Annotated in this window: 52 protein-coding genes (1 of these 52 cut by a window edge); 44 read left to right on the forward strand and 8 right to left on the reverse strand. The window is 29.7% G+C overall.

Going from position 1 to position 57,671, the window contains the following annotated elements; genetic code table 11:
• The 3 genes from CHB63_RS05025 to rpmH form a co-directional block, all read right to left on the reverse strand.
• Nucleotides 1-357 (reverse strand): fasciclin domain-containing protein (locus CHB63_RS05025; protein ID WP_176420256.1); only part of this gene is annotated, 357 nt, incomplete at its 3' end.
• 333 nt (nt 358-690) lie between these two features.
• On the reverse strand, nt 691-3,543 hold the full coding sequence (gene carB, locus CHB63_RS05030) for a carbamoyl-phosphate synthase large subunit (protein ID WP_089377305.1): 2,853 nt from the start codon (nt 3,541-3,543) through the stop codon (nt 691-693).
• 141 nt (nt 3,544-3,684) lie between these two features.
• Nucleotides 3,685-3,846: a 50S ribosomal protein L34 gene (rpmH, locus tag CHB63_RS05035; protein ID WP_089377306.1), complete on the reverse strand. Its 162-nt coding sequence runs from the start codon at nt 3,844-3,846 to the stop codon at nt 3,685-3,687.
• 190 nt (nt 3,847-4,036) lie between these two features.
• Here rpmH and CHB63_RS05040 point away from each other — a divergent pair, with 190 nt between their 5' ends.
• The 5 genes from CHB63_RS05040 to CHB63_RS05060 all read left to right on the forward strand — a co-directional run bounded on the left by CHB63_RS05040 (nt 4,037) and on the right by CHB63_RS05060 (nt 10,757).
• Nucleotides 4,037-4,915 carry an SDR family oxidoreductase gene (locus CHB63_RS05040; RefSeq protein ID WP_089377307.1) on the forward strand — a complete coding sequence of 293 codons (879 nt, stop codon included), beginning with the start codon at nt 4,037-4,039 and terminating at the stop codon, nt 4,913-4,915.
• A gap of 223 nt (nt 4,916-5,138) precedes the next feature.
• A complete protein-coding gene (locus CHB63_RS05045) occupies nt 5,139-6,752 on the forward strand; it encodes a CTP synthase (protein ID WP_089377308.1) in 1,614 nt (537 codons plus the stop codon).
• A gap of 108 nt (nt 6,753-6,860) precedes the next feature.
• Complete coding sequence (gene yidC / locus CHB63_RS05050; RefSeq protein WP_089377309.1) at nt 6,861-8,756, forward strand: membrane protein insertase YidC; 1,896 nt, start codon at nt 6,861-6,863, stop codon at nt 8,754-8,756.
• 79 nt (nt 8,757-8,835) lie between these two features.
• Nucleotides 8,836-9,264, forward strand: a complete 429-nt coding sequence (locus CHB63_RS05055; protein WP_141107266.1) for a hypothetical protein — start codon at nt 8,836-8,838, stop codon at nt 9,262-9,264.
• 65 nt (nt 9,265-9,329) lie between these two features.
• Nucleotides 9,330-10,757 carry a bifunctional metallophosphatase/5'-nucleotidase gene (locus tag CHB63_RS05060; protein ID WP_089377311.1) on the forward strand — a complete coding sequence of 476 codons (1,428 nt, stop codon included), beginning with the start codon at nt 9,330-9,332 and terminating at the stop codon, nt 10,755-10,757.
• Between the two features lie 65 nt (nt 10,758-10,822).
• Here the strand turns inward: CHB63_RS05060 and CHB63_RS05065 are convergent, their stop codons facing one another.
• Both CHB63_RS05065 and CHB63_RS05070 read right to left on the reverse strand, forming a co-directional pair.
• Nucleotides 10,823-11,773 (reverse strand): phosphoribosylaminoimidazolesuccinocarboxamide synthase, encoded by a 951-nt coding sequence (locus tag CHB63_RS05065; protein ID WP_089377312.1) that lies wholly within the window; start codon nt 11,771-11,773, stop codon nt 10,823-10,825.
• Nucleotides 11,766-12,719, reverse strand: a complete 954-nt coding sequence (locus CHB63_RS05070) for a PhoH family protein (protein WP_089377313.1) — start codon at nt 12,717-12,719, stop codon at nt 11,766-11,768. Before CHB63_RS05070 ends, CHB63_RS05065 begins: the two co-directional genes overlap by 8 nt.
• A gap of 182 nt (nt 12,720-12,901) precedes the next feature.
• Between CHB63_RS05070 and CHB63_RS05075 the strand changes: the two genes are divergently transcribed.
• From CHB63_RS05075 to CHB63_RS05100, 6 genes are all read left to right on the forward strand, one after another.
• Entirely contained in the window at nt 12,902-13,732 is an 831-nt protein-coding gene (locus CHB63_RS05075) for an SAM hydrolase/SAM-dependent halogenase family protein (protein WP_089377314.1), read from the forward strand.
• Nucleotides 13,733-13,741: 9 nt separating this feature from the next.
• Entirely contained in the window at nt 13,742-14,038 is a 297-nt protein-coding gene (locus CHB63_RS05080; protein WP_089377315.1) for a putative quinol monooxygenase, read from the forward strand.
• 9 nt (nt 14,039-14,047) lie between these two features.
• On the forward strand, nt 14,048-14,776 hold the full coding sequence (gene gldF / locus CHB63_RS05085; RefSeq protein ID WP_089377316.1) for a gliding motility-associated ABC transporter permease subunit GldF: 729 nt from the start codon (nt 14,048-14,050) through the stop codon (nt 14,774-14,776).
• Complete coding sequence (gene gldG / locus CHB63_RS05090) at nt 14,766-16,406, forward strand: gliding motility-associated ABC transporter substrate-binding protein GldG (RefSeq protein ID WP_089377317.1); 1,641 nt, start codon at nt 14,766-14,768, stop codon at nt 16,404-16,406. Before gldF ends, gldG begins: the two co-directional genes overlap by 11 nt.
• Nucleotides 16,407-16,505: 99 nt before the next feature.
• Nucleotides 16,506-17,351 carry a DUF2911 domain-containing protein gene (locus CHB63_RS05095; protein WP_089377318.1) on the forward strand — a complete coding sequence of 282 codons (846 nt, stop codon included), beginning with the start codon at nt 16,506-16,508 and terminating at the stop codon, nt 17,349-17,351.
• Nucleotides 17,339-17,845 (forward strand): DUF2911 domain-containing protein, encoded by a 507-nt coding sequence (locus CHB63_RS05100; RefSeq protein WP_089377319.1) that lies wholly within the window; start codon nt 17,339-17,341, stop codon nt 17,843-17,845. Before CHB63_RS05095 ends, CHB63_RS05100 begins: the two co-directional genes overlap by 13 nt.
• A 176-nt stretch (nt 17,846-18,021) precedes the next feature.
• Here the strand turns inward: CHB63_RS05100 and CHB63_RS05105 are convergent, their stop codons facing one another.
• The 3 genes from CHB63_RS05105 to CHB63_RS05115 form a co-directional block, all read right to left on the reverse strand.
• The gene (locus CHB63_RS05105; RefSeq protein ID WP_089377320.1) at nt 18,022-18,567 is read right to left on the reverse strand and encodes a pyridoxamine 5'-phosphate oxidase family protein; all 546 of its coding nucleotides are present in this window, start codon (nt 18,565-18,567) and stop codon (nt 18,022-18,024) included.
• Nucleotides 18,568-18,578: 11 nt separating this feature from the next.
• Nucleotides 18,579-20,252: a sodium:solute symporter gene (locus CHB63_RS05110; protein WP_089377321.1), complete on the reverse strand. Its 1,674-nt coding sequence runs from the start codon at nt 20,250-20,252 to the stop codon at nt 18,579-18,581.
• Between the two features lie 109 nt (nt 20,253-20,361).
• Entirely contained in the window at nt 20,362-22,878 is a 2,517-nt protein-coding gene (locus tag CHB63_RS05115) for a PIG-L family deacetylase (RefSeq protein WP_089377322.1), read from the reverse strand.
• 317 nt (nt 22,879-23,195) lie between these two features.
• Between CHB63_RS05115 and dnaN the strand changes: the two genes are divergently transcribed.
• The 33 genes from dnaN to CHB63_RS05290 form a co-directional block, all read left to right on the forward strand.
• Nucleotides 23,196-24,314 carry a DNA polymerase III subunit beta gene (gene dnaN / locus CHB63_RS05120; protein ID WP_089377323.1) on the forward strand — a complete coding sequence of 373 codons (1,119 nt, stop codon included), beginning with the start codon at nt 23,196-23,198 and terminating at the stop codon, nt 24,312-24,314.
• A gap of 125 nt (nt 24,315-24,439) precedes the next feature.
• Nucleotides 24,440-25,606: a site-specific tyrosine recombinase/integron integrase gene (gene xerA / locus CHB63_RS05125; protein WP_089377324.1), complete on the forward strand. Its 1,167-nt coding sequence runs from the start codon at nt 24,440-24,442 to the stop codon at nt 25,604-25,606.
• Nucleotides 25,607-25,830: 224 nt separating this feature from the next.
• Nucleotides 25,831-26,424, forward strand: a complete 594-nt coding sequence (locus CHB63_RS05130) for a hypothetical protein (RefSeq protein ID WP_089377325.1) — start codon at nt 25,831-25,833, stop codon at nt 26,422-26,424.
• Between the two features lie 476 nt (nt 26,425-26,900).
• On the forward strand, nt 26,901-27,554 hold the full coding sequence (locus CHB63_RS05140; RefSeq protein WP_089377327.1) for an ATP-binding cassette domain-containing protein: 654 nt from the start codon (nt 26,901-26,903) through the stop codon (nt 27,552-27,554).
• Between the two features lie 171 nt (nt 27,555-27,725).
• Nucleotides 27,726-29,582 (forward strand): AIPR family protein, encoded by a 1,857-nt coding sequence (locus tag CHB63_RS05145; RefSeq protein WP_089377328.1) that lies wholly within the window; start codon nt 27,726-27,728, stop codon nt 29,580-29,582.
• Between the two features lie 147 nt (nt 29,583-29,729).
• Complete coding sequence (locus tag CHB63_RS05150) at nt 29,730-30,425, forward strand: hypothetical protein (RefSeq protein WP_141107267.1); 696 nt, start codon at nt 29,730-29,732, stop codon at nt 30,423-30,425.
• Nucleotides 30,426-30,599: 174 nt separating this feature from the next.
• On the forward strand, nt 30,600-31,136 hold the full coding sequence (locus CHB63_RS05155; protein ID WP_089377330.1) for a hypothetical protein: 537 nt from the start codon (nt 30,600-30,602) through the stop codon (nt 31,134-31,136).
• A gap of 151 nt (nt 31,137-31,287) precedes the next feature.
• Entirely contained in the window at nt 31,288-31,944 is a 657-nt protein-coding gene (locus tag CHB63_RS05160) for a hypothetical protein (RefSeq protein ID WP_089377331.1), read from the forward strand.
• Nucleotides 31,945-32,094: 150 nt separating this feature from the next.
• Complete coding sequence (locus CHB63_RS05165) at nt 32,095-32,508, forward strand: hypothetical protein (protein ID WP_089377332.1); 414 nt, start codon at nt 32,095-32,097, stop codon at nt 32,506-32,508.
• A 218-nt stretch (nt 32,509-32,726) separates the two neighbouring features.
• A complete protein-coding gene (locus tag CHB63_RS05170) occupies nt 32,727-33,308 on the forward strand; it encodes a hypothetical protein (protein ID WP_089377333.1) in 582 nt (193 codons plus the stop codon).
• Nucleotides 33,309-33,470: 162 nt separating this feature from the next.
• Nucleotides 33,471-33,818 (forward strand): hypothetical protein, encoded by a 348-nt coding sequence (locus tag CHB63_RS05175; RefSeq protein ID WP_089377334.1) that lies wholly within the window; start codon nt 33,471-33,473, stop codon nt 33,816-33,818.
• A 201-nt stretch (nt 33,819-34,019) separates the two neighbouring features.
• Complete coding sequence (locus CHB63_RS05180) at nt 34,020-35,927, forward strand: YARHG domain-containing protein (protein WP_089377335.1); 1,908 nt, start codon at nt 34,020-34,022, stop codon at nt 35,925-35,927.
• A 150-nt stretch (nt 35,928-36,077) separates the two neighbouring features.
• A complete protein-coding gene (locus CHB63_RS05185; RefSeq protein ID WP_089377336.1) occupies nt 36,078-36,974 on the forward strand; it encodes a hypothetical protein in 897 nt (298 codons plus the stop codon).
• 150 nt (nt 36,975-37,124) lie between these two features.
• Nucleotides 37,125-37,646 (forward strand): sigma-70 RNA polymerase sigma factor region 4 domain-containing protein, encoded by a 522-nt coding sequence (locus tag CHB63_RS05190; RefSeq protein WP_089377337.1) that lies wholly within the window; start codon nt 37,125-37,127, stop codon nt 37,644-37,646.
• Between the two features lie 11 nt (nt 37,647-37,657).
• Entirely contained in the window at nt 37,658-38,029 is a 372-nt protein-coding gene (locus CHB63_RS05195; RefSeq protein WP_089377338.1) for a PH domain-containing protein, read from the forward strand.
• Nucleotides 38,030-38,738: 709 nt separating this feature from the next.
• The gene (locus CHB63_RS05205) at nt 38,739-39,458 is read left to right on the forward strand and encodes a hypothetical protein (RefSeq protein WP_089377340.1); all 720 of its coding nucleotides are present in this window, start codon (nt 38,739-38,741) and stop codon (nt 39,456-39,458) included.
• Between the two features lie 275 nt (nt 39,459-39,733).
• Nucleotides 39,734-40,384 carry a DUF6090 family protein gene (locus CHB63_RS05210; RefSeq protein WP_176420258.1) on the forward strand — a complete coding sequence of 217 codons (651 nt, stop codon included), beginning with the start codon at nt 39,734-39,736 and terminating at the stop codon, nt 40,382-40,384.
• 226 nt (nt 40,385-40,610) lie between these two features.
• A complete protein-coding gene (locus CHB63_RS05215; RefSeq protein ID WP_089377342.1) occupies nt 40,611-41,927 on the forward strand; it encodes a serine hydrolase domain-containing protein in 1,317 nt (438 codons plus the stop codon).
• Nucleotides 41,924-43,510, forward strand: coding sequence for a M28 family peptidase (locus tag CHB63_RS05220; protein WP_089377343.1), 1,587 nt, complete (start codon nt 41,924-41,926; stop codon nt 43,508-43,510). Before CHB63_RS05215 ends, CHB63_RS05220 begins: the two co-directional genes overlap by 4 nt.
• Before the next feature lie 385 nt (nt 43,511-43,895).
• Nucleotides 43,896-44,354, forward strand: coding sequence for a MarR family winged helix-turn-helix transcriptional regulator (locus CHB63_RS05225; RefSeq protein ID WP_089377344.1), 459 nt, complete (start codon nt 43,896-43,898; stop codon nt 44,352-44,354).
• A 5-nt stretch (nt 44,355-44,359) separates the two neighbouring features.
• Nucleotides 44,360-44,875, forward strand: coding sequence for a PepSY domain-containing protein (locus CHB63_RS05230; RefSeq protein WP_089377345.1), 516 nt, complete (start codon nt 44,360-44,362; stop codon nt 44,873-44,875).
• A gap of 41 nt (nt 44,876-44,916) precedes the next feature.
• Nucleotides 44,917-46,860: a glycoside hydrolase family 3 protein gene (locus CHB63_RS05235; protein ID WP_089377346.1), complete on the forward strand. Its 1,944-nt coding sequence runs from the start codon at nt 44,917-44,919 to the stop codon at nt 46,858-46,860.
• A 186-nt stretch (nt 46,861-47,046) separates the two neighbouring features.
• Nucleotides 47,047-47,412 carry a transposase gene (locus tag CHB63_RS05240; RefSeq protein WP_089377347.1) on the forward strand — a complete coding sequence of 122 codons (366 nt, stop codon included), beginning with the start codon at nt 47,047-47,049 and terminating at the stop codon, nt 47,410-47,412.
• 300 nt (nt 47,413-47,712) lie between these two features.
• Nucleotides 47,713-48,267, forward strand: a complete 555-nt coding sequence (locus tag CHB63_RS05245) for an IS3 family transposase (protein ID WP_262494204.1) — start codon at nt 47,713-47,715, stop codon at nt 48,265-48,267.
• Nucleotides 48,268-48,355: 88 nt separating this feature from the next.
• The gene (locus tag CHB63_RS05250) at nt 48,356-48,565 is read left to right on the forward strand and encodes a PLD nuclease N-terminal domain-containing protein (protein ID WP_089377349.1); all 210 of its coding nucleotides are present in this window, start codon (nt 48,356-48,358) and stop codon (nt 48,563-48,565) included.
• A 389-nt stretch (nt 48,566-48,954) separates the two neighbouring features.
• Entirely contained in the window at nt 48,955-49,905 is a 951-nt protein-coding gene (locus CHB63_RS05255; RefSeq protein ID WP_089377350.1) for a polysaccharide deacetylase family protein, read from the forward strand.
• Between the two features lie 356 nt (nt 49,906-50,261).
• Nucleotides 50,262-51,773: a vWA domain-containing protein gene (locus CHB63_RS05260; protein ID WP_089377351.1), complete on the forward strand. Its 1,512-nt coding sequence runs from the start codon at nt 50,262-50,264 to the stop codon at nt 51,771-51,773.
• Nucleotides 51,774-51,925: 152 nt separating this feature from the next.
• Nucleotides 51,926-52,519 (forward strand): acyl carrier protein phosphodiesterase, encoded by a 594-nt coding sequence (locus tag CHB63_RS05265; RefSeq protein ID WP_089377352.1) that lies wholly within the window; start codon nt 51,926-51,928, stop codon nt 52,517-52,519.
• Complete coding sequence (gene ggt / locus CHB63_RS05270; protein ID WP_089377353.1) at nt 52,516-54,210, forward strand: gamma-glutamyltransferase; 1,695 nt, start codon at nt 52,516-52,518, stop codon at nt 54,208-54,210. The genes CHB63_RS05265 and ggt overlap by 4 nt, the downstream gene beginning before the upstream one ends.
• Before the next feature lie 35 nt (nt 54,211-54,245).
• On the forward strand, nt 54,246-55,328 hold the full coding sequence (locus CHB63_RS05275; RefSeq protein ID WP_089377354.1) for an AI-2E family transporter: 1,083 nt from the start codon (nt 54,246-54,248) through the stop codon (nt 55,326-55,328).
• Between the two features lie 3 nt (nt 55,329-55,331).
• Nucleotides 55,332-55,880 (forward strand): DUF1697 domain-containing protein, encoded by a 549-nt coding sequence (locus CHB63_RS05280; protein WP_089377355.1) that lies wholly within the window; start codon nt 55,332-55,334, stop codon nt 55,878-55,880.
• A gap of 1 nt (nt 55,881) precedes the next feature.
• Complete coding sequence (locus tag CHB63_RS05285) at nt 55,882-57,057, forward strand: class I SAM-dependent methyltransferase (RefSeq protein ID WP_089377356.1); 1,176 nt, start codon at nt 55,882-55,884, stop codon at nt 57,055-57,057.
• Nucleotides 57,058-57,108: 51 nt separating this feature from the next.
• Nucleotides 57,109-57,671, forward strand: partial view of an NADH-ubiquinone oxidoreductase-F iron-sulfur binding region domain-containing protein gene (locus CHB63_RS05290; protein ID WP_089377357.1) — the 5' end (the start) only. The gene runs 1,063 nt beyond the window's last position; 563 of the gene's 1,626 nt are visible here — the first part of the coding sequence; it begins with the start codon at nt 57,109-57,111; its stop codon lies beyond the right edge, outside the window.

Here is a 57,671-nt window from a genome sequence, read left to right on the forward strand (position 1 = left end):
TCCTCCTGATTGAACAGATCCACTAACAACATGGTTTAATAATATTTCTTTTAAAGCAGCAACCGGTACATCATCTAAACTATTAAAATTATTTGCAGTTAAAAATGCTGCAAAAGCGGCATTATCAGGAGCAAATACCGTAAATGGACCTTCTCCTTGTAACGTTTCTACTAAATCAGCTTTTTGAAGTGCTGCAAGCAGACTACTATAATTATCTTGATTCGCAACAACGAAATCAGCAATTGAATTTGTCATTGGTTCAGGTGTAATTTGCTCATCGTCGTCATCACATGAGACAAATGCTATTGCTAAGAAAGCAATAAATACTAGTTTGTGTAAATTTTTAAATGTTTTCATGATCTTTTTATTTTCGTTTTATTTCTATTTTGTTTTACAAATATACAAAAAGATTAAACAAAAACAAATAATGTTTAATCTTTTTTTATTTTAATTAAACATTTTATGTTTCGATTAAACAGTATATCGGATATAAAAAAATTTACGAAGTGATTAAAAATCAGTTACATCAAGTAATATAAGCCGTAATAATATGAAGATTTACTATTATAAACTTATTTAAAAATAAAGTAAAATATAAAAGGAAAAATAATTTTTGTTTTATAATAAATTGCATATAATAAACAAAAAGAGCCCCAAAAAGGAGCTCTTAACTTATATATGTAAAAATTACTATTTATTCAAGTACATTTTTCTACGAGAGTATAACTCATAAAATTGATCGTCTTTTAAGCTATCAATAAATAAAATACTCTCACCAGTTGATTTCATTTCTGGTCCAAGTTTTTTATCAACATTAGGAAATTTATTAAATGAAAATACTGGTTGTTTAATTGCAAATCCTTCTAGTTTAGGATTAAATTTAAAGTCTTTCACTTTATTTACACCTAACATTACCTTTGTTGCATAATTTACATAAGGTTCCTGGTATGCTTTAGCAATAAACGGCACCGTTCTAGAAGCTCTTGGATTTGCTTCAATTATATAAACAACATCATCTTTAATAGCAAATTGAATATTAATAAGACCAACTGTTTTTAAAGCTAAGGCAATCTTTTTAGTATGATCTTTTATTTGTTGCATCACAAATTCACCTAAATTAAATGGTGGCAATGTAGCATTTGAATCCCCTGAATGTACTCCACAAGGCTCAATATGTTCCATAATACCAATTATATACACATCTTCTCCATCACAAATTGCATCTGCTTCAGCTTCAATAGCTCCATCTAAATAATGGTCTAATAACAACATATTATTAGGTATCGTTCTTAATAAAGAAACAACATGTGTTTCTAACTCTTCTTTATTAATTACAATTTTCATTCCTTGGCCACCTAAAACATAAGATGGACGTACTAATATTGGAAAGTCTAATGTATCTGCAATAGCAGAAGCTTCATCTGCAGTTGTTGCAGTACCATATTGTGGAAATGGAATGTCTAACTCAACTAATAATTCAGAAAAACGCTTTCTATCTTCAGCTAAATCTAAGGCTTCATAACTGGTTCCTATAATTTTAACTCCCCATTTATCAAGCTTTTCTGCTAATTTTAAGGCTGTTTGCCCACCTAACTGAACAATAACACCTTCTGGTTTTTCGTGCTGAATGATATCATAAATATGTTCCCAAAAAACAGGCTCAAAGTATAATTTATCTGCTGTATCAAAATCTGTTGAAACAGTTTCAGGATTACAGTTAATCATAATAGTTTCATAACCAGCTTCTCTTGCTGCTAAAACCCCATGAACACAACAATAATCAAATTCTATCCCTTGTCCAATTCTATTTGGACCTGAACCTAACACAACTATTTTCTTTCTATCCGTTACTACACTTTCATTATCTGCATAACTACCACCATCAGCAGTAATCATTTTATTTTCAAAAGTAGAGTAGTAATATGGTGTTTGCGCTCCAAATTCAGCAGCACATGTATCAACTAACTTGTAAACTCTGTTTATATCTAAGTCTTGTCTTTTTGCATACACTTCGCTTTCCCAACAACCCAACATATGAGCTATTTGTCTGTCTGCAAACCCTTTTTGTTTTGCTTCCAACAACAATTCGTAAGATAATGTTGATAATTTATTTGTTGATATTTCAACCTCTAAAGCCAATAATTCTTCATATTGCTTTAAATACCACATATCAATTTTTGTGATTTCGTGGATTCTACTCAAAGGTATTCCCATTTGAATAGCATCATAAATTACGAATACACGATCCCAACTTGGATATGTTAATTTTTGAATTATTGTATCATAATCTTTTTCTCCTTTTCCATCTGCACCTAATCCGTTACGTTTAATCTCCAGCGATTGCGTTGCTTTGTGCAATGCTTCCTGAAATGAACGTCCAATTCCCATAACTTCACCAACTGATTTCATTTGTAAACCAACTGTTCTATCTGCTCCTTCAAATTTATCGAAATTCCAACGAGGTATTTTAACAATTACATAATCTAACGTTGGCTCAAATAAAGCTGAAGTTGTTTTTGTAATTTGATTGTTTAATTCATCTAAATGATAACCAATTGCCAATTTAGCAGCAATTTTTGCAATAGGGTAACCAGTTGCTTTTGATGCTAGTGCTGATGATCTGGAAACTCTTGGATTTATTTCAATAGCAATAATATCTTCTTTTTCATCTGGACTTACAGCAAACTGCACATTACATCCTCCTGCAAAATCACCAATTGAACGCATCATATGAATTGCCATATCACGCATTCTTTGAAAAGTTGTATCACTTAACGTCATTGCCGGAGCAACGGTTATAGAATCTCCAGTATGAATTCCCATTGGATCCATATTTTCGATTGTACAAATAATTACTACGTTATCATTTTTATCTCGTAATAATTCTAATTCATATTCTTTCCAGCCTAATAAAGCTTTGTCAATAATAACCTCATGAATAGGAGAAGCCTCTAAACCTCTACTTAATAAATCATCAAAATCTTTTTTATCATATACTATTGATGCTCCAAAACCACCTAAAGTAAATGATGGACGAATTACTAATGGAAAACCATATTCCTGCGCAATTTCTTTACCTTTTAAAAATGAAGTTGCAACTGTTGATGGCGCTTGTCCAATACCAATTTCAATCATTAGTTTTCTAAACTGCTCGCGGTCTTCAGTAATATTAATTGCATCAATATCAACACCTATCAATTCAACATTAAAATCTTCCCAAATACCTTTATCATCGGCTTCAATACATAAATTTAATGCAGTTTGACCACCCATTGTTGGTAAAACAGCATCTATATTTGGATGTATTTTTAAAATTTCGATTATAGATTTAGTCGTTAAAGGTTTTAAATATACGTTATCAGCCAATGACGGATCCGTCATAATTGTTGCTGGATTTGAGTTGATTAAAGTAACTTCAATCCCTTCTTCTTTTAACGATCTAATTGCTTGTGAACCAGAGTAATCAAATTCACATGCTTGGCCGATAATAATTGGACCTGAACCAATTATTAATATTGATTTAATGTTTGTATTCTTAGGCATTTCTTAAAGTAAAATATAATTCGTGTAAATATCCTTAATTTTTATTTTTTTATGAAAATTAGTTTTCAAAACTTATTAAAAAAACATAAAAAAAGGTGTTACTAAAAAAAGTAACACCTTATATATAAAACTATTGTTTCATTATCTCTTTGGTTTTGGGGCTGAAGAAACGCTTAAATTTTTTCTTCCTTTAGCTCTTCTTCTAGCTAAAACCTTTCTTCCAGTAGCGCTAGCCATACGTTCTCTAAATCCGTGTTTATTTCTTCTCTTTCTTTTTGATGGCTGGTAAGTTCTTTTTGGCATTACTTATATATTTTAAAATCGTGTTTCTTTAGTTATTGCATTCTATTCGAATTCATCTCCTTAAAAGCGTTGGCAAATATACAATTACTTTTGTGTTTGACAAACAGAATTTAAAAAAAAATAAAAAATTTATTTTAAAGTCTAAAACAGGAAAAAATCCTATTTTTATAAAAACCAAATTTAGTGAATTATGTATCAAAAACCAATGCTTAAAGAAGGAAGTTTAAAAGACCTAGTTATTGTAGTTACTGGTGGTGGTAGTGGCTTGGGAAAAGCTATGAGCACTTATTTTTTAGAACTGGGAGCGCACGTGGTAATTACATCAAGAAATATTGAAAAATTAAACAAGGCTAAAATTGAATTAGAAGAAAAAACTGGTGGAAAAGTTTTAGCTGTACAATGTGATGTTAGAAATTATAATGAAGTTGAAGTTGTTTTAGCGGAAACGCTTAAAGAATTTGGAAAAGTTGACGGACTTTTAAACAACGCTGCGGGTAATTTTATAAGTCCAACGGAGCGTTTATCTGCAAATGCATTTGATACTATAATTGATATTGTTTTAAAAGGAAGCAAAAATTTCACTTTGGCTTTTGGTAAACATTGGATTAACACAAAGCAAAAAAAAGCAACTATTTTAAATATTGTAACAACTTATGCCTGGACTGGCTCTGCATATGTAGTTCCTTCTGCAACTGCAAAAGCTGGCGTGTTGGCAATGACGCGTTCTTTGGCTGTAGAATGGGCTAAATATGGAATTCGTTCTAACGCAATTGCACCCGGCCCCTTCCCTACCAAAGGCGCTTGGGACCGGTTATTACCCGGAGATTTAAAAGAGAAGTTTGATATGAAAAAGAAAGTTCCCGTTGGTAGAGTTGGTGTACATCAGGAATTAGCAAACTTAGCAGCTTATTTAATGAGTGATTTTTCAGCTTATATTAATGGTGAAGTAATTACTATAGATGGTGGTGAATGGCTGAAAGGCGCAGGTGAATTTAATATGTTAGAAGAAGTTCCTGAAGAAATGTGGGATATGTTGGAAGCTATGATACGTAGTAAGAAAAAGAAGTAATAAAAAAAAATTAACGTTGTTTAACTCTGTATATAAATCATTAAAACGATTTATTTACTGTAATTATAAAAATTAACTATCTATCCTATTAACAAAGAAACTATTTTTAATAAGATTCTTTAATTTTTCAAACATATTTAACCCTTCAAATTATTAAAATTTTGAAGGATTCTTTTTTTGTAAACTAAAATAGAGTTAGTACTTTTGCCCAAACCTACAGATAATGAAAAATACGAAATATGTTTTTGTAACCGGAGGCGTTACTTCTTCACTTGGAAAAGGGATTATAGCTGCTTCACTTGCAAAATTATTACAGGAACGTGGATACTCTGTAACCATTCAAAAACTAGATCCATACATAAATATAGACCCAGGAACATTAAATCCTTATGAGCACGGCGAATGCTATGTAACTGATGATGGTGCTGAAACCGATTTAGATTTAGGGCATTACGAACGTTTTTTAAACATTCCTACTTCACAAGCAAACAATGTTACAACTGGTAGAATTTACCAATCGGTTATAGATAAAGAACGTAAAGGTGAATTTTTAGGAAAAACGGTACAAGTTATTCCTCATATTACAGATGAAATTAAAGAAAGAATTCAAATTTTAGGTAATACTGGTGAATTTGATATAGTTATTACTGAAATTGGTGGAACTGTTGGCGATATAGAATCGTTACCTTATGTTGAATCTGTTCGACAGTTATTATGGGAATTAGGTCATGAAAATGCAATTGTTATTCATTTAACATTGGTTCCTTATTTAGCTGCTGCAGGTGAATTAAAAACAAAACCTACACAGCACTCCGTTAAAATGTTAATGCAAAGTGGTGTAAGTCCTGATATTTTAGTTTGTAGAACCGAGCACGAAATTTCCGATTCAATTAAAGAAAAATTAGCATTATTCTGTAATGTTAAAAAAGAAGATGTAATTGAATCTATTGATGCAGAAACAATTTACGACGTTCCTAATTTAATGTTAGACGAAGGCTTAGATGTAGTTGTATTAAAAAAATTACAACTACCTATAGACAAGCAACCAAAATTATTAGTTTGGAATCAGTTTTTAACTAAATTTAAAAACCCAAAACACACTGTAGAAATTGGATTGATTGGTAAATATGTTGAATTAAAAGATGCTTATAAATCAATTACTGAGGCATTTATACATGCGGGTGCTCAAAATCAAATTAAAGTAAACATCAATTGGATTCATTCTGAAGATTTAACCGTGACAAATGTTCCAAGAAAATTGAAAAATTTAAATGGGATTTTGGTAGCGCCTGGTTTTGGAGGTAGAGGAATTGAGGGTAAAATTGAAGCTGTTAGATATGCAAGAGAAAACAAGATTCCATTTTTTGGTATTTGTTTAGGAATGCAAATGGCAGTTATTGAATTTTCTAGAAATGTTTTAGGATTAAAAGATGCCAATTCTATAGAAATGGATGAAGAAACTTCAAACCCAGTTATTAATTTAATGGAGGAACAAAAAAGTGTTGTTAATTATGGCGGAACAATGCGATTAGGTGCCTGGGATTGTAAATTAGCTAAAGACAGTAAAGTATATAGTATTTATAATAAAGAATTAATAAGCGAACGTCACAGACATAGATATGAATTTAACAACGATTATTTAGAGCAAGTAGAAAATGCTGGTATGATTTCAACGGGTAAAAACCCTAAAACTGATTTGGTTGAAGTAATTGAAATTCCTTCGCATCCTTGGTTTGTAGGAGTTCAATACCATCCGGAATATAAAAGTACTGTGTTAAATCCACATCCTTTATTTGTTGATTTTGTAAAAGCTTCTTTGGAACACTCTTTGAGCTAATATAGAATCATTAATAAAAACTAATAATTAACCTTACATTTAGTACATTTGTCGGGCTTTTTAAGACTTTTTAGAAAGCTAATGACAAATTGACATTTAAATATACACATGGAAGAAAAGAAATTTGATTTTAATTCACTGATAGGTTTTGTTTTACTTGGAGCAATAATGTTATGGTGGATGTACACTAATCAGCCAACACCTGAAGAATTAGAAGCAGAAAAAAATAAACAAACAGAACAAGTTCAAGAAGAAACAATTTCTTCTTCTTTTGAAAAATCTGAAAACAACACTCAAACGGTATTACAAGGCACAGATTCAATTTCGTTGGCAAATGCAAAAAGTCAATTAGGTGATTTCGCCTACTCTGCTACAGTTGCAGATTCTGAAACTATTTTAGAAAACGACGTTCTTAAATTAGTTATTTCAAACAAAGGTGGTCAAATAAAAGAAGCTTTAATTAAGAATTTTGTTACCTATGATTCTTTACCACTTTATATGATTGAAAAGCAAAATGCTTCTTTTAATATAAATTTTGGAACTTCAGGAAATAGAATTTTAAATACAAAAGATTTACTATTTGAACCTAAATTAACTACTAATGGTGAAAACCAAGTGCTTTCTATGAGACTTAAAGTTTCAAATGACAAGTATTTGGAGTATAGATATGAAATGACACCAAGTGAATACATGGTTAATTTTAATGTTCGTTCACAAGGTTTGAGCTCAACTCTTAATTCAGCACAACAAATTACATTAGATTGGAACCTAAAAGGATTCAGACACGAAAAAAGCATTCGTTATGAAAACCAACAAACTGAAATGTATTATGAAAAAGAATCAGAAGATATCGACTATCTTTCTGTTGGTGGTGAAGATGATGCAGACGAAACAGATGTAAACTGGGTAGCATTTAAACAACACTTTTTCTCTTCAATTTTAATTTCTGAAAAAGCATTTGAAACTGCCAGATTAGATTCTAAAACATTAACCCAAGACGAAGAAATTGATACTGTATTTACCAAAGAGTTTCATTTAAAAGCTCCGTTAGCTTTAGAAGGTGGAGAATTAAATTATGATATGAAATGGTATATTGGACCAAATGATTATCAGATTCTAAAAAAATACGATCGAAATTTAAAGGAAGTTGTAAACTTAGGTTGGGGAATTTTCGGTTATATAAACCGATTGGTTTTTGTTCCGGTTTTTAACCTTTTACAAGGTTTTATTGGTAATTACGGTTTAATTATTATTCTACTAACTATTATAGTTAGAATTATCATGTCTCCTTTAGTGTATAAATCTTATTTATCCAGTGCAAAAATGAAGGTGTTAAAACCTGAAATGGAAGAGATAAACACGCGTTTACCAGGTAAAGAAAATGCAATGAAACGTCAACAAGAAACAATGGCAGTTCAAAGCAAAGCTGGTGTTAGCCCTCTTGCTGGTTGTATTCCAGCACTTTTACAAATGCCTGTTTTCTTTGCTCTATTTAGATTTTTCCCATCAAATATAGATTTAAGACAAAAAGGATTTTTATGGGCAGATGATTTATCGGCATATGATTCTGTATTTGAACTTCCATTTACAATTCCAATGTATGGATCACATATTAGTTTATTTCCAATATTAGCATCTATAGCAATTTTCTTTTATATGAGAATGAGCCAAAGTCAACAAATGGGTATGCAGCAGCCTACACAAGAAGGAATGCCAGATATGCAGAAAATGATGAAAATGATGATGTATTTTTCACCAGTAATGATGTTGGTATTCTTTAATATGTATGCGAGTAGTTTAAGTTTGTACTACTTTGTTTCTAACTTATTAACAATTACAATTATGTTAGTTATTAAGAATTACATAATTGACGAAGACAAAATTCACGCTAAAATTCAGGAAAACAAAAAGAAGCCTAAAAAGGAAAGCAAGTTTAAAAAGCGTTTAAATGATGCAATGAAACAAGCTCAAGATCAACAGGCAAAACAGAAAAAGAATAAGTAAAACGTACCATTTATAAAGAAAGAGTCCTTTTATTTTTATTAAAAGGACTTTTTTTTTAGATTTATAAAAAATGTTACAAATGTCAAAACTGAAAAGTTTTTATATAATATTATCAGAAAGCAATCTTGTTATCGAACATCATCAAGGCACCTTAAATGTAGATTCTTATATAAAATTTAAAAAACAGCTTTTAGAAGATCCTTTATTTAAAACGAATATGAATTATTATATTCACCTTAAAGATGTATTTTTTTCAACCACTAAACCCGATATTAAAAAATACATTAAATATATGGCTAGTATTTATGATATTATAGGAAATCGAAAGCTTGCACTTGTTACAAGTACTCCAAATCAAGTAGTTCCAATAACAATTTATAAAAGTTTAGAAGGCGATTTAAATCAAGAATCAAAAATATTTTCAACCACTGAAATGGCTTTACATTGGTTAAATATAGATGATGAGTCTATTGAAAGTATCATTAATACCATTAGTGAATATAAATAAACTTTCTATGAAGAGTAAATAATTAAGATTATTCCAAAATGTAAACTTTTCTTTTAAAATAAATTATGATGTTTTTTAAACAGTTATTTAAATATTATTTTATTTTTATTTTATTTCTTTCTTGTTCCAAGAATGAAAATAATGCTACCCCACTAATTGAATCTTCTTCAAAAGAATTAACCATTTTTCATATAAATGATCAACACGGACGATTGGCTAATTTTTCAAAAATTAAATATATTATTGATCAGGAAAAAGAAAAAACAAATGTAATAGTAGTATGTGGAGGTGATATTTTTTCTGGAAACCCTGTTGTGGATAACCATGATGAAAAAGGTTTTCCAATGATAGATTTAATGAATAAAGTTGGATTTGATGTGTCTGTTATTGGCAATCACGAATTTGATTATGGCGAAGCTATTTTAAAAGATCGTTTTCAACAATCACAATTTGATTGGGTTTGCGCCAACGTAAATATGAATGCTACAGGAATTCCTGAACCAAACGAATACAAAACAATAATAAAAAATAATGTAAAAATCACATTTTTAGGTCTTGTTGAAACTAACGGAAAAGAAAATGCAACAATCCCTTCAACCCACCCATGGAGAGTACAAAATTTAACTTTTGAAGATTATAGAGATGTTGCAGCCAATTATAGTGAAGTTAAAGAAAATGAACAATCAGATTTATTTATAGCGCTTACACATTTAGGAAATTCATCTGATGAGAGATTAGCTACAAACTTCCCATATTTTGATATCATTATTGGAGGACATTCCCATTCTAAAGATAATGAAACTATAAACAACATTCCTATTTTTCAAGCTGGTTCTAATTTAAATTATCTTGGAAAACTGCAATTGGTTATAAATAACAAAAAAGTTGAAAGTTTAGATTATGAATTAATTGATTTGGGAAAATTTTCCGACTATGATTCAACCTTAAAAGAACTTGTAGATAGTTATAATGAAGAAGCTGATTTAGATGGAGTTATAGGTTTTTCAGAAGCCTATCATTCTAAAAGTGCAGTAGGTAGTTTTTATACAGATGCTTTGAGAATGGAAATGAATGTCGATATTTCTTTTCAAAATACTGGAGGAGTAAGAAATAGCCTGAATGAAGGTGATATTTTAAAACGAGAAATTTATAGTATAGATCCATTTAATAATGGAAGTGTTACTTATACCATGACGGTTAAAGAAATTAAAGATTTTTTAAAAGGTAGCAAAGCTGCAATTTATTATTCTGGTATAGAATTAGAACAAGAAAATGGTTTTATTACCATGTATAAAAACCAGCAAGAACTAAACGATAATATTAGCTTAACTATTGGGATAAACGACTATATTCCTGCAGTATATGACCAATATTTTACACAAACCCCAAGTTATACATCTAATACTACTGCTGAAACTATTATTAATTATTTAGAAAATACAACTACCCCAATTAATTACACTCAAATAAATAATTATTTTCAATTTCAGTAGTTTAAAAAAAGGAACAAAAAAAAGGTCATACATTTCTGTATGACCTTTTTTTAAAAATAAATTTTTCACTTATTTAAAAATGAAAGTACATTTTTTTCAATTCTTTGGGTAATATTACTAACATCCGATTTTACAAATGTTTCACCTGTAATATTCTCGTATAATTCTATATATCTATCAGAAATTTCATTGATTTTTTCATCTGTCATTTCTGGAATACTCTGCCCTTCCAATCCTTGAAAACCATTTTCAATTAACCATTGACGCACAAATTCTTTAGATAATTGTTTTTGTGTTTCTCCTTTATTTTGTCTTTCCTGATAACCATCCGCATAAAAATAACGAGAAGAATCTGGTGTGTGAATTTCATCAATCAACACAATTTTTCCGTCCTTGGTTTTTCCAAATTCATATTTTGTATCTACCAAAATTAAACCACGTTCGGCAGCAATTTCTGTACCTCTTTGAAATAAAGCTTTCGTATATTTTTCTAATACTTCATAATCTTCTTTAGAAACAATTCCTTTGGCTAAAATGTTTTCTTTGGAGATATCTTCATCATGTGCTCCGTTAGCCGCTTTTGTTGAAGGTGTTATAATAGGTTCAGGAAATTTATCATTCTCTTTCATTCCTTCTGGCATAGCAACACCACATAACAATCTTTTTCCTGCCTTATATTCTCTGGCCGCATGACCTGATAAATAGCCTCTAATTACCATTTCAACTTTAAAAGGAGTGCATAAATGTCCAATCGCCACATTTGGATCTGGTATTGCGATAATCCAATTCGGTACAATATCTTTAGTTGCATCCATCATTTTAGATGCAATTTGATTTAATATCTGGCCTTTAAATGGAATTTGCTTAGGCATTACAACATCAAAAGCAGATAGCCTATCTGAAGCAATCATTACCAATAATTCATCATTAATATTATAAACTTCTCTTACCTTTCCTTTATAAACTGATTTTTGTTTTGGAAAGTTAAATGCTGTGTTATTAATTGTATTACTCATTACCTACTTCTATGCTTTTATATGCTGAAATTATTTCTTTAACTAATCTATGTCTTATTACATCTTTTTCATCTAAATGTACAAATGCTATTCCTTTTACATTTTTTAAAGTAAGCATTGCTTCCTTTAATCCAGATACTTGTCTGCGAGGTAAATCAATTTGACCTGGATCTCCATTAATCACAAATTTAGCATTTTTACCCATTCGTGTCAAAAACATTTTCATTTGGTTATGGGTAGTATTTTGAGCTTCATCTAAAATAACAAATGCATTATCTAACGTTCTACCACGCATAAATGCCAACGGTGCAATTTGAATTACTCCCTTTTCAATGTAAGAATCGAGTTTTTCAAAAGGGATCATATCTCTTAATGCATCATATAATGGTTGCATATATGGATCTAATTTTTCTTTTAAATCACCTGGTAAAAAACCTAAATTTTCCCCTGATTCAACAGCTGGTCTTGTTAACACAATTTTTCGAACTTCCTTTTCTTTTAACGCCTTAACAGCCAAAGCAACCGCCGTATATGTTTTTCCAGTTCCTGCTGGTCCAATTGCAAAAAGCATATCATTTTTCTCCATCAAGTCAACCATTTTTCTTTGGTTAACCGTTTGAGGTTTAATCAATTTACCTCCAACACCGTGAACTAATACACCATCTGCAAATTTTGAAGCTTTATGTTCCTTTCCATTGGATGTTAAAATACGTTCAATACTATTTTCGTCTAACTTATTATAGCGATTAAAATATTTAATTAACATCTCTAATCGCTTTTCAAATTCATCTAAAATATTGGGTTCTCCATAAGCTTTTAAATTATTACCTCTGGCAACTATTTTTAATTTTGGGTAATACTTCCTTAAAATATCAACATTATAGTTTTGAGTACCAAACAAGTCGCTTGGGTTTATCTCTGTTAGCTCAATAATACGTTCGTTCAAATGATATATGTGTTAAGTTTAAATGATAATAATCTATGCAAAATAACCGAATAATTGATTAGATTTGCATAACAAATTTAATTATATCAAGTTACAATAATTAATTCTAAACAAATAAGTTTTGAACATTTTATTAAGTTAATTAAATTGTAAATTTTAAAAAAAAATCGCGTTTTTCTCATATGTCAATTATTACTTTAACTACTGATTTTGGTACAAAAGACCACTTTGTTGGCTCAGTAAAAGGGACTATTTATGGTGAATTACCTGACGCAAGAATTGTTGATATATCTCATCACATATCTCCTTTTAATATAACTGAAACAGCGTATGTTTTAAAAAATGCCTATAAAAGTTTTCCTGAAGGTAGTATCCATATTATAGGAGTAGATTCTGAACTTAATGAAGAAAATAAACACATCGCATTAAAGTTAGACAATCACTATTTTATTTGTGCAGATAATGGTGTAATTTCTCTATTGGCAGCAGAAATAAAACCCGAAAAAATTGTAGAAATAAACATTCACGATCGTATTGAAACTAGTTTCCCTGTTTTAGATGTTTTTGTTAAAGTTGCTTGTCATATTGCCAGAGGAGGAACGTTGGAAATAATTGGTAAAATAATTCCTGATTTTAAAAGATTAATAGAATTACAACCGTCTATTTCTGTAGATAACAAAGCAATTTTTGGGAATATTATTTATATCGATAATTACGGAAACTCCATAAGTAATATTAGTAAAAAATTATTTCAGGAAGTTGGAAAAGGTCGGGATTTTGAAATAACAGCAAATAAATATACATTTAAAAAGATTTATTCAAAATACAGTGAATTTGTTGATTTTTCCATTCCAAAAGAGCAACGACAAAAAGATGGAAGTAAATTAGCTTTATTTAATTCTGCCAATTATTTAGAAATTTCTATGTATAGAAGCAACTTAAATACAGTTGGTGGTGCATCATCACTACTTGGTTTAAATTACAGAGATGTAATTACCTTAAAATTTATTTAACGTTAAATTATGTTTGTTAGAATTGTAAAAATGAGTTTTGAGCCTTCAAAAATTGATATATTTCTTAAAAACTTCAATAACAGCAAAGAAAAAATACGAAACACCAGTGGTTGTCGTTTATTAGAATTATACAGAGATAAAAACGAACCGTCCATATTTTTTACCTATAGTTATTGGGAATCTGAACGGGATTTAGAAAATTATAGAAATTCAGATTTATTTAAATCTGTTTGGGCAAAAACAAAAGTATTGTTTAACGATAAACCAGTAGCCTGGAGTGTTGATAAAGTTGATAGTTTACCTTAAAAATAATTAATGAAATCCATTCTAAAAAAAGAACTTAATTCATTTTTTTCTTCACCAATTGGTTATTTGGTAATAACTGTTTATTTACTAATAAATGGGTTATTTTTATGGGTTTTTGAAGGTGATTTTAATATTCTACATGCAGGGTTTGCCGATTTAAATGGTTACTTTTTTCTTGCTCCCTGGATATTTTTATTTTTGATTCCGGCAATTACAATGCGCAGCTTTTCTGATGAATTTAATACCGGGACCATCGAAATTTTAAAAACCAAACCAATTACAGACTGGCAAATAATTTTAGGTAAATATTTTGGTGCGTTAATTTTGGTTGTTTTAGCAATAATTCCAACACTTATTTATATGTATAGCATTTATCAATTAGGGAATCCTGTTGGTAATATTAACTTTGGTACTACGTTTGGATCGTTTTTAGGGTTGCTATTTTTAGTAAGTGCCTACGCTGCTATCGGAATTTTTTGTTCAACAATTTCAAAAAATCAAATTGTATCTTTTATAATTTCGGTCTGTATTTCATTCTTTTTATATTATGGATTTGAAGCATTGGCCACTAATAATTTGTTTGGAAACTTAGATTATTTTATTCAAAAATTGGGAATGAATGAGCACTATACGAGTATTAGTAAAGGTGTTATTGATACGCGAGATTTAGTTTACTTTATTTCAGTTACTTTTTTGTTTTTATTTTTAACTAAAATCAGAATACAAAATGAAAAATAAGTATTCTAAAATAGTATCTATAATTTTTGGATTACTATTAATAAATTTCTTAGCTTCAAGCGTTTACAAACGATTTGATTTAACAGAAGACCAGAGATATACCTTATCCCCTGCTACTAAAAATATTGTAAAAACTGTTGATGAGATTGTATTGGTGAAAGTTTATTTACAAGGAGATTTCCCTTCTGAATTTAAGCGTTTACAAACAGAAACAAAACTACTTTTAGAAGAGCTCAAAACACTAAATAAAAATGTTCAATTCAGGTTTATAAATCCAACAGATATTGCTCAGGAATTAATTGAAAAAGGATTGGAGCCTAGTAGATTACAAGTACAGGAAAATGGTAAAGTATCAGAAATTGTAATTTTTCCTTTTGCTGAAATTAACTATAAAAGCAAAACTGAAATTATTCCGCTATTAAAAGATATTTATACAAATTCCCAAGACGAACAATTAGAAAGTTCAATTCAAAATTTAGAATATGCTTTTGCAAATGGAATTCATAAAATAACTTCAAAAAAGTCTAAAAAAATTGCAATTATTAAAGGTAATGGAGAATTGAACGATATTTACATTGCCGATTTTTTATTAAAACTTGGCGAATATTACCTTCTTGCTCCTATAACACTTGATTCTGTTGTAAGTCAACCTGAAAAAACATTAACTGAACTATCCAATTTTGATTTAGCAATTATAGCAAAACCTACTGAAAAATTTTCTGAACAAGAAAAATATACGCTTGATCAATTTATTATGAATGGTGGAAAATCGATTTGGTTAATTGATAATGTAGTAGCTGAATTAGATAGTCTAATCCAAACTGGAGAAACTTTAGTGTATCCAAGAGATTTAGGATTAACGGATTTATTTTTTAATTATGGCATAAGAATTAACTCAGATTTAGTTACAGACTTGTATAGTTCTCAAATTCCGTTAGCCACTGGAAATATTGGAAATCAAACTCAATTTTCTGATTTTCAGTGGAATTATTTTCCTTTGGTAAATTCTTTAAACAATCATGCTATAACCATAAATACGGAGGCTGTTAATTTTAAATTTACTAATAGTATTGACACTTTAAAAAACAACATTTCTAAAACAATATTATTACAAAGTTCTCCGCTTTCAACAACCACTGGAACTCCATCAATTGTAACTTTAAAATCAATCACTCAAAAACCAAATCAAGCGGAGTTTAATAACGGAAACAAACCGCTCGCTGTTTTACTGGAAGGTTCGTTTAAATCGGCATACAACAGTCGGGTAAAACCATTCAATTTTAATAATTCTAAAGAAGTTGGTCTGCCTTCAAAAATGATCGTTATTTCTGATGGTGATGTTATTGCTAATGAAGTTTCAAAAGGTCAGCCCCTTGAATTAGGCTTAAATAAATGGACCAATCAACTTTATGGTAATAAGGAGTTTTTACTAAATGCAGTAAACTATTTATTAGACGACTCCGGATTAATAAATATACGATCAAAAACTATTAAAATAGCCTTTTTAGATAAACAAAAAGCATATGAACAAGCTTATAAATGGCAATTTATAAATGTGCTTTTTCCTTTAATAATTCTTGGTGTTTTTGGATTTCTTATCAGTTATTTCAGAAAGAAAAAGTATCAATAAACCAAATTACACTACTTCTTAAATTTATGTTAAAAATAAATCTACTCGAAAAACAGGCTATTTATTGTTATATTTGTATTAAACCTAAATATAATTATTATGCTAAAAAAATTATGTATCCTTTTGGTCTTTGTTGGAGCAATTTCAACAACTACCGCACAAATTAAAACACCTCAACCAAGTCCTTTTTCAAAAATAGAACAAGTTGTAGGCCTTACAGATGTTACCTTAGAATATTCAAGACCCGCTATGCGAGGTAGAACTATTTTTGGTGATTTAGTTCCCTATGGTAAAGTTTGGAGAACCGGAGCCAATGCAAACTCTAAAATTACATTTAGTGATAATGTTATTATTGATGGAAAAAAATTAGTAAAAGGAACCTACGCTATTTTTACAATTCCAAATGAAACTTCTTGGGATGTAATATTTTATACTGATACTAACAACTGGGGAACTCCACAAAAATGGGATGAAGCCAAAGTTGCTATAAAAACAACTGCTCAGGTTCAAGAAATGCCTATGGATATAGACTCTTTTACAATGACTCTTGATAATCTTAAAACAGGTTCAGCCGATTTAGGAATACTTTGGGAAAATGTGTATGTTGGAGTAACTTTTGAAGTTCCTACTGATAAAATTACATCTAAAAGTATAGAAACTGTTATGGCCGGACCTTCAGGTAACGATTATTTTCAAGCTGCTTCATATTACCACACAGAAGGGAAAGATTTAAAACAAGCTTTAGAATGGATGAAAAAAGCAACAGAAGGTGACGACGATCCTGAATTTTGGTATTTACGCAGAATGAGCTTAATTCAAGCTGATTTGGGAGACAAAGCTGGAGCAATTAAAACTGCAAAACAATCTCTTGCCGGTGCTGAAAAAGCTGGAAACGCAGATTATGTTAAGATGAATAAAGAATCAATTGCTGAATGGCAAAAATAATTATGACAAAATTTAAAATATTACTTATTTTCCTACTTGTTACAACGGTAACTTTTGCACAAAAAAGCCCGAGAAAACAAGTAAATGGAAAAATTGGAGCCGTTACAGTTGATGTAGACTATGGTGCTCCAAGTGTTAAAGATAGAACCATTTGGGGAGAATTAGTTCCGTATAGCAAAGTATGGCGAGCTGGTGCAAATGAAAATACAACGATTTCATTTGATAAAGATGTTAAAATTGATGGAAAAAATGTTCCTGCTGGTAAATATGGTTTTTTTATTATACCAAATAGTAGTGAGCAATGGACTATCATTTTAAGCAAAAAAAATGACAGCTGGGGATCAAATGGATATAAAGAGGCAGACGATCTTTTAAGATATCACATCACACCTGAAATGGTTGATGAAAATCAAGAACTTTTACAGTATTCAATTGGTGAAAAAGCAATTAATTTTGCCTGGGCAAAAGTTAGATTTGTTATTCCAATTGAATAAACTTTTCAATATTAAATCATAAAAAAAACACCTCAATTGAGGTGTTTTTTTGTTATAGTATTCAAGCTTAATTTTCGTCAACCTTAACTTGTTTCAGAATCTCATCAATCACTATGAGAACCTGAAACTAGTTAAGAATGAAGTCTTTAAATGCTTTTAAACAACCTTACTAATTTCTAATTACCTATTATTTTTGTTTCAAATCCATCAATGCTTTTAGTGTTTTTTTCTTCCCAATATTTTTCAATTTTGGAAGTCCCTTGTTTATCAGCCCAGGAATTAAGCATTGTTCTTTCCCCTTTAAAATCCATAAATGGAACTGCAAAACCACATGAAGTCTGAACTAAATCTATATCCATTTCAATAATTTGACGTGTTCCGGTATATGTAGGAAACAAGTTCACATATTCATTAAATTGTTCATCTCTTTTATGATAAATTTTCGCATTTCCATACAATCTCAATATTTGCGGACTTCCTTCAAAAGCACAAAAAAGTATTGTCATTCTATCGTTTTTAATTAAGTGAGCCGCTGTTTCATTTCCACTACCTGTTAAATTTAGCCAGACAATTTTATTATCATTTAAAACTCTAAAACTGTCAACACCTTTTGGAGAAATATTCACGTTTCCTTGTTCCGCCGCAGTTCCAACAAAAAAAATATGTTGATTTTTAATAAAATCAATTAATTCTGGTGTTAATTTATCTAATTTTTTTCCCATTTATTAAACTATTAATTCTTATTTGTTGAACTCAAAAATTGTAGTAGGATCGCGATTCCCATTACCAAAGCGCAACCAAATAAATTTAACCATAAATAAGGCATCCAATCAAACCACCAGCCAATAATTACAATTACTTGCGTAATTAATGCTGCTATAAAAACTGCATTTCCTTTTACATATTTAATGAAAAATGCCAGTAAAAATATTCCTAAAACATTTCCATAAAAAATGGACCCAATTATATTTACCAGCTGAATTAAATTATCAAATAAATTTGCTACACAAGCTACTGTTATTGCCATTAAACCCCAGGCAAGTGTAAACCATTTTGAAGCATTTACAAAATGTGAATCCGTTTTCTCAACAGTTATATTTCTTTTATATAAATCCATTACTGTAGTGCTCGCCAAGGCATTTAATTCTGAAGCTGTGCTAGACATTGCTGCCGATAATATTACTGCCAGCAACAAGCCAATTAATCCTCTTGGTAAATTATTTAAAATGAAGTGAATAAATACATAATCTTTATCATTTGTTTCAGCATCCACATCTGCTTTTTTAATTATTTCCTTGGCTTCTTCCCTATTTTGTTGCTCTAAGGAATTTAAATGCTGAATTTCTTTTACAAGTACTTCATTATCTAAATCGTTTCCATATTTTAAATTTGCAACCGACTTTAATTTTTCAATTTCTAAATGTTTATTTTCTAAAGTTTTATATTCCTCAGCATATTCAGAATTTTGAACTATTTCTGTAGCCGTAGGATTAAAATTTAATGGAGATGAATTAAATTGATAAAACACAAATACCATTACACCTACCAATAATATAAAAAACTGCATCGGCACTTTTAACAATCCGTTAAAAATTAAGCCTAATTGCATTTCCTTCATAGATTTACCCGACAAATACCGTTGCACCTGACTTTGGTCCGTTCCAAAATAAGAAAGCGCCAAAAAAGTACCACCAATAATTCCGCTCCAAAAAGTATATCTATTGTCTAAATTAAAAGAGAAATCCAACACTTCCATTTTACCACTAGCACCAGCAATTTTTAATGCTTTTGAAAATGAAATATCTGCAGGTAAATAGCTTACAATTAGATAGAATGCTACAAACATTCCACCAAAAATAACAGCCATTTGTTGTTTTTGAGTTACACTAACTGCTTTAGTACCACCCGATACCGTGTAAATAATTACTAAAACACCAATAATAATATTTAGCATTGTTAAATTCCATCCTAAAACAGCCGATAAAATAATAGCAGGTGCAAAAATGGTAATTCCAGCAGCTAAACCACGTTGAATTAAAAATAAAATTGCTGCCAAACTCCGGGTTTTTAAATCGAATCTGGATTCTAAGAATTCATAGGCCGTAAACACTTTTAATCGATGATAAATTGGTATAAAAACCAAACAAATTACCACCATTGCAATTGGCAATCCAAAATAAAATTGCACAAATCCCATTCCGCTATGAAAAGCTTGTCCGGGAGTAGATAAAAATGTGATTGCACTGGCTTGAGTTGCCATAACAGACAGACCAATGGTCCACCATTTTGCTTCGCTTCCACCTTTAATATAATCCGTTACATTTTTGCTGCCTTTTGTTTTATAAGCTCCATAAGAAACAATAAACAATAGGGTTCCTATAAGTATAATCCAATCTAATTGTTCCATAGTTTATGAAAAGGAATTCATTATTAAATAAAACAATATAATATAAACTGCATTTGCAATTAGAACAGCAGAATATTCTTTTTTCCAAACATATTTAGGCTGGTCCATATTAGTTTTTTAAAGGTTTTTCTATATTATTTTTTCCAACTGAAAGCATATTTGCAAACAACTTATAAGCTCCGGAAACTCCTGCAGGCAATTCTCTAAAAAAGCTCAAACCTGTATAAATAAAATTACCTTCACCGTATTTTGCAACCAACAAACTTCCGTTTTTTGGAGCTTCATTTTTATCGTTTATACTTATAATTGGCTCAAAATTAGCATCCCATTCATTTGGAAAATACAACCCTCGTTCTTGTACCCAATTATCAAAATCTGAAGCCAAAATTTTGTTCGGATAATTTAATAATTCATGATTTGGATTGATAATTCTCACTTCAGAATTTTCATCTGTAACTCTATCTCTGGAAAGTTTAATTGGATACGGAGCAACTTCGTCAACTTTTACTCTGTGGCTTGTATTGTACTGCACAATTAATGTACCGCCATTTGCAACGTAATTATGTAAGTGCTTTTGATAAAATTTTGTTCTTTCGTTTGTATTGTAGGCTCTAATTCCTAATACAATAGCATCAAAATTTACAAGTTTAGCAGGTGTAATATCATCCTCGTTCAATTCAACAACTGTATAACCAATTTGACGTAAACTGGTTGGTACAACATCTCCTGCGCCTTGAATATAACCAATAACCTGACCCTTTTTCTCAATATTTAAACGCACTACTTTTGCTTCTGAAGGCATAATTATAGATTGAAAAGGAATGTGATTGTAGTCGATTTCAACCAATTCGTTTGTGTAAGCTTGATCACCAATTTCAACAATTGGAGTAATTAATCCTTCTGATTGATTGTCTGGCGGAAACACTTCAAATTCGAAACTTTGCTCTTCACCTTTTTGATCTAATTTAAAATCGGTAGTTTCTGGTATAACTTTCCAATTTTCAGGTAAGCAAAATGTTAACTTTCCTGCAACATTATTCTTAATTGCTTTTACTTTTATTGCAATTTTTTGAGTATTGTCATTTGAAAAAATAAACACCTTTTCATTAAAAGAAGCAGAAACTTCAGGTAAAATTTCAAAAGGTTTATAAACCTCACCTTTTACAGGATCGTTGTATTTATAAACAACTTCTTTGTTGAATAGAATTGAAGTTCCGTTAAAATCAACATTAAAACTAGCGGATATTGCCCGAGGAGTTTCTGGCCTACTTATTAAATTTGGATCTGTAACGGAATACATTCCCAAACTCCCTTTTTCACTTAACCAATAAGGAAACGTACTATTTATTTCTGAAGGAATTTCAACTGCCAAAGAAAACTGTTGCGATTCATTTTCTTCTAATTTTAGGTCTTTATTTTCAACAATATTTAAAGGATTTATTGTTACATTTTTTAAAGAAACAGGATACTTACTTCTATTAATTGCTTCAATTTTAATGGTATTTTTTGAATTAGGTGTTGTTGATGAATTATTTGCAACTGCTTCTAAATAGATTCCTGCACAGGCTGCAATAATATTTTTTATCTCTTCGGATTTTAGCTTTTTCCAATGCGGATCTTTTAAATTTTGAATTAATTTATAAGCTTCAACCAATTCAGGAATACTTGCTGATGGGTTTTTAAAATCAAACTCCTGTTCAACTTTTGCTAATAATTTGCCAATTGCTTTTCCTCCTTCAACCCGATTCCAAGAAATATCTATTCCATCAAAAACATTTTTATTTTTTGGAAAATCACCTTTTAAAAACTCTAAAAATTCAGTTTGAGAGCCTCTACTTCCCGTACTTCCAAATCCTTGAGATTGATGCTGACTTCTACTTAAGGAAGCAATTTCGCTATTAGACAATCCTTTATGCTTGTAAAAAGTACCAATTTCTAAACTAATTAAATTGGTTTTGTCTGCTTTATCAAAATTCTCCTGACTTCCATAAAACCACCAGGAAGTATTAAAAAACATTCTTTTAGGCTGCCAAAGAGCATCAGTATCTAAATGCGTTTTATAATTTTTATCAGCAGCTAAATCAAAAGCTTCAAAACTTAACATTGCCGATGAAGTATGATGTCCGTGTGTAGAACCCGGAGTTCTATGATTAAATCTGTTAACAATTACATCTGGCTTAAATTTTCTAATAACGGCAACCACATCTTTTAAAACTTCGTCTTTATTCCAAATCTCCAACGTTTCATCCGGATGTTTTGAATATCCAAAATCATTTGCTCTTGTAAAAAATTGCTCACCACCATCAATTCTTCTTGCGGCTAATAATTCTTGTGTTCTAATTACACCTAATAATTCTCTAATTTCTGGTCCTACTAAATTTTGACCTCCATCACCTCTTGTTAAACTTAAATAGCCTGTTCTTGCTTTTACATCATTAGAAAAATAGGAAATCAATCGTGTATTTTCATCATCAGGATGCGCTGCTATATATAATACAGTCCCTAAAAAGTTAAGTTTTTGAATGGATTCATAAATATCTCCGGAAGTTGGTTTTTTAGGAGCTTGAGAAAAGGTTTTTGAAATGCAAAAAAATGATAGGAATAGAATTAGAACTATTTTCTTCATAAAAGTTTAATTAATTAGTAGATAAACAAATATAAAATTTAATTAATACTATTGGCATTTTCTTAAACTATATTAACATAATTATAACTTTTTTAAAACTATCTTTATAACTTGTTATTACTGTATGTTTTAACCCTTTTATTCAACTAATTAACTGTTGATAAATAACTTTTTTAAAACAATTTATTTAGAATATATTTGTAACTTATTCCGTAAAAATAAACATAAATGAAACATGTATGTTAATTTTTTTCTTTTAATAGAAAATTATTTAAAGTAAACAGCATGTCATCTATAAAAAAAATAAAATCAAACACATGAAATTTATAGTATCAAGTAGCCAATTATTAAAGCAACTTCAAGTTTTAGGAGGAGTTATTAACAGTAGTAACACCCTACCTATTTTAGATAATTTCTTATTTGAATTAAATCAAAACGAATTAAAAATTTCTGCTTCAGATTTAGAAACAACAATGAGTACAACCATTGACGTTGAATCAGAATCTGAAGGTTCTGTTGCTATTTCGGCTCGTTTATTATTAGATACCTTAAAAACATTTCCAAATCAGCCATTAACGTTTAAAACTGAAGAGAACAGCACTGTTGAAATTAGTTCTAGCCACGGTAAATATGATATGGCATTTTTTGATGGAAATGAATTTCCAAAAGCAGTTTCTATCCAATCACCTAGCACAACAATTATTCCTGGAAATGTTTTAGCAACCGCTATTTCAAAAACAATATTTGCTGCTGGAAATGATGATTTAAGACCTGTAATGAGTGGTGTGTTTTTTCAATTTAGTACAGATAACTTAACTTTTGTAGCTACAGATGCTCACAAATTGGTAAAATATTCCAGAACAGATGTGGTGGCAAATGACACTGCTGAATTTATTATGCCAAAAAAACCTTTAAACTTATTAAAAGGAATTTTAGGTGGAGCTGATAGTGATGTTACTATTGAATATAACGATGCGAATGCAAAATTTACATTTGATAATGTAGTTTTAATTTGTAGATTAATTGATGGAAAATATCCTAATTACGATGCGGTTATACCAAAAGAGAACCCAAACAAATTAACTGTTGACAGAGGTACTTTTTTAAACTCGGTAAAACGTGTATCTATTTTCTCAAGTAAAACTACACACCAAATTAGATTAAAAATGGCAGGGACAGAATTAAATATTTCTGCTGAAGATATAGATTACTCTAACAAAGCTGAAGAGCGTTTGGTTTGTGAATACCAAGGTGACGATATGCAAATTGGTTTTAACTCTCGTTTTTTAACTGAAATGTTAAGCAACCTAAATTCTAACGAAGTTTTAATTGAAATGAGCTTACCAAACAGAGCTGGAATTTTAACTCCTATTGATGGATTAGAAGATGGTGAATTAATTACAATGTTGGTAATGCCAGTAATGTTAAATAGCTAAGATTTATTAAAATATAACTATTAAAAAACCGCCATTGGCGGTTTTTTTTTGTTTTAAACTCTAATGGTTAAAATTGAGTAGCAACAAACTAATTAATACATTTTTTTAGTTATATTTGACTTGCTATGAAAAAAATAAATACTCCTAAAATTGTGGTTTCTTTAATAAAAGTAATTCACCATAAAAATGAATCTCTTCTTTTAACTTTCAAATACAATGATTCTGTTATAAATCGCCTAAGAGCATTGCAAATCTTTAAATGGAGTAAATCCCGGAAAGGGTGGTATTGTAACTATTCAAACGAAAATATTGAGATTATTAATAAACAACTAAAACCATTTGTAATTTTAAACGTTAATAAAAATAGTTTTAGCCCAGAACACTTAAAATATTATAAGAATCGTGATTTAAGTAATGAAAATAAAATTATAATTCGCTCTTTTGTAACCTACCTTAAAGGGAAACGCTATAGCGAGAGTACTATTAAAACTTATTTTAATTTTGTTTCAGATTTTATCGATTATATTCAACCTAAACCCATCTCAGAATTAACAAATAGAGATGTTGAAAAATTTCTTGAAGACATTTTTGCACCTAGAAAATATAGTATAAGCTCGCAAAGACAATTTATAAGTGCAATTAAATTATTTTCAATTTTTTACGAAAACTGTAAGATTGACAATTTGATTTTATCAAGACCTAAAAAAGATAAAAAATTACCTGCTATTCTCTCACAAATTGAAGTTATTAATATTCTCCAAAATACTTTAAACCTAAAACATAGAGCGGTTTTAGGATTATTATATGCTTCAGGATTGAGAATTGGTGAATTGATTAATCTTGAACTTAAAAATATTGACATTCAACGAAAACAACTACATGTTCAAAATGCAAAAGGTAGAAAAGATAGATATGTTAGTTTAGCAGATAGCTATATTCCACTTTTAATGAATTATTTAAATAGTTACAAACCAGAGAAGTATTTTGTAGAAGGAAAAATAGGAACGAAATATTCAGCAAATAGTGTTAGATCCTTTTTGAAAAAATCTTGTAGACTTGCTGGCATCAAAAAATTAGTTACACCTCATACTTTAAGACATAGTTACGCTACCCATTTATTAGAAAATGGAATAGACTTAAGGTTGATTCAAGAACTTTTAGGACACGCCAGACCAGAAACTACAATGATTTATACTCATGTATCCAAAAAGAGCCTTTTGACTGTTAAAAGTCCTTTAGATTTCGCTGTCAAAAATTATATGGATCAGAATAAAAAAAATCTATTACCCTAGCATCATGAACTTCAAATAATTGAAATTTTATATACAAATAGCTTAAAATGAAACAAATATTACTAAATTTGATACAAACGTTGCTATTGCATTTTTATGAAATAGCATATATATCAAAAAAACAACAATAGTGTTTTTTATCCCGTAAATTTTAGGGGGATAAAAACACTTTTTATTAACATATAACTAGTTGGCAGTAATACGATTAAACTAAATAAAAAACTATGATTGAGAAGTTCTTAAAAGCAAAACATTGGCAATTATTCTTATTGATTTTTGGAATACCTATGATTTTTCAAATAATACTAATGGGATCAATGTTCTCAAACATTGGGAATGAAAAAAATCCTGATCCTTCATTAATGATAGATTATTTTAAACTTTTTCCTATAATAATGATTCTTTTTACAGGAATATTCTTTGGTTGGTTTTGGTCAATTGCAATTGGATTGCAAAGTAAAGTGCCTGAAAATGTAAAAATGAAAGTAAGAAAATTTAAGATACTTTTTTTTATTCCAATTGTATACATCCTTTTCATTTCAATATCTATGAGTGTTACTTTTAGTGGAATGATGGTAAATAACGGAGAGCCTAGCAGAGGATTGATTGGAAGTCTAATTGGAATTATAATTCCACTTCATATATTTTCAATGTTTTGTATTTTCTATTCACTATATTTTGTTGCGAAAACTTTCAAAACCGTAGAACTTCAAAGAGAAGTTAGTTTTTCAGATTTTGCAGGAGAATTTTTTCTTTTGTGGTTTTATTTTATTGGAATTTGGATTATTCAACCAAAGATTAATAAAATGATTGAATAAAAAACTACTGCCAACACCTCATAAAATTTATGCTTACATTTAAACTAAATAACGAACTGACAAACATTCAACTAACGATTTGCTACAACCGAAAAATCTCCGATTTTTCAGTCGCACAAATCTTATAAAAACTCGTTGTAAGCAAGCAGTCTAAAAAAACCTATGAGAATATTTATTTCACTTTTAATATTTTACAAAAAACTGATTATTCCTTCATTTTTGATGGCTCTTTTAAGTGGATTTGCATATAAATATGTCACAATTAGTAATACAGATTCTAACGAAATCTCATTATTTTCTTTTGGTGCAGCTGCGGGAACGTATTTTATTTCTTCATTAGTGTTTCAATTCTTTTTATACGAGATAAAAAACTCTAATGAATATTATTTTTATTTCAACCTTGGCTTGAACAAATATATTTTATGGATTAGCAACTTGATTTTTAGTTTAATCATAACAATTTTAATTCTGACTTTATGAATAAAATGCATGTTGACAGCGTATTAAAAAGTTATGATAATAGACAAATCTTGTCCGATGTTTTTATGTCCTGCACAAAAGGAGAAATAATTGGATTACTCGGCAGAAACGGAATAGGAAAATCAACATTATTAAAGATTATTTTTGGTTCTGTTAGAGCCGATAATAAATTTGTGAAAATTGATAATAAATACATTAAAGGACTCTATGACAATAGAAATTTATTAAATTACCTACCTCAGAATAATTTCCTACCTAATCATGTTAAGATTAAGACAATAATAAAATTGTTTTGTGATAAAAAAAATGCTTCAATTATTATTAATAATCACTTAATAAAACCACTCCTTGATAAAAAAATCAAACAACTATCAGGAGGAGAAAAGAGAATTATTGAGATATTTTTAATCGTTTTATCAAATGCTAAATATATATTGATAGATGAACCATTTAATGGTGTTGCTCCGGTTCACAAGGAGGAAATAAAAAAATTAATAATTGAGCAGTCTGAAAATAAAGGATTTATAATAACAGACCATGATTATCGAAATATTTTAGACATTGCAACAAGAACAGTTCTGATTTATGATGGAGGAACAAAGGAAATTAAGAATAACGAGGAATTAATACAATATGGATACCTTCGTTAATAGAATTAAAAATGCCAGCTTACAACAATGGCTAAAAAAAATTGCTTCATTATGCTAAATAGAAAAATTAAACTAAATTTAAACATCAAAACTAACAGCGGAAAAGTACGATTATTCAATCGCAACTTTTCCTAGCCTAACCCGTTGTAGCCAATTACGAAAAAAAATACTATGAGCATATTTAAAGTCCTAGAAGGCAAAATAACCCAAGAAGTCGAAGATTATTCTGATTTTTTATCAAATTTAAGCGGAGATTCCCTCAAAGGAGCGGAATTTATGTTTTACTCACTAGCTAATATCTTTAAGGATAAAACAATTGATGAAATTGAATCTGGAATGGTTGACAGCTCTTATAAAGGAGAAAAATACGATTTTGGAATTGATGCAATTTACATAACAGGTTCAAAAGATTTTATCGAACAAAAGGAGCAACTTGATCTTTACAATGAAGATACCAAATTTACAATTCATCTTTTTCAATTTAAGAGAGGTACTGGAGTTTCACAAGCTGATTTATTAAAGTTTAACAAAGGTGTTAAAAAAATTTTAGTTGATGAAGATCTTTCTGACACAGACAACTTATTTTTCTATAATAGAATGCTAGCTCTGAATGAAATAAAAACCAAATTATACAATAATTATTCAACAGATAATATCAAAGTGGTTTGCCACATTGTTTTTGGAGGTGTTGAGCAAAATTTGAATTCAAATCCGTTATTAGTTGAAGAGTTAGATTCAATTAAATCTACATTAACAAATGGAGGTTTTACCAATAATGAAATTAGAATAGCTGATTGTCAAAAATTGATAAATGCGAATTCAAAAGGACAAGAGATTATCGATATTATTGAATACGAAAAAACTTTAAAATATATTACAGGAACTGCTGATGTTGATAAATTAAATGGATATATCTGTATTGTGAAAGGAAAAGAAATTGCAGAACTTGTAAGAAAACACCAAACTTCAATTTTTGAGGCTAATATTAGAGATTATTATAAAAGAAGCGACTTAAATAGTAAAATTGCTACTACAAGTTCAAGTACGGATGAAGCTAAATATTTTTGGAGTTTTAACAATGGTCTTACAATGACTTGTAACAAAGTTCAAGAATTACCGAATGATAAATACAGGTTATATAATTTACAAATAGTAAATGGTTGTCAAACATCTAACGCTATTTATTCTGCCCTTAAAAATAAAGAAAGAATTAATGAACTTTTAGAAAAGCAAGATGCAGGAGAAGAATTAAACAAAAAGGAAATTGAAGAAATTAATTCTAAAGAAAAATTGCAATTTAATGATGAAACATCATTGTTAGTCAAAATTGTAGAAACAAATAGTGAAGACTTGATATATAGAATTACAGAAACTACAAACTCTCAAACACCTATAAAAGCATTTTCACTAAAAGCTAATGATAACATTCAACTTCTTATTGAACAATACCTTGAAAGCAAAGGAGTCTGGTACGAAAGAAGACTAAACTTCTATAAAAATAAAGGGAAAAAGAATATTGTAAATATTCAAAAATTATTTCAGCTATTCACTTCTCATATTTTCTTAAAACCTTCACAAGTAAAAACAAGACCAAAATCTATGTTCATAAATTCCTATGAGGATGTTTTTCCACATCCTTCTGTACAAAATATGAACTATGCTCTTTATTTAATTCCAATTAAAACAGATATTTATCTTACAAAAAAAATAAGAGAAATTCAAAGAAACGACTCAATTACAGATGGTTATCAAAGAACCATTCTGTCATATGGAAAATTTCATCTTGGTTGTTTTATTTTAAGTTCTATCTTAAAAAACGAGTATAACCTAAAGGGAATTGTGAAAAATGAAGCTCGAATTCAGTCAGAACTTGAGAATAATATAGATCAACATTTTACAGATGCCTTATTAAATTTTGAGAAAACATTAAAAAGTTTTGTCGGAAACAGAAAGGAATCAATTGTTACTGGAGTTAGGAAAACAGAATTAGATAGTAGAATTACAAAATTCATAAAAAACAGAAAGTAACTGGCTACAACAATGCATATAAAAAATTGCTAATTTCAATAAAATAGAATGTTTCTAAAACATAAAAAACTTAAATTTAAAAATCGGAAAATTTCGTTTTCAAAAACGCAACTTTCCATATTCTAAACCGTTGTGTAACATACCGAAATGAAAAAATTGCTAATAATAAACATTCTGATTTTATCCTTGATTTCTTGTTCGGAGAAACAAAAGAAAGAACCTGAATCTTATATTGAAAATCGAACTTCATTTTTTGATTTACGAAATTCGGATTGGACAAAAAACGATTGGATAAGAAAACCTGAGAACTTAAAAATTATTCACGAAACTTTTAAAAAGTTCGGATATGAAAACTTGGAGAAATTGATTAATAAATATGACAATGAGTTTTTAATTGAAAATATTTATATAAAGAGAAATTTCGATAATTTAATAGATAGTTTAGAATTGTCTTATAAGAATTTGAAAACGGAAAATAAATATTACGTTGAGTTTTGGGAACGCAGAAAAAAGGAAAAAAACGACTCTATAGTTTATGAAATAATACGAGAAATTAAATCCCAAAAAGAGAATAATGAGAAATTAATTTGTGATAATAGATTTGTAAATGACACTTTATTTGATTTACTAAAAATTGAGTTTTATGATAAAGATTTGAATAATGAAAAAGCAGAAAAAGATTTTGAGAAATTAAAAAATTATGGATTTCATCAATCAGCTTACAACTTACTTTATGAAAGACATGAATACTCTGAATTGAAACTTGACAGGGATAAAATGAAAACTGATTTGACTAAATCAAGTGAATTTATTAATCCTTGGTTTCAAGACAATACGAAGTAAGGTACGTTACACAACAACTCATAAAATTTATGCTTACATTTAAACTAAATAACAAACCGACAAACATTCAACTAACAATTTGCTACGTCCGAAAAATCTCCGATTTCTCAGTCGCACAAATCTTATAAAAATCCGTTAGGGTACATTATCTCACAAGAAAAATTAAGAAAAAGAATGAACAAAAAGTTATTTAAATATGTTTTGATTATTTCAATCTTTAATATTTTATTTTTCACTTCGAGTTGTAACGAAAAAAAGACTGATTTAAAGAACAAAGGAGTTGAACATTCAGAACTTATGACAGATTTTGGAATGATTAAACCTGATGGAGAATATATAGAATTATTTCTTACAAAAAATAAAATCTATGAATTCAATGATTTTATGGGACTCATCCAGCCACACGAATATAAATACCTGAATGATTCATTGATACAATTTAGATATGGCAATTATGCCGAGAATAAATATTATAATGTAAATATTGAGCAATTAGATGATGGGACAATAAAATGTACTCATATTATACCAAAAGAATTTGTGAGTGACAATCCTGAGAAAACAACAAATATTGAGTTTCTCTTTCCAATTGACAAAGATGAAACTACAATAAGTGATTATTTTGACATTGATACAGGAAAAATTGATAAGAAAATTCATTCAGAATTGCATCAACATTTTAGAGTACGAGAAAGAAAAAACGTACCCTAACACCTCATAAAATTTATGCTTATATTTGAACTAGTACAAGCCGATGAACATCCAAACAAATGATTTGCTACGGCAGAAAAATCTCCGATTTTCCAGTCGCACAAATCTTATAACAAACCGTTGTGCGTCATACCCAAACTGTACTCAACAAATGAAAACAAACTTTATAATTATTTCACTTTTATTCTTAATCGGAATTTCTTGTAAAACGAATGAGAAAAAAGATAATTCTGAGAACAGAATAAAAATTGAGTGGGTTGAAAATCTAAATGGAGATTTCTCTTTTAGCGAAAAATGGAGTTATGGAGATGGTATTTATAGAAATCAAAATGGAGAATTAAGGTTAGATTCTGGAATGGTTCCTGAAGAAATTGCGGAGACTATAACAAGAAAGTATGACGAAAACAATAGAATATATAAAGACTCATTAACTGAATACTATAAAATTGTTGATACAACACATATATTTCACTCAATAAAATCAAATGGGAATTATTACCATATGGAATTTAAAAAAATGGGGAATGGTGAAATTAAAGGAGAAACAATAAATAATATTTCAGGATATAGTCATTTACACATTAAATTAAAAAATGATTATTGTTACGCTTGGATTGAATATAATAGTGTTTCTGACGAAGGAAATCATATTTTTAATTTGAAAAACGGTCGAATTTTAATTGACAAATCATTGTTTAAAAAAGGAATAATAAAAACTGAATTTGACTTTGATTTTAAAAATACTTTAGATTTGAATGAAAAATGGTCTAGAAAAGGAAAAATATACAGTTACATTAAAACGGAATAAAGTACGAACGCACAACACCGTGTATAATTAATGGCTAGTTCTAGCATACTTACGAAAATCCTCGCGGATTTTCTATTCGGTTTTTATTTGCTAAATTAGGTGCTTAAACACGCCACTAATCATACACAATACCGTTACTTAAAATTGCGGATGAAAATCCAGATTGAAAAAAAAATGCTAAAATCGATTGTAAAATATTGCTTATTAATGACAATTCTAATTTCTTATTTGAGTTGTGCTGAAAAACCTAGTATCTGCGAAAATTATAAAACTCCAAAGAAAATAAAATTAAAAACTTTAGTAAATCGAGGTGAATATAGGGTTGTGAATATCAATCAAAAAGATATTATTGATTTCTTTAGTAATGAGATTTGCCAAACTGAACCTGTTTATATAATCGGAACAAATGGAGAAATTTGGAATATATCGATATATATTGATAAGGAATTAAAAATGACTCTTGCTAAATCGGTTAGTGGAACGTATTATTTCAGAGATAAAAACGGAAAGTATAAGAATAATAAATTAGCTATAAAATTGGCTGAATTAATAGATAAAGAATAAATAACGGATTTGAGCAATGAAACCGTCTGAATTTAACCTAATTTGAGATGATTAAAGAGTAGAACGAAAAACAACTTTAAGTAACAACTCATAAAATTTATGCTTACATTTAAACTAAATAACGAACCGACAAACATTTCAACAAACCGATTTGCTACGTCCGAAAAATCTCCGATTTTCCAGTCGCACAAATCATATAAAAGCCCGTTGCCAACAATATGAAAAAACGCAGAAATAACAACAAACGAAGTCGATTTTCGATTTTATTTCCAATTTTGACAATACTCGGAATTGGAATTATTGCTGCGTTGACTTCTGGCTACGAAAAAAGTTGGACGTTTAATTGGAACGGAATTCAAAGCAACGTAAAAGATTCAATTAGTATTTATGAATATCAATCAATTTCGAGCGGAATTGGTGGAAATGGACGAGCAATGCCTGAAGAAATAGAAAGTAGAAAATGGATTATGGAAAATGCTACGGAATCTGAACTTCTAAAACTTACGGAATTTCCAAACGGAAATATTAAAGCAATTGCATACGAAGGACTATTAAGAAAAAAGAATTTTGAGAATAAAACGGAATTGATTTCAAATGCGATTAATGATACAATCTATTCTGTTTACTATCAATCTGGTTGTTTAGGAGATAAATTGGAAATTGGAGAATATTTGGTTCAAAATGTTTTAATGATTGACGACCGAATTCCACCTTTTCGACCTGAATTAATAACTGATTTTGAACTTTCGGAATTGGAAAAACAAAAAATTCTGACTGAATTTCATAATCGGAAAAAATAAAATACTGTTGGCAACAACATATATAATTTATTGCTAGTTTTAGCCTACTTACGAAAATCCTCGCGGATTTTCTAGTTGGTTTTTATTTACTAAATTCAGTGCTTAAAACACGCAACAAACCATATATAAAACCGTTAGCTCTAATTATGAAAACTGCCACAAATGAAATTTAGAATTTTGACATTAATACTTATTATTCTTACAAGTTGTATAAATGAAACTAAATTTGACTCCGAAGTTTGGAATAAAAAAGGAGTCGATTGGCAGGTTACGGATTTTAGAGAGAAAATGGTTGCAGATTTGATTAAAAGTGACACTTTAATCGGACTAAATAAGATAGAACTATTTGAATTAATTGGAAAACCTGGAAGAGAATTTGATAATAAACTTGAGTATTTAGTTAGAGAAAAATACGAGTGGAATGTTGACCCAGAATACATCAAATATTTATGGGTAGATTTAGACAAAAATGGAATTGTAACTAATTGTTATTTAGAAAAAACAAGATAACTAGAGCTAACACCTCATAAAATTTATGCTTACTTTTAAACAAAATTACGAACCGACAAACATCCAACTAACGATTTGCTACGTCCGAAAAATCTCCGATTTTCCAGTCGCACAAATCTTATAAAAACTCGTTGGCAAATATTGTACGAAAATCCTCAAATAATAAAATTTAAGAATTTGAATTATAAAAAATTATTAATTATGAAAAATGCAATTATGAAAAATTCAACATTAATATTACTATTTTTTTGTTCCTTAATTTCCTGTAATAGTGTGAAAAAAGAAGCTATTAAAATTGATTTTAACGATGAAATTAAAATCAATGACATTTTAGAATTACCAAAATATAAAAAACTATTTATTGATGAGGATTATAAAGAATACATTAATGATAAATGGGAATTTAAAATGGGCTTAATTTCAAAATATCCGGATGCCATTGAATCTCAGGCTCTAGCATCTCTTAATGCAGATAATAATGAAGATTTAGAAGGGTTAAAATCAATTGCTAGTACAGCATATTCATTCACAAAGACTGGGAAAAATTTACTTTTTGGACTTTACGAGCTTAATTCTCTTGATAAAACAAAAAATAAATTATATGAAACATTTTCTAATACTAAAATATCTTTAGCAAATAATTTTGAGGTGAATACTTTTGATTTTTTAGATAGTAATTGTGTTTTTCCACAAAATCACAAGGTCAAATTTGAAAATAGGCTCCAGAATTATAAATCATTGAGTCTAATTATAAAAAGGGATGAACAATTAACAGATGATTTAGAAGATTTAGGAGATGATGTTGATGATTTATTTATGTATAGTTTTGATTTGAAAACAAAAATATTACTTAATAACATCCTAAAGAAAGATGCAACCATACCATTAATTTCAAAGCATGGAATTGAAATTTTAAATTCTGATGAGGTCCACGAAACATTAACTAGCTCCTCTTATTTAAATAGATATTTTAAATTACTAAAAAAAGTTGTTTCTAAGCTTAATAACATGACATTTCAGATTCCTATTGAGGACTGGAATGAAGACAAGAAAAACGATTATAATTTTATTATTAATGATGTAAAAGTGAGGATTAAAAATGATTTATCAAACTTTTCATCTTTATTATCACCTAAAGGTTTAACAAATTTGGAAAATAATACCAAAAACATTGTTGATAGTAATAGTAATGATGTAGTTAAAGAGGTGAAAACTTATTTTGAAAATGGGCAATTAGAGTCCATATCTTATAAAAAAAACGGAAAACTTAATGGAGAATTTAAAACATATTTAGAGAATGGACAAATTGAATTAGCTGGTTCTTATAAAAACGGAAAAGTCAATGGAGAGGTGAAAAAGTATAATAAAAGTGGTCAACTGGAGTCAGTGTCAGAATATTCAGAAGGCGTTTTATATATTATTAAAAGTTTTCATGAAAATGGAAAATTAAAGACTTCTGGTAATATTGTTGGAAATAATAAAATTGGTGAATGGAGTGTTTTTTATGAAAATGGGCAATTAGTAACTTCTGGAAAATATGAAGAGGGGAAAAAAGTTGGTAATTGGAAAAGATATTATGAGAATGGTGAATTGGAAGAATTTGGAAAATATGAAAAAGATGAACAAGTTGGTCATTGGAAGTTTTATCATAAAAATGGAAAATTATCAGCAAATGGAGAGTTTCTAAATAATGTCAAGCACGGAGAGTGGAGATATTTTTATGACAATGGAGAAATTAAAATGGAAGCTTTTTATGAAAATGGAAAACTTAATGGAGAAACGAAAGAATATTTTGAAAATGAACAAATATCATCAAGTGGAGAAATGTCAAAAGGGAAAAAAGAAATAGAATCAAAACAAAAATACCCTCAAGCATCCAAAAGGTTATTAACATTGAATGATTTAGAAGATATGCCTAGTGAGGAACTTAAAATAATGAGAAATGAAATTTTTGCTCGATATGGACATAGTTTTAGTAAAGGAGGAGCTATGGAAAGTTATTTCAAAAACCAAAGTTGGTATACTTCAAAAAATTTGGATGCGACTAATTTACTAACTGAAATAGAGAAAAAAAACATAAAACTAATTAAAACTATGGAACAACATTAGCCAACAATTGGTATAAAAAATTGCTAATTTCAATTAAAAAGGATGTTTCTAAAATATAAAAAACTTAAATTTAAACATCGGAAAATTACGTTTTCAAAAACGCACTTTTTGATACCTTAACCCGTTGTAGCTAATTTAAAACGAAAATAATTGAGTAATACTATTAAAATAATAATTAGCCGATATAGTGCTAAAAAACAACTTAACAAACAAATTAAAAAAGGTTTTGAAATTCTCAATTCAACTTCAAAGAGTTTTATTGAGCTTAAAAAAGATAGAAATATTTGGAAAAATTACTCTTCTAAATTATTAAAGAAAATCTTCAGTAACCGAACTATTTGTAATGAATTTTTAATGGTAAATTTATATAAATCGGAACCTGAAAATATCATTGAATTTAAAACATTTCTTAAAAAGGAAATTAACAAACTTGAAAATATTGTTGAACAATTAAATCTTTATGAAAGTCAACTAAAACTAAAAACAAAAGTTGGAAACTTATTGAAAAACCAATATGTTGCTGGTTCTATATTTTTAATATTATCGTTTTTTTTAAGTAACGGATTTGGCTTATTCCCAAAGGAAGAAAAAAATGAAAATATAATTGCCTTTAATAAACCGTTTTTTGATATTGAATATTATAAAATTAAAATAAAAAATAAAGGATATCAAACATTTGACACCTTGAATGTTAATGTGAAATATCAAGGGTCTAAAATTATTCTAAATCGAGAATTTGAATTAGTTGAATATAACTTTAATGATAAATACAATTTCCATCTAGGAGATAATAATGAGTATGAACCAAAATTAGAATTGACTGAAACTATAATTTCAAATCTTATTCTTGATTCAATTAATAAGAGTCAGAACATATTATTACAATTAAAGAAACAAACTATATTTGACGGATTTAATGAAGCTTATTTTGAAAAAACCGATAAGAAAGAAATTGGTAACTTAAAATTTAAGTTTTCATATAAATATTTAGACTCTACGATTATTGATACAATTAGAACTAAAATTTATTTAATTAAAAAAAACTAGCTACAACAATGTATAACCAAAATTGTTGCATTTAGTAAAATAGAATAATTCTAAACCTTAAAAAGGTTAAATTTATAAACGAAAAATTGCAATAACCAAAACACATCTTTGGTTATACTAACCCGTTAGGCGTAATTTAAAAAAAACAATATGGAAAAATGTAAATGGTGCGGAAAACCTTATAAAGATGGACTATTTTCTAGTGGTTTCTGTTCTAAAAAATGTGAAATAGAAGGTGGTGATAGTGGTGTAAAGAAAAGGTCTCCATTTTTCGGGATTATAGTAATAATAATTATAGGAATCTACATTATTTTTTTTAAAAATAATTCTGAAAGTGAACAAGTTCTGAAGGAAAATCCAGTAGAGGAAAATTATACATTACCAGAAGGAAATTCGAATGCGACAAATAGAGAAACAAAAATTTATACGGAAAGCTCAAAAGAGCAAGTAGATAATAATTCACAAAATGAAAAGTCACAAGTAAATTCATCAATTGAATCTTCAAACGATAGTACTATCAATCAAGAATTAAATGAAAGTAGTGAGGCAACTGAAAATCAAGAAGAAATTGTAATTAATTTATTGAAAAATGGAAAAAGCGTTAAGGAAATTGCCAATTTAACTGGCTTATCGCGACACGAAGTAAGAGTAATAAAGAGAAAAATAAAGTAATTATTTTATTAATGGGTTCATATGTAAATAACAACTTAATTAGGGGTGAAAACGTGAAATACGAGGCTACTTACCATTGGATTATATTTTGGAATTTAAGAGCTTTATTAACTCTCTTTATCGCACCACTAATCGACCAATGGACTGATGAGTTTGTAATCACAAACAAAAGAATTATAATGAAAACTGGTTTAATAGCACGAAGAACAGTTGAAATGAATTTGAGCAAAATTGAAACGGTAAATGTTGACCAAAGTATTTTAGGTAGAATTCTTGGTTACGGAAATATTATAATTGTAGGAACAGGAGGTACAAGAGAATGGTTTCCAAAAATTAAAAGTCCTGTAAAATTTAGAAGAACATTTCAAGAACTTTGTAATTAAAAAACTACGCCTAACACCTCATATAATTTATGCTTAAATTTGAACTAGTTCAAACGACAAACATTCAACAAGCAATTTGCTACCACCGAAAAATCTCCGATTTTCCAGTCGCACAAATCTTATAAAAACTCGTTGTAAAACATATAAATTGAGAACTGACAATAAAATACTGAAATTCAAAAAAAAGGTAATAATACTATTTATTGACTATTTTATTTTTGTAGCATTCTCTCAAATAATTTACGAATTGATATGTTTGATTCTTGATAAAGAAAGGTTTTACCCTTGGTATTTTAGACTCTTTTCTTTCTTCCTTTATTATTCTATGAGTGAATTGAAATTTAATAAAACATTCGGTATGTTATTATTCAAAGTTGAGTTAGACAATCCGAATCAACATAAACTGAATTTAAAATTCATTATTTATTCCTTAACATCAATTCTAGATAGAACTATATTATTACCGATTCATATGCTTATTGCAATTCTGAATTATGAAAACCTATTTCTATGTGAAAAACTGAGTGGAATAAAATGGAAAAATATTAAACTGAATAAAAATACGTTTTACAACAACGTACAAACTTAATTGCTGGGTTTTAGCACACTTACGAAAATCCTCACGGATTTTCTTGGTCAGTAATTATTTACTGAATTTATAGCTTAAACACGCAACTAAAGCTTGTACAAAACCGTTACAAAACATTGCATGAAAAACATATTCCTGATAATTTCAATATTATCCATTACTAATATTAATGCTCAAAAAACTTATGAGTTTGATTATGTTATAGAATATAAACTTAATATCTATAAAGATTCTATTAAAATTAAAAATCATCATTACTATAAGAATGATAAAGAAGTTCCTATATACTATCTGACTAATTCTAATGATAATGATTATTTAGCAATCATAACTGAAAAAGATAGTTTGAACTATAGGTTAAGATTTACAGATTATAATGGAATTTATTCAGATGTGATTTTTTTAAAAACTGGGTTTAATAACGCTGAATTTATAAACATAAAGTGCGAAAATGTAATTAGATTTATTAATCCTTATAAATTTAGAACTAAATATTATGATTTCATTACTACATCAGATACTATTATTAATGAAAAATCATATGCGACTTATAAACTGAAACCGATTAAACCAAAGATAACCAAAAGAAAAAAACTTGGAACAAATTATTATATAATAGATAAATCAACTGAATTTCATCTACCGATTCTAAGTTACTCTGCTGTTTATGAAGAATGGAAACTTAAGAAAAATTTGCCTAATGGAATTTTTGATGAAAGATTTAATATTGATTTTTATGGGAATTTACGTTCAAAACAAAAACTAATTAAATATCAAAAAACCGATAAGAAAATTATTATACAAAATGAGTGTGACTATACTAAAAAGAAATATCGCTAAGAAAAACGTTTTGTAACACCTCATAAAATTTATGCTTACTTTTAAACTAAATAATAAACTGACAAACATTCAACTAACGATTTGCTACAACCGAAAAATCTCCGATTTTCCAGTCGCACAAATTTTATAAAATCCCGTTGTGCTTCATTATAAGAAACCGCTAACCAATGATAAAATTCTTTAGAAAAATTAGACAAAGATTGCTAACTGAAAATAAATTCAGCAAGTATCTGATTTACGCAATTGGTGAAATTGTTCTTGTGGTAATTGGAATTTTGATAGCACTACAGATAAATAATTGGAATGAGAGTTCAAAACAAAGAATCGAAGAAGTTAGGCTATTGGAAAAAGTATCGATTGATCTAGTTAGTGATATTAATCAATTAAAAGAGCATATTCGTAATGCTACGGTTAGGCAAACAATAGTTGATAGCATATTTACATTTTTACACAAAGACCCCAATTCAGATCCAATGAAGTTTCTGAACTATAACTTCTTTGCTATTTCCACAGAAAATCATTTTGAAGTAAACAGTGGTACTTTTGACGAAAGCCAATCTGCTGGTTCCATAAAATTCATCCAAAATGATTCGTTAAGAGAGCAGATCTTTAACTATTACAGAAATACTAAACGGAATTATGACGATGAAAACACAGTTCAATCCCTTTACAGAGATATTTTCCCAATAATGTTTAAAAAAATAATAGCCACTAAAGAATATATTTTTATGCATAATGGTACAATATCTAACTTGCCTGAATTAGATATTGCAGCTTTAAGTAGAGATCAGGATTATATGGCTATTTTATTACAAAAAGAAATTTCCGAAGAGTATCAAATAAAAAGCTGGAAGTCATTTTTACAAAATGCTGAATCATTAGTACAACAAATTCAATCAAATCAAAATGAAAAAGATTCGCAATAAATTCTTGTGACTAATGAACAACGAAAGTACAACAACGTGTATAATTCATTGCGCCTGATTTTCCTTTCGGAAAATCCTCACTGCTGAATTATGGGTTCGTGATTATTTGCTAACTTGGTCCTCAACGCAACGAAACCATACACGAACACGTTAGCAAATATTTTTCCAAGAAACCTGTAACCTTAGCAATAGCTTTTGGGTCTAATCAGTAACCTATTAAAAAATCATGAAAAGACTAATCTTATTAATTCCAATACTTTTTATTGGGATAAGCTTACAAGCACAAGTTAATACTAAAGTAAATCTATCTTTTGAAGACAAGGTACAAACCTGGTTAACAGAAAATAATGTTCCGGGAGTTAGTGTCGGTATTATTGAAGAAGGTAAAATTAAATATGTTAAGGCATTTGGAGAGATTCAAAAAGGTGTTCCAGCAGAAGTTAATTCAATTTTTAATATAGCATCCATGACTAAACCAGTTGTGACAATGCTGACTTTAAAATTAGTAGAAGAGGGTAAATGGAAGCTCGATGAACCTCTATTTCATTATTGGGTCGACCCAGATGTAAAAGATGAGCCTTACCATAAAATACTTACTACTCGACATGTTTTAAACCATCAAACGGGATTTACAAATTGGAGATCTGGACATCCCACCAAAAAACTTACATTCGATTTTGAACCCGGAACTCAATATCATTACTCCGGAGAAGGTTTTGAATATTTAAGGAAAGTATTGGAACGAAAGTTTAAAAAACCATTGGAAAAATTATTAGACTCATTAATTTTTAAACCAATTGGAATGGAAAACACTCAATATTGGAACGAAAGTATTGATACGCTTAGACTTGCACGTTGTCACGATGCTAATGGAAATGACTATAATTTTTCTTATAAAACCAGTGTATTGGCCGCAGGCAACCTACTTTCTACTACTGAAGATTATTGCAAATTCTTGATTTATGTTATGAATGGTGCTGGACTTTCACAAAATCTATATGATGATATGCTAAACCCAAAAACAACTGGTAACGAGCATGCACCAAGGGGATTAGGCTGGGAAATTATAAAAGACCTGCCAAATGGTGAATATGCTATAGAACATGGAGGCGTAAATACAGGAATGTGGTCTATGTCTTTTATATTGCCTAAATCTCAACGGGGTATAGTAGTTCTGACAAATGGTGATGGTGGGGCTCTTCTTTATAGCAATATTATTAAAGAAGCTTTTGCTGAAGGAGAAACGATTATCAATTACATAATGGGAGTAAGCCCCCGTGAAATGGTGACACTGTCTGATGAGGTTTTGGAAAGATATACAGGGGATTGGCTAGATTCGGATGGTAGAGAACATACAATTGTTAAAGGTGATGGCGTTTTGAAATTTTCTGGCGAAGGTTTGCCTAATGTAACATTATATCCCGAATCGGAGAATAAGTTTTTTCTTAAAGGATTCGATGTTCAATTTGAATTTACAAATAGTGACTCGTTTACTTTAATCAGTGCTGGCAACATCGACTGGACTGCAAAAAAGGTAAAATGAAAAACATATTAATTAGAAATTACTTAATAGGGATATTTTCTATTCTATTTTTCTTCACCGAAGGAAATATCCTTGCTCAGAATATAGAATCCATTGGGATAAAAACCTTGCGAAAACATATGGATGCTATCGCATCTGATGCAACCGAAGGTCGTCTTACAGGATCAGCCGGATATAGAAAAGCGGCAGATTATGCTGTGACTGTTTTTCAGGAAGCAGGATTAAAACCAGGTTGGATTAATGAAAAAGGTGAGAAATCCTTTTTCCAGCCTGTACCATTAATACGAGATAATTATAAATCTACCTCGTTAACAATCAGAAAAAACGGAGAGGATAATACCTTTGACCATTCGACCAATAACTTCGTTATTTTAAACATTGGAAAGGGAAGCGAAAATAATCAAATTACTTCTCCTGCTTTTATTGGCTATGGCATAAGTGAACCAGAAAAAGGATGGGACGACTATGCAGATTTGGATATTAAAGGAAAATGGGTAATTCTATTAGATGGTTTACCTCCGGAAAATTCAATTCCAACATTCTCGGATAGTCTACGTAAAAAATATTCTGATAGTAAAACACGTAATTCACTGAGAACTAAAATACTTATTGAGCATAAAGTTGCCGGATTGATTATTATACCTTATAAAGCTAAGATTGACAACTGGGAGCATGTTATACGTCTTAGTTACATAGAATATTTTAGTTACGCTGATGATGAAATGAACAGAAAAGAAACACTTGAACCTATTCTACCTGCTATACTTATAGGCCCGGAAATCCTTAAAACACTTTTTGCCGGACAAAGCTTTAATCCTATTACTATTGAAGGTAAATATCACTCATATATTTTAGACGACACAAAACTCAATGCTACCATCAATTGCAAAAAGGAACCGATTAATTGTTATAACATTATAGCAATTGCTCCTGGAACAGATTCAATATTAAAAAATGAATATCTTACTGTTGGTGCACACCTCGACCATCTTGGCAAAATTGGAGATAAGGTGTATAATGGAGCAAACGATGATGCAAGTGGTTGTGTTATTATACTCGAAACTGCCAAAGCAATTGCATTAAATCCGCCTAAAAGGTCCGTGATATTTATTCTTTATACAGCAGAAGAGTTACATGGTTTAGTTGGCTCAAAGCACTTTTTAAGAAGACCTCCAATTCCAATAGATCAAATTTCACTTAATATTAATATTGAACAAATTGGCAGTAAAAACCGCGGTTATAACGGTATTTGGGGTATTGGTGCTCCCCAGTTCAATGATGTTTTCAGTTATGTAAGTAACTCTTACCGGGGAACTAATTTTAAATATGATGACTTAAATGAGAACTTTAGAAATGCACTTAAAGACCAAGTTGATTCTTGGAGTTATATAAAAAAAGGAATACCAGCAATTATGCTATCTTCCGGTGGGTTTCCGGAACATCATACAACAAAGGATAAAATTGAGCTGATAGATTTTGATCATTTACTTGTCGCGGCTAATTTTTTGCATTCCTATATTGTTGAATTAGGGAATGAAAAACAATTAACTGAAACCAATAAAACAAAAAAGACTGATAACTAATGATGAATCTATATATTGAATTCTAAAAACTGAATAAGAATCGATTGTTTAAAATAAATACAAAATAAAACGTTTGCTAACAATGTGTCATACGTAATGGCGGGAGTAGTAGTAAATATCATGGTTTGTGGCTCGCAACAACATCATCTTGGGTTGATAGATAAGATCTCCAAAGTCCGCCACTACGCATACACTAGCCGTTACAGTCAATTTTGACCCATCGATTATTATCTAAGCAACACGCTACACTACCCTTCCATTCTGCCTTCAAATCATTTCTCCTATTTCTTGAAATACAAGTTTTCACTTAAATCAAAACCACAAATTTGCATATTGTTGTCGTATATATTATATTTGCGACAACATTTTAATAAATGGAAATTATATGAAGCATGAACCAGACCCCGATAAGCCCGAAAATGATTTAGGCTTTTTACTATGGCAGATAACCATGACTTGGCAAAGACAGTTAAATAGAGCTTTAGATGAAATTGATTTAACGCACACTCAATTCGCTATCATATCATCACTAAGGTCGTTGCTCAAAGAATCGAATACTGTTACACAAAAATCTATTGCAGAACGCAGTAATACTGATACTATGATGGTTTCTAAAGTGCTACGCACTCTTGAGAAAAAAGGCTTCATAGAAAGAAAAGAGCACGAAACAGATACGAGGGCAAAACGTGTATTTCTTACATCAAAAGGAATAAAAACTTTTAAGCATGCCTTTAAAATCACTTCGGCAACTAATCAAGATTTTTTAAGTAAACTATCAGATAAAGATAAGTTTATCCAGGAGTTACAAAATATAGTGCGAATTGATAAAATATTCAATAAATAACAGATATGGAGTTAAATAACAGACAAATAAGTTTAAAAGCCAGGGTACTACATCGCTATTTAGGGTTTTTCTTAGCTGGTGTAATGGCTATGTATGCCATTAGTGGAATCATTATGATTTTTCGGGAAACGAATTTTTTAAAAACAGAAACCGTTGAAACCCGACAATTAGAAGTCAATCTAACAGGTGGAGAATTAAGTCCAAAGTTGCGAATGGGAGTAAAAGTGGAGAAGCAAGAAGGTGATGTTTTATATTTTAAAGATGGCAATTACAATCAAGCTACGGGAGTGGCAACCGTTAAAAAAATGAAACTGCCATTTATACTTGAAAAGATGGAGCGATTACACAAAGCAACTACGAATAGCCCACTCTATTTTTTCAATATCTTTTTTGGATTGTCATTGCTTTTCTTTGTGCTTTCTGCATTTTGGATGTTTTTGCCAAGTATGCCTTTTTTCAAAAAAGGAATGTACTATGCTGTTGGAGGTATAATACTAACACTCATTATGTTATTCCTCTAAAAAAATTTCTCATTAAATAAATCAAATAAAATCATACAAAAATGAATAAATTCATCGTGGTCTTTTTAGGACTCTTACTATTCATCGGTTGTAATGAACCGAAGCAAGAAGCAACAGAAAATTCAAATTTTGAATTAGTAAAGCAAAAATCTCAAGTTTTACTCGAAAAAGATGGTGTAACATTCAGGGACTTAAATGGGAATGAAAAATTAGACATTTACGAAGATGTCAATCAACCTATCGAAGCGAGAATTGATGATTTGTTGAGCCAAATGACTTTGCAAGAAAAGGCAGGTATGATGTTCATTAATGGTGCACCTGTTAGTGCTGACGGAAAACCAGATGGCAAAGAAGGGCTTGAAGGCCCTGGGGCACGAATGGCTTCCGTTGTTGAAAATATGGACAAACTAAAAATGACACATTTTAATATTTGGACGATTCCTAGTGACCCAAATATTTTTGCAAAATGGTATAATAATGCACAACAAGTTGCTGAAAAAACAAGATTAGGTATTCCGATTACTATCGCTTCAGACCCGAGACATCACTTCAGTAATACCATTTTCTCAATGAGTGCAAAGGGTTTTGCTCAATTTTGTGAAATGCCCGGATTTGCCGCTATTGGCGACGAAAACTTGGTGGCGGAATTTGCAAATATAGTCCGTGAAGAATATTTGGCTATTGGTATTAGAGAGGCATTACATCCTCAAATTGACTTGGCTACTGAACCTCGATGGGCCAGGATTAGTGGAAACTTTAGCGAAGATGCGAAATTAACAGCTCGATTGGTCAAACCTTATATTAAAGGTTTACAAGGCGACAAATTAAGCAATGGCGTAGCTTGTATGACGAAACACTTCCCAGGAGGTGGACCACAAAAAGAAGGTTTAGACCCACATTTTTCATTTCAAAAAGGGCAAATATATCCAGGGGATAATTTTGACTATCACCTTATTCCCTTCGAGGCTGCTTTTGAAGTCAATACGGCTGCTATTATGCCTTATTATGGCGTACCGACTGACCAAACGGACGAGAACGTAGCAATGTCGTATAACAAAACCATCATTACCACTTTGTTAAGAGAGAAATATAAGTACGCTGGTGTCGTTTGCACCGATTGGGGTTTAATTTCAGACCGCCCAATGGGACCAGATGTGGTTTGGAAAGCAAGGGCATGGGGCGTGGAAGATTTAAATGCTGCCGAACGAGCGTTGAAAATTATTGAAGCAGGTTGTGACCAGTTTGGCGGTGAAAATAGACCAGAGTTGATTGTTCAATTGGTCAAAGAAGGTAAACTGACCGAAGAACGTATTGATGTTTCTATAAGACGTTTGCTAAAACAAAAATTTGAGTTGGGTTTGTTTGACAACCCTTTTGTAGATGAAACGAAAGTCAATGAAGTTATTGGTAAAGAATCATCAATAGCATTAGGAGAGAAAACACAAAAGATCTCCATGACACTTTTAAAAAATGATAAATCAACATTGCCATTAGCACAAAATAAATTTAAGGTATATATCGAAAACATAGATAGTACAACGGTAGCAAACTACGCCGAAGTAGTTGTGACACCCGAAGCGGCTGATTTTGCTATAATCAGATTAAATACGCCGTGGTATCCTGCAGAAACAAATGTACCTATGGCAAAAGGTTTTCATCATGGTGATTTAGATTTTAAAGGCGATGAAAAGCAACGAATTTTAGATTTATTGAATAAAGTGCCAACAGTTGTTGATATTTATTTAGATAGACCTGCTGTCATTCCTGAAATTACCAATGCCGCGACGGCTCTAATTGCCAATTATGGTGCAAGTGATAAATCGGTTTGTGAAGTGCTTTTTGGAAATACTGCACCGCAAGGAAAGCTACCTTTCGAGTTGCCGTCTTCTATGCAAGCCGTAGAAAATCAAAAAACGGATGTGCCGTATGATAGCGAAAATCCATTATTTGAATTTGGGTTTGGATTAGAGTATGAAAAGAATTAAAAACTGACTGAAACAACGTATATAAAAAATAGCGATTTAGGTAATTACCTAAACCGTTTTTGTGTTTAATTGAGTATCTTTCTTTCTGGAAAGGTAAAACATTAAAATCCGCTAATTTCCATACACAAACACGTTGTATTTAATAATGACCCGTCCTGAAATAAGGCTACATAATTCAAAACAGTTATGTATAAAAACGACAGAGTAACCAGACGTTACAGCGAACCTTTCAAATTAAAAATTTTAGCCGAACTTACAACTGGAAAGTATAATAAGTATCAACTAGGAAAACTCTATAGTATTGCTCCTACTACCATCAATGAATGGATTAAGAAGTATGACCGTAAAGACCTTATGAACACAAGAGTTATGGTAGAAACTAATGATGAAATATCACGTATTAAAGCACTTCAAAAAGAGATTGAACAACTCAAAAAACTATTGCTGAAAAAAGACTTAGACCAAATGGTAGAAGAATCTTATTTAGAAGTTGCTGCTAAAAAACTAGGCTATAAAAGTGTATTAGAACTTAAAAAAAAACTAAATATTTAGCTTTAGGTATTGCAGTAGATAAATACAAAGGATTTGCATCAATTTCTAATATTTGTGAATGTTTTAATCTCAAAAGAGATGCTTATTATAAATACAAAAACAGAGCTGATAAACGTATTCTAATAGCGCAAAAAATCATTCAGATCGTTAAGAAAAGACGTAAATCCTTACCTAGAGAAGGCGTTAGAAAACTTATCAGATCTTTGAACCTGGAGTTTCAAAAACAAAACCTAAAAGTAGGTAGAGATACTCTATTTAAAGTACTTAGAGAGAATAGTATGCTAACATTAAGGAAGAAATATAGTTGTAGAACTACAAAATTCTTATCACAGATTTTATAAGTATAACAATCTAATAAAAGATATGGAAGTCACGAAACCTAATCAAGTTTGGGCAGCTATAACTTACATCAGAACCTTAAATGGATTCTGTTATTTAGCACTTATTACAGATATGTATTCTCGCAAAATTGTAGGATACGACCTGAGTGATAGTTTAGAACTTAAAGGTTGTGTAAGAGCTCTTAATAAGGCCATATATCAAGCTAAAAACATTAAAGGACTTATTCATCATTCAGACAGAGGAATTCAATATTGCAGCAATGTATACTCCAAAATCCTTAAAAGAAACAAAATAAGTATTAGTATGACAGAGGAAAATCATTGCTACGAAAATGCACTAGCTGAAAGAGTTAACGGAATATTGAAAGATGAATTTTATCTAGACCAAACCTTTATGAATACTGCACACGCAAAAAGAGCTGCAAAAAATGCAATTAAATTATACAACGAAATAAGATTACACTTATCTTTAGACTTTAAAACACCGAATATGGTATATAAATTATCAGCTTAATTATCAATTTTAACTGTAGCCATATTTCAGGACGAGACATGCCCGACAAACAGAAATTTAAATAATATTATTAATAAAAAAGAAAAAGATGACATATTTAGGAATGGTTGGAATTTGGCAAACAATTATATTATTATTAGCATTTAGTGGAATTATCTTGACAATTCTCGCTTTGATTGATATTTTAAAAAGTGAATTTAGGGGAAACAATAAAATTGTTTGGACATTAGTAGTCCTATTTCTAAATTTATTCGGTGCTTTATTATATTTCACTATTGGAAGAAATCAGAAAATATAAAGTTATCAGATTTGAGTACAATTTCGGATTTGAGCAACGAATACTGATTGATTTATCAATATTCTGGAGGAAATTAAGTGACTAATTTTGACTAAAAAGACAAATTTCAGTTTGACTTCTACTCTATCGGATTAGAAATTAAATCTGATTAATTTACAAAATGATTGGAAAAGCACTCAAAGCCAACAACTCATAAAATTTATGCTCACATTTGAACCAAATAACGAACTGACAAACATTCAACTAACAATTTGCTACAACCGAAAAATCTCCGATTTTCCAGTCGCACAAATCATAACCCTAAACCGTTAGCCTTCATTATGACTAATTAAGAAACTAATGATTCAATTGCTTAATAAAAAATTCATAAACAGAACAAATTCGAAACAATGAAAACTAAAGAAATTATTAAAAGAAAACGCTTTATATATGTTAGTAGATTAGCTTTGGCATCAATCTTCATATTGATTGCGTTTTCGGTTAAAGCACAGGATAATATTGCAACTAAATTAGGTTACGCTGCAAATGCAAAACTGCTAATTATTCATGCAGACGACTTAGGTGTATCTCATTCTGAAAACATGGCTTCTATCGAGGCCATAGAAAATGGTTCTGTAAATTCGGCAAGTTTGATGATGCCTACACCATGGGTATTAGAAGTTGCCAACTACGCCAAAAAAAATGCTACAACTCATGATTTTGGTTTGCACTTGGTTTTATCTTCAGAATGGAAAAATTATAGATGGGGACCTGTTAGTTCTATCGAAAAAGTCCCCAGTTTAATTAATGAATTTGGATATTTTCATGAAGGATGTACACCAACTGTGAATGTTAAAGAAGTAGAGGTGGAATTAAAGGCACAAATTGACAGGGCGTATTCCATGGGATTCGAACCTACTCACTTAGATAGCCATATGAACTGCTTGTTTCAGTCTGAAGAATTAATAGAAGTTTATTTAAAAATGGGAAAATTATATAAGTTACCAGTTCTTGCAACTAAACAAGCTGTTCCTGAAGAACTTCTTAGGAAGTATGATATACAAATTTTATTGGAGGAGGTTTTAACTATTATGCCGGAAGAATACATCAAGGGACCAGAAGATTATTATATCAATGCAATTAAAAATTTAAAACCTGGTTTATCGACTTTTTTGATTCATACAGCCTACAATAATGATGAAATGAAAGGCATGAATATTGATAATACCGAATGGGGTAATGAATGGAGACAGAAAGATTTTGATTTTTTTACAAGTGATACTTGTAAAAATATTCTTAAAGAGGAAAATATTATATTGGTTACTTGGCGACAAGTTAAAGATGCGTTTTATTCAAATTAGTGAATTTCGGCTTGTTTCATCGAAATTAATAATAATGGGAGGGAATATTTTCGGAAACTAAAAAAAGTTAAAATTCAAGGAAAACAAAGGCTAACACTATATAAAATTTATGCTCAAATCGGATTTAGTATAAACCGACAAACATTCAACAAACGATTTGCTTCGTCCGAAAAATCTCCGATTCTTTTTAAGTAACAGTAAAACAAAAGATTCCGCCAATGGCGGAATCTTTTGTTTTTAAATCAGACATCCAAAAAAAATAAATACATTTTTATATGTTATTCATAATTGAATGTAGCGTTTCTCTTTCATATTGCGTATTGTAAATAAACTCATTAATACCAAAAAATACCAATATGAAAAATAGCACCAAACTTATACTAAGTACAAAAAAGATTATAATTTTAACCTTTTCCATATTTCTTGGGTTAATTTCTTGTGACACTTTGGAGAACGAATTAGTAGATACTAATTCCTATTCTAGTCAATACGAAGGGTTTCCTGCAATTTCTTTACCTGGAGATAAATACAATGAATACACAGAAAACCCATTTATGAATGTAGCTGAAAATCCAGTTTCAAAATTTTCAACAGACGCAGATGGGGCTTCATATGCCAACGTACGTAGATTCATTCAACAAGACAAACAACTTCCTCCAAAAGGAGCAATAAGAACAGAGGAACTTCTAAATTATTTTCAATTAGATTATAAATTTAACAATACTTCACACCCAATTACTCTAAACGGAGAAGTAAGCGAATGCCCTTGGAACGGTACTCATAAATTAGTTAGGATTGGGTTAAAAGGAAAACCTATCTCCAAAGAAAACCTACCTGCTTCAAATTTTGTTTTTCTAATCGATGTTTCAGGCTCAATGGGAAGTGAAGACAAATTAGAACTTTTAAAAAATGGATTTAAGTATTTTGTTGACGAATTATCGAGCAACGATAGAGTTGCAATTGTAACCTATGCAGGTTCTGCCGGTGTTGTGTTAGAATCTACATCTGGAGATGAAAAACAAAAAATTAAAAATGCAATTAATTCATTGGGTTCAGGTGGAAGTACTGCAGGCGCTGAAGGAATAATTACGGCTTACGAAATTGCACAACAACATTTAATTGCCAATGGAAATAATAGAATTGTAATTGGTACAGATGGAGATTTTAATGTAGGACCTTCCAGTCAGGAAGAGTTAATAGAATTAATAGAAGAAAAAAGGGAATTAGGTATTTTTTTAACTGTTTTAGGAGTTGGTCGTGGCAATCTAAATGATGCATCTTTAGAACAAATTGCAAATAATGGTAATGGTACTTATGAATATATTGATAATTTAGAACAACTAAAAAAAGTATTTATTTACGATTATAACAAATTTTATACGGTTGCAAAAGATGTTAAAATTCAGGTTGAATTTAATCCTAATAATGTTGAAGCTTATAGATTAATAGGTTATGAAAATAGAGCACTCGAAAATGAAGATTTTGAAGATGACCAAAAAGATGCTGGCGAAATTGGATCCAATCAAAATGTAACAGTGCTTTATGAAATTATTCCAAAAAATAATACAAACTCTCCTAATACTCCAACATTTACAATTGACTTTAGATATAAAAATCCAGACTCAGACACAAGTAATCCTTTAGAATTAGAAATATTTGATACTGGAAAAACATTTAATCAATCAACTGATTTTATGAAATTCACATCAAGTGTTGCTTCATTTTCTATGTTGCTTTCTGATTCAGAATATAAAGGAACAAGTAATTATAATACAATTATAAATTGGTTAAATTCAACCAACTTAAACGATGAGCACGGTTTTAAAGCCGCTTTTAAAGAATTGGTTAAAGAGGCTAAAGAATTGTAAAAAAGAATCTTAAATACAGAGTTTATAAATGATCAAATTTTTAAAATATTATTGTAGTCTGTGATGCTAAAAAGCTAACATTTATCAAAATATTAAAGATTTAAAAACCGCCAATGGCGGTTTTTTTTGTATCATTGTTTTAAAATAATTCTATGAATTTTTTAGCACATTTATACCTTTCAAAAGAAAACAAAAATATATTAATTGGAAATTTTATTTCTGATGCCATAAAAGGTAGTGATTATAAAAATTATCCTCATGAAATTAAAGCAGGGATCTTGTTACATAGAGAAATTGACACCTTTACTGATTCACACCCAATTGTTAGAAAAAGTATGCACCGTTTAAACAAGCGTTACAGACACTATGATGGCGTAATTATCGATTTATTGTACGATCATTATTTGGCTAAAAATTGGGCAAATTATTCGGAAATTCCTTTAGCGTTATATGCTAAATATATATATGCTTTTTTACTTGAAAATATTCAATCCTTTCCAGAAGAACTACAAAAATTACTACCAAATATGATCAAGCATAATTGGCTAGTTACTTATGCTTCTTTAGAAGGAATGGAGCGGGTTTTAGCAGGAATGAATAGACTTACCAAAGGAATTTCTAAAATGGATTTGGCCATTGAAGACTTAAAATTGTATTATAAAGAATTTGAAGAAGATTTTACATTATATTTTAAAGAATTAGAAAAATTTACTGACGAAAAAACAAGCTTTTTATTATCAAAATGAGAAAAATTAGTACTGTAATACTTTTAGCATTTTTATTATTTCAATGCAAAAATAATCCTCCTGAAAAAAGTAGAATTACTGGTGTTATTGCCGATAGTGCAATGGTCGTTTCAGCAAGAGAAGAAGCTTCTCTAATTGGTACAGCAATTTTAAAAAAAGGTGGAAATGCTTTTGATGCAATGATTGCCACAGAATTAGCCTTGGCAGTGGCATATCCATTTGCTGGAAATATAGGTGGCGGTGGTTTTATGGTTTACCGCACAAATAATGGCAAAACCGGAGCTTTAGACTATCGGGAAAAAGCACCTCTTGCGGCTTCAAAAAATATGTATTTAGATGAACACGGAGAAATAATAAAAGGAAAAAGTACTTTAGGAGCAATGGCAATTGGTATTCCTGGTACTGTTGATGGCTTATTTAAAGTGCACGAAAAATTTGGAACTTTACCTTTTTCAGAATTAATTCAGCCTTCAATAAATTTAGCCAGAAAAGGTGTAATTGTTACTAAAAAACAGGCCGAGAGACTCCTTAAATACAGAAAATATTTTTCTGAAGTTAACGATACTCAAATAATTTTTGACGCTGATTGGAAAGAAAACGACACTATTAAATATCCTGAATTGGCTAAAACTTTAGAAAGAATTAGAGATAATGGAAGAGATGGTTTTTATAAAGGTGAAACCGCCGAAATGTTGGTAAATTATGTTCAAAAATTAGGAGGAATTATTACTTCAGAAGATTTAGAAAAATATGAAGCAAAATGGAGAAATCCAATTGAGTTTACCTATAAAGATTTAAAGATTATTGCAATGTCGCCTCCTTCAAGCGGAGGTATTTGTAATGCTCAGATTTTTAAAGCTATAGAACCTTTTGAAATTGCTAAATTTGGACATAACACATTAAAATCCATTCAATTAATAACAGAAGCCGAAAGAAGAGCTTATGCAGATAGATCTTATTATTTAGGCGATCCGGACTTTGTAAAAATTCCAATTGACACATTAATTTCATCAAACTATGTTCAAAAAAGAATGGCTGATTTTTCTTGGGACAAAGCTACTTCATCCTCCAATGTGGAGCACGGCAACATCTCTGGTTATGAAAGTGATGAAACTACCCACTACTCTATTATTGATCAATTTGGGAATGCAATTTCAGCAACAACCACATTAAATGGAGCTTATGGTTCTAAAGTGTACGTAACTGAAGGAGGTTTTTTATTAAATAATGAAATGGACGATTTTAGTTCTAAACCAGGAACTCCAAATATGTTTGGTTTAATTGGTGCAGAAGCAAATGCAATTCAGCCTGAAAAAAGAATGCTAAGTTCTATGACGCCAACAATTGTTGAAAAAAACAATGAGCTATTTATGTCTTTGGGTTCTCCAGGTGGATCAACTATTATAACCTGTGTAATGCAAACTATTTTAAATGTTTATGAATTTAATTTAGGAATGCAGGAAGCCGTAAATGCACCTCGTTTTCACCATCAATGGTTACCAGATGTAATTACAATGGAACCTATTGGATTTAATGAAAAATTAATTAAAGAACTTGAAGAAAAAGGTTATAAAATTAATCAGGAAGATTCAAAAATTATTGGTAAAGTTGATGCTATTTTAAAATTACCTAATGGGAAATTAGAAGGTGGAGCCGATTATCGTGGGGATGATAAAGCCATTGGTTTTTAATAAAATTCATACCTTTATAACTAGAAAAAATAAAAATGACTTCAAACACAATTACAAACGGAATTTTAAAAGCTATTGCCATACTTATTGGTGTATTTTTATTGCTCTTTTTTTTATTTAAAATTCAATCTATTCTAATTTATATTGCAATTGCAGCTGTAATATCTTTAATTGGAAGTCCAATTATTAAATTTCTAAAAGGGAGGTTAAAATTCCCAAATACTTTAGCAGTAATTTCAACAATGTTATTGTTTCTGGGAATATTTTCTGGATTGATAAGTATGTTTATTCCTTTAATAATTGAACAAGGTGAAAACTTATCGCTACTAAATATTGATCAGCTTCAAACTAATATTGAACATTTGTTAAATCAAATTAACGATTACTTTTTAGCCCATAATATTGATGTTTTAAACGAATTAAAAAATGCTGATTTATTTAAAAATTTAACAGCCATTCCAAATCTTTTAAACTCTGTAATTGGTACTCTTGGTAACCTTAGTATTGCATTATTTTCAGTACTTTTCATCACTTTTTTTTTAATGAAAGACACGCATATTATGGAAAATTCCATTTATGTTTTGGTAAGTGATAAAAATGAAAATAAACTTAAAAAATCACTGTCAACTATCAACCATTTACTTTCAAGATACTTTATAGGTTTGGTTTTTCAAATTACTATTCTCTTTGTAATTTACACAATTACACTGCTGATTTTTGGAATTGAAAATGCAATTGTAATCGCATTTTTATGTGCACTCTTAAACCTAATTCCATATATTGGACCATTAATTGGCGGATTAATCATGTTGTTTTTATCAATGAGTAGTAATCTTGGTCAAGATTTTCAAACCGTAATTTTACCAACCACAATTTATGTGATGATTGGTTATGTTTTTGCACAATTAATTGACAATTTTTTAAGTCAGCCGCTTATCTTTTCAAATAGTGTAAAATCACATCCTTTAGAAATTTTTCTGGTTATTATGATTGCCGGTGTTTTATTTGGAGTTTCAGGAATGATTGTGGCCATACCAACTTACACAGCAATTAAAGTGATTTTGAAAGCCTTTTTAGCGGATAACAAAATTGTAAAATCACTTACCAAAAACTTATAATAAATGACAACTTATATTGCGCTGTTACGAGGCATAAATGTATCTGGGAAAAATATTATTAAAATGGTTGAATTGAAACAACTGTTTATAAACTTAGGTTATTATGATGTAATTACATATATACAAAGTGGAAATGTACTTTTTAAGTCTAGTATTAAGGAACAACAGCTTCTTGAAGACACAATAGTTGCTGCTATTTCGAAGCATTTTGAATATGACGTTAATGTTTTAGTGTTAACAAAAAATGAATTGACAACTATATTTAATTCAAATCCATTTCTTGCAAAGGATTCAGCTATGGATATTTCAAAATTACACCTTACTTTATTAAATAATGAACCAGATTTGAGCAAAAAACATCAAATTGAAACACTCGTTATAAATAGTGATGACGAATTTATTATTCATAAAAACAGCGTGTATTTACATTGTCCAAATGGTCAGGCTAAAACTAAGCTAACCAATAATCTTTTTCAAAAAAAGTTAAATTCTGCAGCTACCACAAGAAACTGGAGAACAATTACAAAACTTATAGAATTAAGTAATCAATAGTTTGAATAGCAATATTTTAAATAAAAAAATTCAAGAATTTATTAATTCTAATTTAAAATCGGATATCACAAAACTCGTTTTAAAAGGCAGTCCGTTTGTTAATGTTTCCATACAGGAAATTGCGGAACAAATTATAACAAAAAACAAATGTGAACGCAAACTCCCAACCTGGTTTTCAGCAGAAAACATCTATTATCCAAATAAATTAAACATAGAGCAAACTTCTTCTGAAACTACAGCAAAATATAAAGCTAATTTAGTTTCAGGGAACTCATTAATAGATATTACAGGTGGTTTTGGAGTGGATGCCTATTATTTTTCACAAAAAATTAAAGAGGTAACACATTGTGAAATTAATAAGGAATTATCTGAAATTGTTTCTCATAATTACGAACAGTTAAATGCTGAAAATATAAAAACTCAAATTGATGATGGAATCGAGTTTTTGAAAAATTCAAATGAAAAATTCGATTGGATTTTTACAGATCCATCACGAAGAAATGATGCAAAAGGAAAAGTGTTTTTATTAAAAGATTGTTTGCCTAATATTCCTGAAAACTTAGCTGTTTTATTTGAAAAATCGGATCATTTATTAATTAAGGTTTCTCCCATTTTAGATATCACCAGTGCCATTAATGAATTAAATTTTGTAAAAGAAATACATATTGTAGCTGTTGAAAATGAAGTAAAAGAATTATTGTTTTTACTACAAAAAAACTACACTCAACAAATTAAAATTAAGACAACTAACTTCAATAAAAAAGAAATACATAATTTTAATTTCACTTTTAATGAAGAAAGTCAAGCAACGTTTTCTGAACCTAAAAAATATTTGTTCGAACCAAATGCAGCTATTTTAAAATCTGGAGGATTCAATCAAATTTCGGAACAACTTAAAATTGACAAACTCCACTCACAATCTCATTTATACACTTCACAAAATGTAATTGATTTTCCCGGAAGAAGTTTTGAGATAAAGAATTGTATTTCCTACGATAAAAAACAGCTTAAGAAATTAATCCCTTCAAAAAAAGCAAATATTACAACCAGAAACTTTCCAGAAACTGTTGCTCAAATTCGAAAAAAAACAGGTTTAAAAGATGGCGGAAATCAGTATCTATTTTTCACAACTAACTGTAATAGTGAACATATCGTTTTAATTTGTGAAAAGGTTTAAACAAAAACCTCATTTAATTTTACTATTTTTAGCTAATCAGACTTTATCGATATGGCTAATAAAAACATACGTGCATTATCTTCAAGAAAAGAATTAAATGATAATTTATTCGAAAATATAGCAGGTTTATCTCAAAAAAATGTTTCAAAGGAAGATTTTCAAGAACTGGCAAAACGTTTTATGATTGATGATTCAGTTGTTGTTGGCGCAGCCTCATTTTATGATTTTACACGTGAAGAAAATCGAAACAAAAAAATTCATGTATGCAGTGGAACTGCTTGTATGATGGCAAATACTCAAAGTAAACTTAAAAAAAATATTGAAAATTATTTTGATAAAAGTGAAATAGGTCACGCTGCCTGTGTGGGCCGTTGCCATTCTAGCAATGCATTTATGTTTGATAGCAAGACTTATTCGGCAACAAATGAGAAAGAACTTTCAAGTATAATATCCGATAAAAAACACCAAGAAAATAACTATAATATTGGGTGCAACACAACACCAATATTAACTTCTAAAATTGAAAATATTTCCAATTTTTATTCATTAGCCGAAAAATTCAAAGAGAAACCGCAGCAAGTTATTCAAGAGCTAAAAACCTCAAATTTAAGAGG

It is taken from the genome of Lutibacter flavus, from assembly GCF_900188355.1.
GTDB classification, from domain to species: Bacteria; Bacteroidota; Bacteroidia; order Flavobacteriales; family Flavobacteriaceae; genus Lutibacter; species Lutibacter flavus.

Bases quoted from the DNA above. Each gene is read 5' to 3' on its own strand.
- CHB63_RS05130 (WP_089377325.1), top strand. From the start codon at position 25,831: ATGATTGAGAAGTTCTTAAAAGCAAAACATTGGCAATTATTCTTATTG.
- CHB63_RS05080 (WP_089377315.1), top strand. From the start codon at position 13,742: ATGTTTGTTAGAATTGTAAAAATGAGTTTTGAGCCTTCAAAAATTGAT.
- CHB63_RS05115 (WP_089377322.1), bottom strand. From the start codon at position 22,878: ATGAAGAAAATAGTTCTAATTCTATTCCTATCATTTTTTTGCATTTCA.
- CHB63_RS05175 (WP_089377334.1), top strand. From the start codon at position 33,471: ATGAAATTTAGAATTTTGACATTAATACTTATTATTCTTACAAGTTGT.
- CHB63_RS05095 (WP_089377318.1), top strand. From the start codon at position 16,506: ATGCTAAAAAAATTATGTATCCTTTTGGTCTTTGTTGGAGCAATTTCA.
- CHB63_RS05140 (WP_089377327.1), top strand. From the start codon at position 26,901: ATGAATAAAATGCATGTTGACAGCGTATTAAAAAGTTATGATAATAGA.
- xerA (WP_089377324.1), top strand. From the start codon at position 24,440: ATGAAAAAAATAAATACTCCTAAAATTGTGGTTTCTTTAATAAAAGTA.
- CHB63_RS05190 (WP_089377337.1), top strand. From the start codon at position 37,125: ATGGAAAAATGTAAATGGTGCGGAAAACCTTATAAAGATGGACTATTT.
- CHB63_RS05110 (WP_089377321.1), bottom strand. From the start codon at position 20,252: ATGGAACAATTAGATTGGATTATACTTATAGGAACCCTATTGTTTATT.
- CHB63_RS05045 (WP_089377308.1), top strand. From the start codon at position 5,139: ATGAAAAATACGAAATATGTTTTTGTAACCGGAGGCGTTACTTCTTCA.
- CHB63_RS05145 (WP_089377328.1), top strand. From the start codon at position 27,726: ATGAGCATATTTAAAGTCCTAGAAGGCAAAATAACCCAAGAAGTCGAA.
- CHB63_RS05215 (WP_089377342.1), top strand. From the start codon at position 40,611: ATGAAAAGACTAATCTTATTAATTCCAATACTTTTTATTGGGATAAGC.
- CHB63_RS05075 (WP_089377314.1), top strand. From the start codon at position 12,902: ATGTCAATTATTACTTTAACTACTGATTTTGGTACAAAAGACCACTTT.
- CHB63_RS05250 (WP_089377349.1), top strand. From the start codon at position 48,356: ATGACATATTTAGGAATGGTTGGAATTTGGCAAACAATTATATTATTA.
- CHB63_RS05150 (WP_141107267.1), top strand. From the start codon at position 29,730: ATGAAAAAATTGCTAATAATAAACATTCTGATTTTATCCTTGATTTCT.
- CHB63_RS05280 (WP_089377355.1), top strand. From the start codon at position 55,332: ATGACAACTTATATTGCGCTGTTACGAGGCATAAATGTATCTGGGAAA.
- yidC (WP_089377309.1), top strand. From the start codon at position 6,861: ATGGAAGAAAAGAAATTTGATTTTAATTCACTGATAGGTTTTGTTTTA.
- CHB63_RS05255 (WP_089377350.1), top strand. From the start codon at position 48,955: ATGAAAACTAAAGAAATTATTAAAAGAAAACGCTTTATATATGTTAGT.
- CHB63_RS05275 (WP_089377354.1), top strand. From the start codon at position 54,246: ATGACTTCAAACACAATTACAAACGGAATTTTAAAAGCTATTGCCATA.
- CHB63_RS05065 (WP_089377312.1), bottom strand. From the start codon at position 11,773: ATGAGTAATACAATTAATAACACAGCATTTAACTTTCCAAAACAAAAA.
- CHB63_RS05235 (WP_089377346.1), top strand. From the start codon at position 44,917: ATGAATAAATTCATCGTGGTCTTTTTAGGACTCTTACTATTCATCGGT.
- CHB63_RS05160 (WP_089377331.1), top strand. From the start codon at position 31,288: ATGAAAACAAACTTTATAATTATTTCACTTTTATTCTTAATCGGAATT.
- ggt (WP_089377353.1), top strand. From the start codon at position 52,516: ATGAGAAAAATTAGTACTGTAATACTTTTAGCATTTTTATTATTTCAA.
- CHB63_RS05220 (WP_089377343.1), top strand. From the start codon at position 41,924: ATGAAAAACATATTAATTAGAAATTACTTAATAGGGATATTTTCTATT.
- gldG (WP_089377317.1), top strand. From the start codon at position 14,766: ATGAAAAATAAGTATTCTAAAATAGTATCTATAATTTTTGGATTACTA.
- rpmH (WP_089377306.1), bottom strand. From the start codon at position 3,846: ATGCCAAAAAGAACTTACCAGCCATCAAAAAGAAAGAGAAGAAATAAA.
- CHB63_RS05170 (WP_089377333.1), top strand. From the start codon at position 32,727: ATGAAAAAACGCAGAAATAACAACAAACGAAGTCGATTTTCGATTTTA.
- carB (WP_089377305.1), bottom strand. From the start codon at position 3,543: ATGCCTAAGAATACAAACATTAAATCAATATTAATAATTGGTTCAGGT.
- CHB63_RS05205 (WP_089377340.1), top strand. From the start codon at position 38,739: ATGAAAAACATATTCCTGATAATTTCAATATTATCCATTACTAATATT.
- CHB63_RS05105 (WP_089377320.1), bottom strand. From the start codon at position 18,567: ATGGGAAAAAAATTAGATAAATTAACACCAGAATTAATTGATTTTATT.
- CHB63_RS05225 (WP_089377344.1), top strand. From the start codon at position 43,896: ATGAAGCATGAACCAGACCCCGATAAGCCCGAAAATGATTTAGGCTTT.
- CHB63_RS05165 (WP_089377332.1), top strand. From the start codon at position 32,095: ATGAAAATCCAGATTGAAAAAAAAATGCTAAAATCGATTGTAAAATAT.
- CHB63_RS05055 (WP_141107266.1), top strand. From the start codon at position 8,836: ATGTCAAAACTGAAAAGTTTTTATATAATATTATCAGAAAGCAATCTT.
- CHB63_RS05100 (WP_089377319.1), top strand. From the start codon at position 17,339: ATGGCAAAAATAATTATGACAAAATTTAAAATATTACTTATTTTCCTA.
- CHB63_RS05155 (WP_089377330.1), top strand. From the start codon at position 30,600: ATGAACAAAAAGTTATTTAAATATGTTTTGATTATTTCAATCTTTAAT.
- CHB63_RS05180 (WP_089377335.1), top strand. From the start codon at position 34,020: ATGAAAAATGCAATTATGAAAAATTCAACATTAATATTACTATTTTTT.
- CHB63_RS05060 (WP_089377311.1), top strand. From the start codon at position 9,330: ATGATGTTTTTTAAACAGTTATTTAAATATTATTTTATTTTTATTTTA.
- CHB63_RS05265 (WP_089377352.1), top strand. From the start codon at position 51,926: ATGAATTTTTTAGCACATTTATACCTTTCAAAAGAAAACAAAAATATA.
- CHB63_RS05230 (WP_089377345.1), top strand. From the start codon at position 44,360: ATGGAGTTAAATAACAGACAAATAAGTTTAAAAGCCAGGGTACTACAT.
- gldF (WP_089377316.1), top strand. From the start codon at position 14,048: ATGAAATCCATTCTAAAAAAAGAACTTAATTCATTTTTTTCTTCACCA.
- CHB63_RS05195 (WP_089377338.1), top strand. From the start codon at position 37,658: ATGGGTTCATATGTAAATAACAACTTAATTAGGGGTGAAAACGTGAAA.
- dnaN (WP_089377323.1), top strand. From the start codon at position 23,196: ATGAAATTTATAGTATCAAGTAGCCAATTATTAAAGCAACTTCAAGTT.
- CHB63_RS05260 (WP_089377351.1), top strand. From the start codon at position 50,262: ATGAAAAATAGCACCAAACTTATACTAAGTACAAAAAAGATTATAATT.
- CHB63_RS05240 (WP_089377347.1), top strand. From the start codon at position 47,047: ATGTATAAAAACGACAGAGTAACCAGACGTTACAGCGAACCTTTCAAA.
- CHB63_RS05040 (WP_089377307.1), top strand. From the start codon at position 4,037: ATGTATCAAAAACCAATGCTTAAAGAAGGAAGTTTAAAAGACCTAGTT.